Annotated in this window: 59 protein-coding genes (2 of these 59 running past the window's edge); 31 read left to right on the forward strand and 28 right to left on the reverse strand. The window is 71.4% G+C overall.

Annotation, left to right across the window (positions count from 1 at the left end):
- Positions 1-468, reverse strand: partial view of a LysM peptidoglycan-binding domain-containing protein gene (locus JMJ55_RS09765; RefSeq protein ID WP_202825341.1) — the 5' portion only. Its footprint begins 60 nt before the window's first position; only the first 468 of its 528 coding nucleotides appear in the window; it begins with the start codon at positions 466-468; the stop codon falls past the left edge of the window.
- 79 nt (positions 469-547) lie between these two features.
- On the opposite strand from JMJ55_RS09765, the gene fdhD reads away from it, so the two are divergent.
- The 5 genes from fdhD to JMJ55_RS09785 all read left to right on the forward strand — a co-directional run bounded on the left by fdhD (position 548) and on the right by JMJ55_RS09785 (position 4,943).
- Complete coding sequence (fdhD, locus tag JMJ55_RS09770; protein WP_202825342.1) at positions 548-1,420, forward strand: formate dehydrogenase accessory sulfurtransferase FdhD; 873 nt, start codon at positions 548-550, stop codon at positions 1,418-1,420.
- On the forward strand, positions 1,413-2,021 hold the full coding sequence (gene mobA, locus JMJ55_RS09775) for a molybdenum cofactor guanylyltransferase MobA (protein ID WP_202825343.1): 609 nt from the start codon (positions 1,413-1,415) through the stop codon (positions 2,019-2,021). The genes fdhD and mobA overlap by 8 nt, the downstream gene beginning before the upstream one ends.
- Before the next feature lie 46 nt (positions 2,022-2,067).
- Positions 2,068-2,193, forward strand: coding sequence for a hypothetical protein (locus JMJ55_RS31560; RefSeq protein WP_268885276.1), 126 nt, complete (start codon positions 2,068-2,070; stop codon positions 2,191-2,193).
- Between the two features lie 148 nt (positions 2,194-2,341).
- The gene (locus JMJ55_RS09780; protein WP_328702607.1) at positions 2,342-3,973 is read left to right on the forward strand and encodes an ATP-binding protein; all 1,632 of its coding nucleotides are present in this window, start codon (positions 2,342-2,344) and stop codon (positions 3,971-3,973) included.
- 7 nt (positions 3,974-3,980) lie between these two features.
- Entirely contained in the window at positions 3,981-4,943 is a 963-nt protein-coding gene (locus JMJ55_RS09785) for a Bug family tripartite tricarboxylate transporter substrate binding protein (RefSeq protein WP_236033545.1), read from the forward strand.
- 6 nt (positions 4,944-4,949) lie between these two features.
- Here the strand turns inward: JMJ55_RS09785 and JMJ55_RS09790 are convergent, their stop codons facing one another.
- Positions 4,950-6,428, reverse strand: a complete 1,479-nt coding sequence (locus JMJ55_RS09790; protein WP_328702599.1) for a methyl-accepting chemotaxis protein — start codon at positions 6,426-6,428, stop codon at positions 4,950-4,952.
- Positions 6,429-6,540: 112 nt separating this feature from the next.
- On the opposite strand from JMJ55_RS09790, the gene JMJ55_RS09795 reads away from it, so the two are divergent.
- The 8 genes from JMJ55_RS09795 (at position 6,541) to JMJ55_RS09830 (ending at position 13,652) form a co-directional block, all read left to right on the forward strand.
- On the forward strand, positions 6,541-7,329 hold the full coding sequence (locus tag JMJ55_RS09795; RefSeq protein ID WP_202825346.1) for a RibD family protein: 789 nt from the start codon (positions 6,541-6,543) through the stop codon (positions 7,327-7,329).
- The gene (locus JMJ55_RS09800) at positions 7,326-8,297 is read left to right on the forward strand and encodes a zinc-dependent alcohol dehydrogenase (RefSeq protein ID WP_202825347.1); all 972 of its coding nucleotides are present in this window, start codon (positions 7,326-7,328) and stop codon (positions 8,295-8,297) included. Before JMJ55_RS09795 ends, JMJ55_RS09800 begins: the two co-directional genes overlap by 4 nt.
- A 10-nt stretch (positions 8,298-8,307) precedes the next feature.
- A complete protein-coding gene (locus JMJ55_RS09805; RefSeq protein ID WP_202825348.1) occupies positions 8,308-8,709 on the forward strand; it encodes a 6-pyruvoyl trahydropterin synthase family protein in 402 nt (133 codons plus the stop codon).
- On the forward strand, positions 8,706-9,740 hold the full coding sequence (locus tag JMJ55_RS09810) for a glycosyltransferase family 4 protein (RefSeq protein ID WP_202825349.1): 1,035 nt from the start codon (positions 8,706-8,708) through the stop codon (positions 9,738-9,740). The genes JMJ55_RS09805 and JMJ55_RS09810 overlap by 4 nt, the downstream gene beginning before the upstream one ends.
- A complete protein-coding gene (locus JMJ55_RS09815; RefSeq protein WP_202825350.1) occupies positions 9,737-10,639 on the forward strand; it encodes a class I SAM-dependent methyltransferase in 903 nt (300 codons plus the stop codon). The genes JMJ55_RS09810 and JMJ55_RS09815 overlap by 4 nt, the downstream gene beginning before the upstream one ends.
- A 65-nt stretch (positions 10,640-10,704) precedes the next feature.
- Positions 10,705-11,958 carry a 3-oxo-tetronate kinase gene (otnK, locus tag JMJ55_RS09820; protein ID WP_202825351.1) on the forward strand — a complete coding sequence of 418 codons (1,254 nt, stop codon included), beginning with the start codon at positions 10,705-10,707 and terminating at the stop codon, positions 11,956-11,958.
- A gap of 8 nt (positions 11,959-11,966) precedes the next feature.
- Entirely contained in the window at positions 11,967-12,599 is a 633-nt protein-coding gene (gene otnC / locus JMJ55_RS09825) for a 3-oxo-tetronate 4-phosphate decarboxylase (protein ID WP_202825352.1), read from the forward strand.
- A 78-nt stretch (positions 12,600-12,677) separates the two neighbouring features.
- Positions 12,678-13,652: a Bug family tripartite tricarboxylate transporter substrate binding protein gene (locus JMJ55_RS09830; RefSeq protein ID WP_202825353.1), complete on the forward strand. Its 975-nt coding sequence runs from the start codon at positions 12,678-12,680 to the stop codon at positions 13,650-13,652.
- Position 13,653: 1 nt separating this feature from the next.
- On the opposite strand, the gene JMJ55_RS09835 is transcribed toward JMJ55_RS09830, so the two are convergent.
- The 3 genes from JMJ55_RS09835 to JMJ55_RS09845 are packed head-to-tail and all read right to left on the reverse strand — an operon-like array spanning position 13,654 to position 15,588.
- Complete coding sequence (locus JMJ55_RS09835; RefSeq protein ID WP_202825354.1) at positions 13,654-14,106, reverse strand: DUF3237 domain-containing protein; 453 nt, start codon at positions 14,104-14,106, stop codon at positions 13,654-13,656.
- 26 nt (positions 14,107-14,132) lie between these two features.
- A complete protein-coding gene (locus JMJ55_RS09840; protein WP_202825355.1) occupies positions 14,133-14,615 on the reverse strand; it encodes a nucleoside deaminase in 483 nt (160 codons plus the stop codon).
- Positions 14,608-15,588: a Bug family tripartite tricarboxylate transporter substrate binding protein gene (locus tag JMJ55_RS09845; RefSeq protein ID WP_202825356.1), complete on the reverse strand. Its 981-nt coding sequence runs from the start codon at positions 15,586-15,588 to the stop codon at positions 14,608-14,610. The genes JMJ55_RS09840 and JMJ55_RS09845 overlap by 8 nt, the downstream gene beginning before the upstream one ends.
- Before the next feature lie 117 nt (positions 15,589-15,705).
- Here JMJ55_RS09845 and corA point away from each other — a divergent pair, with 117 nt between their 5' ends.
- The 4 genes from corA to JMJ55_RS09865 all read left to right on the forward strand — a co-directional run bounded on the left by corA (position 15,706) and on the right by JMJ55_RS09865 (position 19,559).
- Positions 15,706-16,692 carry a magnesium/cobalt transporter CorA gene (corA, locus tag JMJ55_RS09850; RefSeq protein ID WP_202825357.1) on the forward strand — a complete coding sequence of 329 codons (987 nt, stop codon included), beginning with the start codon at positions 15,706-15,708 and terminating at the stop codon, positions 16,690-16,692.
- A 290-nt stretch (positions 16,693-16,982) separates the two neighbouring features.
- Positions 16,983-17,513 (forward strand): hypothetical protein, encoded by a 531-nt coding sequence (locus JMJ55_RS09855; RefSeq protein ID WP_202825358.1) that lies wholly within the window; start codon positions 16,983-16,985, stop codon positions 17,511-17,513.
- Entirely contained in the window at positions 17,438-18,535 is a 1,098-nt protein-coding gene (locus JMJ55_RS09860; protein ID WP_202825359.1) for a catalase family protein, read from the forward strand. The genes JMJ55_RS09855 and JMJ55_RS09860 overlap by 76 nt, the downstream gene beginning before the upstream one ends.
- A gap of 58 nt (positions 18,536-18,593) precedes the next feature.
- Positions 18,594-19,559, forward strand: coding sequence for an acetamidase/formamidase family protein (locus tag JMJ55_RS09865; RefSeq protein WP_236033546.1), 966 nt, complete (start codon positions 18,594-18,596; stop codon positions 19,557-19,559).
- Position 19,560: 1 nt separating this feature from the next.
- On the opposite strand, the gene JMJ55_RS09870 is transcribed toward JMJ55_RS09865, so the two are convergent.
- From JMJ55_RS09870 to JMJ55_RS31565, 4 genes are all read right to left on the reverse strand, one after another.
- Entirely contained in the window at positions 19,561-20,406 is an 846-nt protein-coding gene (locus JMJ55_RS09870) for an SDR family NAD(P)-dependent oxidoreductase (protein WP_202825361.1), read from the reverse strand.
- Complete coding sequence (locus tag JMJ55_RS09875; RefSeq protein WP_202825362.1) at positions 20,406-21,512, reverse strand: SDR family oxidoreductase; 1,107 nt, start codon at positions 21,510-21,512, stop codon at positions 20,406-20,408. Before JMJ55_RS09875 ends, JMJ55_RS09870 begins: the two co-directional genes overlap by 1 nt.
- 65 nt (positions 21,513-21,577) lie before the next feature.
- Complete coding sequence (locus tag JMJ55_RS09880; protein ID WP_202825363.1) at positions 21,578-22,309, reverse strand: superoxide dismutase; 732 nt, start codon at positions 22,307-22,309, stop codon at positions 21,578-21,580.
- A gap of 61 nt (positions 22,310-22,370) precedes the next feature.
- The gene (locus tag JMJ55_RS31565; RefSeq protein WP_202825364.1) at positions 22,371-23,441 is read right to left on the reverse strand and encodes an ABC transporter ATP-binding protein; all 1,071 of its coding nucleotides are present in this window, start codon (positions 23,439-23,441) and stop codon (positions 22,371-22,373) included.
- Between the two features lie 106 nt (positions 23,442-23,547).
- Between JMJ55_RS31565 and JMJ55_RS09890 the strand changes: the two genes are divergently transcribed.
- The 8 genes from JMJ55_RS09890 to JMJ55_RS09925 all read left to right on the forward strand — a co-directional run bounded on the left by JMJ55_RS09890 (position 23,548) and on the right by JMJ55_RS09925 (position 27,437).
- Positions 23,548-23,895 carry a DUF883 family protein gene (locus JMJ55_RS09890; RefSeq protein WP_202825365.1) on the forward strand — a complete coding sequence of 116 codons (348 nt, stop codon included), beginning with the start codon at positions 23,548-23,550 and terminating at the stop codon, positions 23,893-23,895.
- A 12-nt stretch (positions 23,896-23,907) separates the two neighbouring features.
- On the forward strand, positions 23,908-24,336 hold the full coding sequence (locus JMJ55_RS09895; RefSeq protein ID WP_202825366.1) for a phage holin family protein: 429 nt from the start codon (positions 23,908-23,910) through the stop codon (positions 24,334-24,336).
- 109 nt (positions 24,337-24,445) lie between these two features.
- The gene (locus tag JMJ55_RS09900; RefSeq protein WP_202825367.1) at positions 24,446-24,703 is read left to right on the forward strand and encodes a hypothetical protein; all 258 of its coding nucleotides are present in this window, start codon (positions 24,446-24,448) and stop codon (positions 24,701-24,703) included.
- Positions 24,700-24,978 (forward strand): GNAT family N-acetyltransferase, encoded by a 279-nt coding sequence (locus JMJ55_RS09905; protein ID WP_202825368.1) that lies wholly within the window; start codon positions 24,700-24,702, stop codon positions 24,976-24,978. The genes JMJ55_RS09900 and JMJ55_RS09905 overlap by 4 nt, the downstream gene beginning before the upstream one ends.
- Positions 24,975-25,478: a hypothetical protein gene (locus JMJ55_RS09910; protein WP_202825369.1), complete on the forward strand. Its 504-nt coding sequence runs from the start codon at positions 24,975-24,977 to the stop codon at positions 25,476-25,478. Before JMJ55_RS09905 ends, JMJ55_RS09910 begins: the two co-directional genes overlap by 4 nt.
- Positions 25,479-25,589: 111 nt before the next feature.
- Positions 25,590-26,570: a Bug family tripartite tricarboxylate transporter substrate binding protein gene (locus tag JMJ55_RS09915; protein ID WP_202825370.1), complete on the forward strand. Its 981-nt coding sequence runs from the start codon at positions 25,590-25,592 to the stop codon at positions 26,568-26,570.
- Positions 26,571-26,669: 99 nt separating this feature from the next.
- Positions 26,670-27,167 carry a TspO/MBR family protein gene (locus JMJ55_RS09920; RefSeq protein ID WP_202825371.1) on the forward strand — a complete coding sequence of 166 codons (498 nt, stop codon included), beginning with the start codon at positions 26,670-26,672 and terminating at the stop codon, positions 27,165-27,167.
- A 6-nt stretch (positions 27,168-27,173) separates the two neighbouring features.
- Entirely contained in the window at positions 27,174-27,437 is a 264-nt protein-coding gene (locus JMJ55_RS09925) for a hypothetical protein (protein WP_202825372.1), read from the forward strand.
- A gap of 15 nt (positions 27,438-27,452) precedes the next feature.
- Here the strand turns inward: JMJ55_RS09925 and ppsR (JMJ55_RS09930) are convergent, their stop codons facing one another.
- The 13 genes from ppsR (JMJ55_RS09930) to JMJ55_RS09990 all read right to left on the reverse strand — a co-directional run bounded on the left by ppsR (JMJ55_RS09930) (position 27,453) and on the right by JMJ55_RS09990 (position 40,821).
- Positions 27,453-28,889, reverse strand: a complete 1,437-nt coding sequence (gene ppsR, locus JMJ55_RS09930; RefSeq protein WP_202825373.1) for a transcriptional regulator PpsR — start codon at positions 28,887-28,889, stop codon at positions 27,453-27,455.
- 61 nt (positions 28,890-28,950) lie between these two features.
- On the reverse strand, positions 28,951-29,937 hold the full coding sequence (locus JMJ55_RS09935) for a cobalamin B12-binding domain-containing protein (protein ID WP_202825374.1): 987 nt from the start codon (positions 29,935-29,937) through the stop codon (positions 28,951-28,953).
- A gap of 375 nt (positions 29,938-30,312) precedes the next feature.
- On the reverse strand, positions 30,313-31,389 hold the full coding sequence (gene pufC, locus JMJ55_RS09940; protein WP_202825375.1) for a photosynthetic reaction center cytochrome PufC: 1,077 nt from the start codon (positions 31,387-31,389) through the stop codon (positions 30,313-30,315).
- On the reverse strand, positions 31,389-32,357 hold the full coding sequence (pufM, locus tag JMJ55_RS09945) for a photosynthetic reaction center subunit M (RefSeq protein ID WP_202825376.1): 969 nt from the start codon (positions 32,355-32,357) through the stop codon (positions 31,389-31,391). Before pufM ends, pufC begins: the two co-directional genes overlap by 1 nt.
- 28 nt (positions 32,358-32,385) lie before the next feature.
- Positions 32,386-33,210, reverse strand: a complete 825-nt coding sequence (pufL, locus tag JMJ55_RS09950) for a photosynthetic reaction center subunit L (RefSeq protein ID WP_202825377.1) — start codon at positions 33,208-33,210, stop codon at positions 32,386-32,388.
- 103 nt (positions 33,211-33,313) lie between these two features.
- On the reverse strand, positions 33,314-33,490 hold the full coding sequence (pufA, locus tag JMJ55_RS09955; protein WP_202825378.1) for a light-harvesting antenna LH1, alpha subunit: 177 nt from the start codon (positions 33,488-33,490) through the stop codon (positions 33,314-33,316).
- A gap of 16 nt (positions 33,491-33,506) precedes the next feature.
- Positions 33,507-33,728 carry a light-harvesting antenna LH1, beta subunit gene (pufB, locus tag JMJ55_RS09960; protein WP_202825379.1) on the reverse strand — a complete coding sequence of 74 codons (222 nt, stop codon included), beginning with the start codon at positions 33,726-33,728 and terminating at the stop codon, positions 33,507-33,509.
- A gap of 136 nt (positions 33,729-33,864) precedes the next feature.
- Positions 33,865-35,307 carry a chlorophyllide a reductase subunit Z gene (gene bchZ / locus JMJ55_RS09965; protein ID WP_202825380.1) on the reverse strand — a complete coding sequence of 481 codons (1,443 nt, stop codon included), beginning with the start codon at positions 35,305-35,307 and terminating at the stop codon, positions 33,865-33,867.
- A 4-nt stretch (positions 35,308-35,311) separates the two neighbouring features.
- Complete coding sequence (gene bchY, locus JMJ55_RS09970; protein WP_202825381.1) at positions 35,312-36,793, reverse strand: chlorophyllide a reductase subunit Y; 1,482 nt, start codon at positions 36,791-36,793, stop codon at positions 35,312-35,314.
- A 2-nt stretch (positions 36,794-36,795) separates the two neighbouring features.
- Positions 36,796-37,815: a chlorophyllide a reductase iron protein subunit X gene (locus JMJ55_RS09975; protein WP_236033548.1), complete on the reverse strand. Its 1,020-nt coding sequence runs from the start codon at positions 37,813-37,815 to the stop codon at positions 36,796-36,798.
- A complete protein-coding gene (bchC, locus tag JMJ55_RS09980; protein WP_202825382.1) occupies positions 37,812-38,747 on the reverse strand; it encodes a chlorophyll synthesis pathway protein BchC in 936 nt (311 codons plus the stop codon). Before bchC ends, JMJ55_RS09975 begins: the two co-directional genes overlap by 4 nt.
- Before the next feature lie 53 nt (positions 38,748-38,800).
- Positions 38,801-39,946 carry a methyltransferase gene (locus JMJ55_RS09985; RefSeq protein WP_202825383.1) on the reverse strand — a complete coding sequence of 382 codons (1,146 nt, stop codon included), beginning with the start codon at positions 39,944-39,946 and terminating at the stop codon, positions 38,801-38,803.
- 5 nt (positions 39,947-39,951) lie between these two features.
- A complete protein-coding gene (locus JMJ55_RS09990) occupies positions 39,952-40,821 on the reverse strand; it encodes a polyprenyl synthetase family protein (RefSeq protein WP_202825384.1) in 870 nt (289 codons plus the stop codon).
- Positions 40,822-40,886: 65 nt separating this feature from the next.
- On the opposite strand from JMJ55_RS09990, the gene crtD reads away from it, so the two are divergent.
- On the forward strand, positions 40,887-42,434 hold the full coding sequence (gene crtD, locus JMJ55_RS09995; protein WP_202825385.1) for a 1-hydroxycarotenoid 3,4-desaturase CrtD: 1,548 nt from the start codon (positions 40,887-40,889) through the stop codon (positions 42,432-42,434).
- Between the two features lie 68 nt (positions 42,435-42,502).
- Positions 42,503-43,297 (forward strand): carotenoid 1,2-hydratase, encoded by a 795-nt coding sequence (locus JMJ55_RS10000; protein WP_236033549.1) that lies wholly within the window; start codon positions 42,503-42,505, stop codon positions 43,295-43,297.
- A 293-nt stretch (positions 43,298-43,590) separates the two neighbouring features.
- On the opposite strand, the gene hemC is transcribed toward JMJ55_RS10000, so the two are convergent.
- From hemC to JMJ55_RS10030, 6 genes are read right to left on the reverse strand one after another with little or no spacing between them, the layout of a single operon-like run.
- Positions 43,591-44,592: a hydroxymethylbilane synthase gene (gene hemC, locus JMJ55_RS10005; RefSeq protein ID WP_202825387.1), complete on the reverse strand. Its 1,002-nt coding sequence runs from the start codon at positions 44,590-44,592 to the stop codon at positions 43,591-43,593.
- Between the two features lie 15 nt (positions 44,593-44,607).
- Entirely contained in the window at positions 44,608-45,798 is a 1,191-nt protein-coding gene (locus JMJ55_RS10010) for a geranylgeranyl diphosphate reductase (protein WP_202825388.1), read from the reverse strand.
- Positions 45,799-45,816: 18 nt separating this feature from the next.
- Positions 45,817-47,112, reverse strand: a complete 1,296-nt coding sequence (locus JMJ55_RS10015) for a BCD family MFS transporter (protein WP_328702600.1) — start codon at positions 47,110-47,112, stop codon at positions 45,817-45,819.
- Complete coding sequence (gene chlG, locus JMJ55_RS10020; protein WP_202825389.1) at positions 47,109-47,996, reverse strand: chlorophyll synthase ChlG; 888 nt, start codon at positions 47,994-47,996, stop codon at positions 47,109-47,111. Before chlG ends, JMJ55_RS10015 begins: the two co-directional genes overlap by 4 nt.
- Positions 47,997-48,000: 4 nt before the next feature.
- Positions 48,001-49,407: a transcriptional regulator PpsR gene (gene ppsR, locus JMJ55_RS10025; protein WP_202825390.1), complete on the reverse strand. Its 1,407-nt coding sequence runs from the start codon at positions 49,405-49,407 to the stop codon at positions 48,001-48,003.
- Between the two features lie 15 nt (positions 49,408-49,422).
- Complete coding sequence (locus JMJ55_RS10030) at positions 49,423-50,325, reverse strand: cobalamin B12-binding domain-containing protein (protein ID WP_202825391.1); 903 nt, start codon at positions 50,323-50,325, stop codon at positions 49,423-49,425.
- 317 nt (positions 50,326-50,642) lie between these two features.
- On the opposite strand from JMJ55_RS10030, the gene bchF reads away from it, so the two are divergent.
- The 4 genes in view from bchF to JMJ55_RS10050 are tightly spaced (at most 4 nt apart) and all read left to right on the forward strand, a layout consistent with a single transcriptional unit that may run on beyond the window.
- Entirely contained in the window at positions 50,643-51,152 is a 510-nt protein-coding gene (gene bchF, locus JMJ55_RS10035) for a 2-vinyl bacteriochlorophyllide hydratase (RefSeq protein ID WP_236033550.1), read from the forward strand.
- Positions 51,149-52,426 carry a ferredoxin:protochlorophyllide reductase (ATP-dependent) subunit N gene (locus JMJ55_RS10040; RefSeq protein WP_202825393.1) on the forward strand — a complete coding sequence of 426 codons (1,278 nt, stop codon included), beginning with the start codon at positions 51,149-51,151 and terminating at the stop codon, positions 52,424-52,426. The genes bchF and JMJ55_RS10040 overlap by 4 nt, the downstream gene beginning before the upstream one ends.
- 4 nt (positions 52,427-52,430) lie before the next feature.
- Positions 52,431-53,951: a ferredoxin:protochlorophyllide reductase (ATP-dependent) subunit B gene (gene bchB / locus JMJ55_RS10045; RefSeq protein WP_202825394.1), complete on the forward strand. Its 1,521-nt coding sequence runs from the start codon at positions 52,431-52,433 to the stop codon at positions 53,949-53,951.
- Positions 53,926-54,771: the start of a magnesium chelatase subunit H gene (locus JMJ55_RS10050; RefSeq protein WP_202825395.1), read on the forward strand. 2,757 nt of this gene lie beyond the right edge of the window; 846 of the gene's 3,603 nt are visible here — the first part of the coding sequence; the start codon lies at positions 53,926-53,928; its stop codon lies beyond the right edge, outside the window. Before bchB ends, JMJ55_RS10050 begins: the two co-directional genes overlap by 26 nt.

Here is a 54,771-nt window from a genome sequence, read left to right on the forward strand (position 1 = left end):
CGCATTCGCCTCCATCAGCCGCCGCTCGTCCCCGCCGAGATGGCGGGCGGCGAGCTCGGCCAGGGTCTCGCCCGGCTGCATGGTGTGGAACAGGCTGCGGCCGGGGCCGAAGCGGGTGCCGGTCTCGACCTGGGCCTGGTGCATGGCGGTTTCCGCCGCCTCGGTGCTCGCGGCGCCGGCGGGCAGCCGGGCGAAGGCGCCGAGGCTGTCCAGCAGGCCGGGGGTATGGGCCGGGGTCAGCTTGTCCTCGACCCGCGCCACGCCCTGGAGGTTGCCCGTGGCCAGCACCAGCCGCTCCGCCGCATCGCCATCGGCGACGCTTCCCTCCAGCGTCACCACCTCGCCCCGCCGGTTGATGCGCAGCCCGGCATGGGGCAGGCCGAGGCGGTCGAGATGGGCGGTGATCGCCTCCGGGCCGGCGCCGCTGAGGGGCAGGCCGGCATCGGCGGGGAATTCATAGCTGGGCATCGGCGTCTCCTTCGGTCCGGCAACGTCCGGTGCCGAGGATGGGTTGCGCGGCGGGCCCAGGCTCCCCACCCTCCGCCGCATGGAACCGCCGCTTCTCGTCCAGCCCGACCCCACCGACCCGCGGCTGACCCGCCGTGTCACCGGCCTCGACCAGACCGGGGCGCAGGTCGAAGTCAGCGTCACGGTGGAACGGCCGCTCACGCTGTATCTGAACAGGCAGGAGATCGTCACCATGATGACGATCCTCGACCGGCCGGAGGATCTGGCGCTCGGCTACCTGCTGAACCAGGGGATGCTGCGGCGCGACGATGTCGTGCACGGCGTCGAGTATGACGAGGATCTCGGCGTCGTCATCGTGCGGACCGAGCGGCGCACCGATTACGAGGAGAAGCTGAAGAAGAAGACGCTGACCAGCGGCTGCGCCCAGGGCACCGCCTTCGGCGACCTGCTGGAAGACTTCGCCGCCCGGCGCCTGCCGGCGGCCGAGTTGCGCACCTCCTGGCTCTACCGGCTGCTGCACCGCATCAACACCCTGCCGACGCTCTACCTGGAAGCCGGCGCGATCCATGGCTGCGCGCTGTGCCAGCAGGACCGGCCGCTGGTCTATATGGAGGATGTCGGCCGCCACAATGCGGTGGACAAGATCGCCGGCTGGATGTTCCGCGCCGGCTGCGCGCCGGACGACAAGATCTTCTACACCACCGGTCGCCTCACCTCGGAGATGGTGATCAAGACGGTGCGCATGGGGATCCCGATCCTGATCTCGCGCAGCGGCTTCACCGCCTGGGGCGTGGAACTGGCGCGGGAGGCGGGTCTGACGCTCATCGGCCGCTGCAAGGGCAAGCGCTTCACGGCGCTGGCCGGGGAGGAACGCATCGTCTTCGATGCCGACCTCGCCTATGTCGAGGAGGAAAGTGCGAAGCATTGGCGGAAGAATGCCCGGGATGAGTAGCGTCTGGGCGGTGGTGCTGGCCGGCGGGCTGGCGCGGCGGATGGGCGGCGGCGACAAGCCGCTGCGGCTGCTGGGGGGGCGGCCGCTGCTCGACCATGTGCTGGCGCGGGTCGCGCCGCAGGTGGCGGGCGTGATCCTGAATGCCAATGGCGACCCGGCGCGCTTCGCTCCCTATGGGCTGCCGGTGGTGCCGGACCCGCTGCCGGATCATCCCGGGCCGCTGGCCGGCATCCTGGCTGGGCTCGACTGGGCCGCGGCGCAGCGTCCGGAGGTCGCGGATATCCTCTCGGTGCCGGGCGACTGCCCCTTCCTGCCGCCCGATCTCCTCGCCCGGCTGGAGGCGGCACGACGGGCGGCGGGGGTGCCGCTGGCCTGCGCCGCCTCGGGTGGGCAGACGCATCCGCCGGTGGCACTCTGGCCGGTCGCGCTGCGTGGGGCCCTGCGCACGGCCCTCCTGGACGGCGAGCGGAAGATCGACCGCTGGACCGCCCGCTTCGGCTGCGCCGCGGCGGACTGGCCCGCCACGCCGCGCGACCCCTTCTTCAACGCCAATGCGCCGGCGGATCTGGCGCTGGCCGAGTCCCTCTTGCCTTCGGAATGAGCCGGACCCATACCGCTATGGTGCCATTCTCGGGGAGTGCGTCACGGTGAAATCGATCCTGGTCGGCATCCTCGCCGCCGCCAGCCTGGCCGCCGCGGCGGCCCTGGTGCTGAACAAGGAATTCCAGCGCAGCGCCGAAGAGCAATTCAGGACCGAATCCGTCCGGCTCTGATCGACAGGCCCGCTTTTGTTTCGGAATAGATTCGTCACGAGTACAAATCTTGCACTCGTTACATGTCTTGACATACGCGGCGCTGTACGAATCTTGGCGCACCGGTAAGGCGTGCCGGGGCATGTAAGGGGAGCCGGGGTTGGACATCGTGGCCGCGACCGAAGCGATCCGGCGGCGCGGCTGGCCTGGGTTGGCCATGGCGCTGGCGGCTCCGTTGCTCGGCCTCGCCCTGCGCCTGCTGCTGGATGACCTCCTCACCGGCTATCCCTTCCTCACCTTCTTCCCTGCCATCCTGGCCGCGGCCTTCCTCGGCGGCTGGCTGGCCGGAGCGCTTGCGACGCTGCTCTCGGCCGGGCTGTCCGGCTACTTCCTGATCGAGCCGGTCGGCAGCTTCCACCTCTCCTGGCCCTCCGGCGCCATCGGCATGGCATCCTTCATCACCGTCTCCACCATCATGGTGGCGCTGCTGGACCAGCTGCTGCGGGCCGCCACCCGCCTGGCCGAGACCGGCCGGCAGATGCAGGAGAACCAGGCCCGGCTGGAGGAACAGGTGGCGCTCCGTACCCGCGAGCTGACCCTGCTGAACGCCCATCTGCGGGAACAGATCAGCCGCCGCGACCGCGCCGAGGCGCAGGTGCGGCAGATGCAGAAGATGGAGGCGGTCGGCCAGCTCACCGGCGGCATCGCGCATGACTTCAACAACATGCTGGCGATCATCATCGGCAGCCTGGACGTCATGCGCCGCCGCTTGGGCCAGGGCCGCACCGATATCGAAAAGCACCTGGACCATGCGATGGACGGGGCGCGCCGCGCCGCGGCGCTGACCCATAAGCTGCTCGCCTTCGCCCGCCGCCAGCCGCTCGCGCCGGTGGTCGTGGATGCCAATGCGCTGATCGCCGAGTTGGAGGAGCTGTTCCGCCGCACCCTCGGCGAGCAGGTGAAGCTGGAATGCGTGCTGGCCGGCGGGCTCTGGCGCTGCATGATCGATCCCGGCCAGCTCGAGAATGCGCTGCTCAACCTGGTGGTCAATGCGCGCGACGCCATGCCGCAGGGCGGCCGGCTGACGATCGAGACGCAGAATGCCTATCTCGACGACGCCTATGCGGCGGCGGAGGCGGATGTCACCGCCGGGCAATATGTGCTGATCGCGGTGACCGATACCGGCACCGGCATGCCGCCGGAGGTGATCGCCCGCGCCTTCGACCCCTTCTTCACCACCAAGGGTGAGGGCCGCGGCACCGGGCTCGGGCTCAGCCAGGTGCATGGCTTCGTCAAGCAGTCGCGCGGCCACATCAAGATCTATTCCGAACAGGGGCACGGCACCACGCTGAAGCTCTATCTGCCGCGCCATACCGGCGAAGGCGGGCCCGCCGCCGGCGAGCCGCCGGCCGCTGCCATCGCCCCGGCCGGCAGCGGGCTGATCCTGCTGGTCGAGGATGACGAGGCGGTGCGCCGCGTGCATTCCGGCATGCTGCGGGAGCTGGGCTATACGGTGGAGGAGGCGCCGGACGGCGTCTCGGCCCTGTCCATGCTGCCGCGACTGGGGCCGGTGCAGCTCCTGTTTACCGATGTGGTCATGCCGGGGATGAGCGGGCGGATGCTGGCCGAACAGGCGCGGCAACAGCGCCCGGGGCTCCGCGTGCTCTACACCACCGGCTATACGCCGAATGCCATCGTCCATAACGGCGTGGTGGATGCGGGCGTGGAGCTGCTGACCAAGCCCTTCTCCTTCGACCAGCTCGCCCGCAAGGTGCGGCAGGTTCTCGACAAGGGGGGCTGAGGTGCCGATGCCCGATGCGATGACGGCCCTGCGCGGCCTGGCGGTGCTGGCCTTGCTGGCAGTCGGTCCCGGCGCGGCCCGGGCCGAGTATCCCGACCGGCCGATCACCATGGTGATGCCCTATTCGCCGGGTGCGGCGGATGTGCTGATCCGGGCCATGGGCGAGCATCTCCAGCGGGCGCTCGGCCAGCCGCTGGTGCCGATGACGCGGGACGGCGCCTCGGGCGTGGTCGGCATGCGCATCGTCGCCGGCAACCCGCCGGATGGCTATACGCTCGGCCATACGCCGATGACCGCGATCGTGGTGCAGCCGCATCTGCTGCGCGATGCCGGCATCGGGCCCGACAGCTTCGAAGGCGTCTGCGGCACCAATGAGAACGTCATCACCGTCGCGGTCCGGGCGGACAGCCCAATCCGCGACCTGCCGGGGCTGGTGGCGGAAGGGCGGCGGCGGGCCCTGAGCTTCGGCAGCCCGGGGCCGAATTCCCTGCCGCAGCTCGCGGTCTGGCGGGTGCAGAGGGCTACGGGGGTGGAGATGAACCATGTCCCCTATCGCGGCGAGGCCCCGCATGTGAACGACACCCTGGCGGGGCGGCTGGATTTCTCCGCCGCCATCGTCAGCTCCGTCGCCGAGCTGGTGCGGGCCGGGCGGATGCGGATGCTGGCGGTCTTCTCCGAGAACCGGCATCCGGATTTCCCGGATGTGCCGACAGCACGCGAGCAGGGGATCGACGCGCTGCAATTCTCCCAGGTCGGCATCTATGCGCCGCGTGGCACGCCGGCGCCGGTGCTCGACCGGCTCGAGGCCGCATGCCGCGGCGCGCTGGAGGAGCCGGCGGTGCGCCGCGTGCTGGCGAGCAGCGCCAGCCCGGTGCGCTTCATGCCGCGGGCCGAGCTGACCCGCATGATCCACACGGAATATGCGAATTACGGCCGCATCCTGCGCGAGCTGGGCGTCGAGCCGCAGTAGCTAGCCTCAACGCACCAGCACCTGCGCCGCCTGCTTGGTCTTGCCCATGGCGTCGCCCGCCTCCTGCACCGCGGCGGTGATCTCGCCCATGCTGGCGGAGACGGTGGAGACCGAGCCCGCCGCATTGCGCATGGTCTCGGCCAGGCTGCGGGTCACCGCATTCTGCTCCTCGACCGCGGCGGCGGTGAGGGTGACGCTGTCGAGCACGGTCGCCACCGCTTCCCGGATCGCGTCCAGCGCGCCGGCGACGCCGGTGGAGGTGGTCTGGATGCCATCGATCTCGGCGGAGATCTGTTCGGTGGCGCGGGCGGCCTGCACCGCCAGGTTCTTCACCTCCGAGGCGACCACGGCAAAGCCCTTGCCGGCCTCGCCGGCCCGCGCCGCCTCGATTGTCGCGTTGAGGGCGAGGAGGTTGATCTGGCTGGCGATGGTGCGGATCAGCCCGACGATGCCGCCCATGGCCTGCGCCGCCTGGGTCAGGCTGTCGGTGGTGCGGGCCAGGGCCTTCGTCTCGTCGGAGGCGCGTTCGGTGGCGGCGCGCGAGCGGGCCATGCTCTCGGCGATCTCACTGATCGAGGCAGCGAGTTGCTCGATGCCGCCGGCGGCGGACTGGACCTCGGCATTGGTGCGGTCGGCGGCGGCGGCAGCCGCGCCGGCGCTGCCGGCGGAGCGGGCGATCGCGCCATCGATCTCGGCGAAGTTGCGGTCGATCAGCTGCTTGAGGTTGCCGAGGAGCTGGACGTTCGGGGTGATGTCGGTGGCGGTCTTCACCACCTTCGCCACCTTGCCATCCGTATCGAGGATCGGGTTGTAGGCGCCTTCGATCCAGACCTCCCGGCCACCCTTGCCGACCCGGCGGAATTGCGCGGCCTGGTATTCGCCCGCCCGCAACCTGTCCCAGAAGCGCTGGTAGTCCGGGCTCTCGCGCAGGCTGGGCTCGACAAAGATGGCGTGATGGCGGCCGCGCACCTCCTCCGGCCTATAGCCCATGGCCTGGAGGAAATTCGCGTTGGCATCGAGGATGGTGCCGTCCGGGTCGAACTGGATGATGGCCTGGGACCGACCGAGCGCGGCCAGTTGAGCGGCATGATCCAGGTTGCGCCGGCGTTCCCCCGCATCGGTCCATTCGAAGGCGAAGCCGATCCGCCGTCCATTGTCACGCAGCGGTGTCACGCGCAGGTCCAGCTCCCGCGGGCCGATGCGGAGGGTGGTGACCTGCGGCGCCTCGAGCGTGGAGAGGGTCGCCCGCTGCTGCGCCGGGTCGCGCTGGAAGACATCGATGCTGCTGCCGATCAGCGCATCGGCCTGGAAGCGCGGCAGCTCGGTCCGGAAATCGGCCTCGGCCTCCCGCATCAGGGCGCGGGCGGCGGGGTTCATGTGGAGAATGGTGAAATCCTGGCCGACGAGCATGACATTGGCCTGGAGCGCGTCGAGTGCTGCGACCCGTGCCGCGAAGGCCGGGTTGCGACGGAATGCCTGAAGCACGGATACGGTCTCCTGCGAACATCGTATCAATCTCAGAAATTTCGATTAAGGAATGGTTGGCGCGAAGGTCCCGCTGGCGCCGCGTCCACCGTTCCGGCATGGTCGCGCCGGCATGGACGGCACCGGGGCGATTGACGACTGGACTGCGCTGCTGGCCTGGCGCGGGCGCGGCTGCGCCCCGCCCGGCGGCACAGCGCTCGCGGCGCTGTTCGGGCCGCTGCTGGCCCCGGCCCGGGCGCCGGATGGCTGCGTGGTCGTCGGGCGGCTGGCCCAGACGCTGGACGGGCGGATCGCCACCGCCTCCGGCTCCTCGCAATGGATCGGCGGCCAGGGCGATATCCTGCACACCCACCGGCTGCGGGCGCTCTGCGATGCGGTCGTCGTCGGCGCCGGCACGGTGCGGCATGACGATCCGCGGCTGACCACCCGCGCCTGTCCCGGCCCCGATCCGGTGCGGGTGGTGCTGGACCCTGAGCGGCGGCTCGATGCCCGCTACCAGATGTTCCAGGGCGGCCCGCCGACCCTGCTGCTGGCCGCCGATGACGCGCCCGGCGGCGACCGGCTGGGCGAGGCGGAGGTGGTGCGGCTGCCGCGCGATCCGGTGGCCGGCGGGCTCGGCATTCCCGCCATCCTGCGGGCGCTGGCGGCGCGCGGCCTGACCCGCATCTTCGTCGAGGGCGGCGGCGTCACGGTCAGCCGCTTCCTCGCCGCCGGCGCGCTGGACCGGCTGCATGTGACGGTGGCGCCGGTGCTGCTCGGCTCCGGCATCCCCGCCTTCACCCTGCCCGAGGCGGCGCGCATCGCCGATGGTCTGCGCTTCCGCTGGACCGTGCATCCGCTGGAGCCGGACATGCTGTTCGACATCGCGCTCGACCGGGTGCGGCCGGGGGTCTGCGCGTGAAGGCAAGGGCCTTGTGGTATGTGGCGCCGGGTGTCGCGGAGCTGCGCGAGGAAAGCCTCCCGCCCCGCGCGCCCGACCAGGCGCTGGTGCGAATGCGGGCCAGCGGCATCTCGCGCGGGACGGAGCGGCTGGTGCTCGCGGGACGGGTGCCGGAGAGCCAGTGGCCGGTGATGCGGGCGCCGCTGATGGCCGGGGATTTCCCGCATCCGGTGAAATACGGCTATGCCGCGGTGGGGGTGGTCGAGGACGGGCCTGACGCGCTGCTCGGCCGGCGGGTCTTCTGCCTGCATCCGCACCAGGATCTCTTCCTCGCCCCGGCGGCGATGTGCATCCCCGTCCCCGATGACGTGCCCGATCTCCGCGCCGTGCTGGCCGCCAATATGGAGACGGCGGTGAACATCCTCTGGGATGCGCGGCCGCTGCTCGGCGAATGGGCGCTGGTGGTGGGCGCCGGCGTGGTCGGGCTGCTGGCCGCGGCGCTGCTGGCGCGCATCCCGGGGCTTTCGGTCACGCTCTGCGACATCGATCCCAGGCGGGCGGGGCTGGCACGGGCCATGGGCGCCGAATTCTGCCGGCCGGAGGAAGCGCCCAAGGGCTGCGACCTGGTGGTGCATGCCAGCGGCAGCGCCGCCGGGCTCCGCCTCGCCCTCGCCCATGCGGGCTTCGAGGCGCGGATCATCGAGGCGAGCTGGCATGGCGACCGCGAGGTTTCTCTGCCGCTCGGCGAGGCCTTCCATGCCGGGCGGTTCGCCCTGATCTCCTCCCAGGTGGGGCAGGTGGCGCCGGCCATGCGCGGGCGGCGCAGCCATGCGGACCGCCTGGCCCTGGCGCTGGCCTTGCTGGCGGATTCGCGCTTCGATGCGCTGCTCGCGCCGCCCCTCCCCTTCGCCGGGCTGCCGGCGGCCCTGCCGGGGCTGCTGGAGGAGGGTGGCTCCCATCCCTGCCCGACCATCCTCTACTACCCGTGAGACCTGCCGCATGTTCAGCCTGACCGTCTGCGACCACATCATGGTGGCGCACAGCTTCCGCGGCGCCGAATTCGGCCCGGCCCAGCGGCTGCACGGCGCCACCTTCGCGGTGGAGGCGGAGTTCCGCGCCGAGCGGCTGGACGGGCTGCACCTGCTGGTCGATATCGGCCTCGCCAAGCAGGAACTGCGGCGCGCGCTGGATGGGCTCGACTACCGCAACCTGGATGCCGAGCCCGCCTTCGCCGGGTTGAACACCACCACCGAATATCTCTGCCTGCATATCCACGGGCTGCTGGTGGCGGCGCTGCGCAAGGGACGGCTCGGCCCGCAGGCGGCGAATGTCACCGGGCTGAAGGTGCTGCTGCGGGAAAGCCCGAATGCCTGGGCGGCCTATGAAGGGCCGGTCGCATGACCATTGCCCTGCTCGTCCCCGGGCCCTTCGCCACCATCTCCGGCGGCTACAATTACGACCGGCGCCTGGTCGAAGGGCTGCGCGCGCTCGGCGAGACGGTCGAGGTCGTGGAACTGGCCGGGCGCCACCCGCTGCCCGATGCGGCAGCCGAGGCGGCGGCGAGGACGGCGCTGGACCGCCTGCCGGCGGAGGTGCGGATCGTCATTGACGGGCTCGGCCTGCCCGCCTTCGCGCCGCTGGCTGATGCGCTGGTGGCGCGCCGGGCGGTGGCGCTGATCCATCACCCGACGGCGCTGGAAGGCCGGGCCGAGCGGCGAGAGGCGCTGCGCGCGATCGAGGCGGCGCTGCTGCCCCGCCTCGCCCGGCTGATCGCTACCTCCGGCCTCACCGCGCGGCGGCTGGCGGCGGATTTCGGTGTGGAGCCGGCGCGGGTCGGCGTAGTGGAGCCGGGGACGGATCCGGCACCCCGCGCGCGCGGCTCGGGGGGGCCCGGCATCGCGCTGCTCTCGGTCGGGACGCTGATCCCGCGCAAGGGGCATGACGTGCTGCTGCGGGCCCTGGCGCGCCTCTCCGATCTTGACTGGCGGCTGACCATCGCCGGCGCCGCGCGGGATGCGGATTGCGCCGCGGCGCTGCGCGCCCAGGCCGAGGCGCCGGAGCTTGCCGGCCGCGTCACCTTCGCGGGCGAGGTCGAGGGAGCGGCGCTGGAGGCGCTCTATGACGGGGCGGATGCCTTTGTCCTCGCCTCGAATTGGGAAGGCTATGGCATGGCGCTGGCCGAGGCGCTGGCGCGTGGCCTGCCGGCGGCCGTGACCTCCGGCGGGGCGCTGGCCGAACTGCTGCCGCTGGAGGCGGGCGCCGTCTCGCCGCCAGGGGATGTCGTCTCGCTGTCCAAGGCGCTGCGGCGGCTGATCTTTGACCATGAGCTGCGGGCAGAGATGGCGGAGGCGGCCTGGGCCGCCGGGCAGCGCCTGCCGCGCTGGGCCGACCGCGCCGCGGCCTTCCGCGCCGAGCTGGAGCAGGCCGGATGAGCGAGGACTTCGCCCTCGACTGGCTCGACCTGCGGGAGCCCTTCGATGCCGCGGCGCGCAGCGCCGCCCTGGCCGACCGCCTGCTGGCCCGGCTGCCGGCGCGGCCGCGCTTCCTCGATCTCGGCGCCGGGACGGGGAGCCTGCTGCGCTTCCTCGCGCCCCGGCTGGGGCGGGCCCAGGCCTGGACCCTGGTCGATTCCAGCCGCGAGTTGCTGGAGGCGGCCTTCGACACCATCGCCGACCGGGCGGAGGCGGTGGGCTATACCGTCACCTTCCCCAACCGGCGAACCCTGCTGGTGCATGCGCCGGGCGGCGCCTGGCGGGTGGAGAGCCTGATTCTCGATCTGGAGGATGCGCCGCGCGGCCTGCCGCTGACGGGGGCGGATGCGGTGGTCAGCTCGGCGCTCTGCGACCTCGTTTCCCGCCCCTGGCTGGAACGGCTGGCGGCGGCGCTGCGGGTGCCCTTCTATGCCGCGCTCTGCGTCACCGGGCGCGACCGCCTCGCCCCGCCGCATCCGGCGGACCGGCTGGTGGCCGACCTGTTCCGCCGCGACCAGGGGCGGGACAAGGGTTTCGCTGGGGTCGCCCTCGGCCCGCGGGCACCCGCCGCCATCGCCGAGGTCTTTGGCGCACAGGGCTTCACGGTGGAGAGCGCGCCGAGCGACTGGGAGGCCCGCAGCCGCGGTCCGGCGCCGCTGCCGGGCATGGCGGAGGCGGCACCGCGCTTCCTGACCGAGCTGGTCCTCGGCCATGCCGAGGCGGCGCGGCGGCAGGACCGGCGGGACGACCCGCGGCTGGAGGCCTGGCTGCGGACACGGCTCGATCAGGTGGCGGAGCGGCGGCTTTCGGCCCGGATCGGGCACCGGGACCTGCTGGCGCTGCCGCCGGGGCGGGGTTGACCGGGCGGGGTTGAAAGCGCCCGGCGCATCGCGGAGTGTGGCCCGAAGACAGGGAGGGACACCCCATGCCGCTGCTCGGCTGCATCGCCGATGATTTCACCGGCGCCACCGACCTCGCCAATACGCTGGTGAAGGGTGGCATGACCGCCGTGCAGGTGATCGGCGTCCCCACCGGCCCGCTGCCTGAGGCGGATGCGGTGATCGTTGCGCTGAAATCCCGCACCGCCCCGGTGCGGGAGGCGGTGGCGGAAAGCCTCGCGGCCTGCGAGGCGCTGCTGGCCGCGGGCGCCCGGCAGATCTTCTTCAAATACTGCTCGACCTTCGACAGCACCGATGAGGGCAATATCGGCCCGGTGGCGGATGCGCTGGTCCGGCGGCTCGATTGCGGCTTCGCCCTCGCCAACCCGGCTTTCCCGACCAATGGGCGGACGGTCTATCAGGGGCATCTCTTCGTCGGCGACAAGCTGCTGAACGAGAGCGGGATGGAGAACCACCCGCTGACGCCGATGCGCGACGCCAATCTGTTACGGGTGCTGTCGCGCCAGACCGACGGAACGGTGGGGCTGGTTCCCTTCGCCACGGTCGAGCAGGGCGCGGCAGCGATCCGCAAGGCGATGACGGGCCTCAAGGAAAGCGGCCGGCGCTACGCCATCGTCGATGCGGTGACGGATGCGCATCTGCTGGCGATCGGGGAGGCTGCGGCGGGCCATGCGCTCATCACCGGCGGCTCCGGCGTCGCCATGGGCCTGCCGGCGAATTTCCGTGCCGCCGGGCTGCTGCCGGAACGCGGCGCGGCGGCGGCCGAGCTGCCGCCGATGCGGGGCCATGCGGCGGTGCTGGCGGGCTCCTGCTCGCGGGCGACACTCGGGCAGATCGGCTATGCGCGAAACCATGCCCATACGCTGGAGCTCGACGTGCTAGCGACGCCCGATGTCGCGGCGCTGCAGCAGCAGGCGCTGGACTGGGCGACGGACAAGCTCGGCGAGGCGCCGGTGGTGATCGCCGCCTCGGCGCCGCCCGAGAAGGTGCAGGCGCTGCAGGCGCGGCTGGGCCGGGACAAGGCGGGCGCCCTGGTGGAAGACGTGCTGGCCGGCATCGCTGAGGCGCTGGTGGCGGGCGGCGTCGGGCGGCTGGTGGTCGCCGGCGGCGAGACCTCGGGCGCCGTCGTCTCCCGCCTCGGCGTCCACAGCCTGCGGATCGGGGCGGAGATCGATCCTGGCGTGCCCTGGACCTTCGCCGAGACCCCCGGCCTGCACCTGGCCCTGAAATCGGGGAATTTCGGCGCCCGCGACTTCTTCCTGAAGGCCTTCGGCCAATGAGCGAGCCAATGGACGAGGCGGAAATCCGCGAGGCCATCGCGGCGCATGGGCGGTTGCTGTTTGGGCGCGGCTTCTCGGTGGGGTCGGCGGGGAATATCAGCGTCCGGCTGCCGGATGGCTTCCTCATCACCCCGACCAATTCCTGCCTCGGCCGGCTTGACCCAGCGCGGATCAGCAAGCTCGACCGCGAATATCGGCATGTCTCCGGCGACAAGCCCTCGAAGGAGGTGTTCATGCACCGCGCCTTCCTCGAGGCGCGGCCGGAGGCGGGGGCGGTGGTGCATCTGCACTCCACCCATGCGACGGCGATCGCCTGCCTCGCCGCGCCGGGCGAGCCGGCGCCGATCCCGCCGCTGACGCCCTATTTCGTCATGCGGATCGGCCGCGTCCTGCCGGTCGTGCCCTATTACCGGCCGGGCGATGCGGCGATGGAACCGGCGATTGCCGCGGCGGCGCGGGATGCACGGGCGGTGCTGCTGGCCAATCACGGCCCGGTCGTCAGCGGCAAGACGCTGGACGATGCCGTCTATGCTGCGGAGGAGCTGGAGGAGGCGGCGAAGCTCGCCCTGCTGCTGCGCGGTCAGCCGGCCCGGACCCTGACCGAGGCGCAGGTGGCGGATCTGCTCGGCACCTTCGGCTGAGCGTTGACGGCAGCCCGACGGGGCTGCTTCGCTGCCACCCACGCAACAAGGCGCGCCGCGCCCAGGGGAGCCACGTCCATGAACCTCCGCCCCATCGGGCGGCGCGCCGCGCTGGCCGGTGCCGCCCTCCTGCCGCTCGCCGCGCATGCCGCCTTGCCCGACCGGCCGGTGCGTATAGTCCTTGGCTTTCCGGCAGGGACGGGGCCGGACCTGCTCGGCCGGCTACTGGCCGAGGGGCTGCGGGAGGCTTGGCCGGCCGGCATCCTGGTGGACAACAAGCCGGGCGCCGGCGGGCTGATCGCGGCGCAGGAGGTGGCGAAATCCGCCCCGGCCGATGGCACGACTCTGCTGCTGGGCGAGGTCGGGCAGCTCGCCATGGCGCCCAGCACCTATGCGCGGCTGCCCTATGACCCGGGGCGGGATTTCGGTGCCGTGGCGGAGCTGGCCTCGGTGGATTTTGCCCTGGTCGTGCCGCCGGGCCTGCCGGTCGCGGACCTCGCCGCCTATGCCACCTGGGCCCGGGCGCAGCCGGCGCTCTATATGGGCACCTTCGGGGCCGGCAGCCCGGGGCATTTCGCCGCTGCCATGCTCGGCCAGGCGGTGGGCGTGACGGTGGAGGCGGTGCATTTCCGCTCCACCGCCGATGCGGTGGCGGCGCTGCTGAACGGCAATGTCCAGGGCATGTTCGGCAGCATCGCCGTGGTCGCACCGCATGTGCAGGCAGGGCGGATGAAGGCGCTGGCCGTGACCGGCCCGGCCCATGCGCCGCAGCTGCCCGGCGTGAAGACCATGGCGGAGCTGGGCCAGGCTTCGCTCTCGATCAGCGCCTGGTTCGGGCTGGTGGCGCCGGCCGCGGTACCGACGCCGCTGGTGGCCGAGATCGAGGCAGCGGTGTTGCGCGCCATGGCGGCGCCCAACCTGATGCTGCGGCTGCAGGAGGCCGGCTTCCGCCCCTCCGCCGCCGGCCGGGCCGATTTCGCCGCGCTGATGCGGGCGGAGACGGGGCGCTGGGCGGAGGTGGTCAGGGCGACTGGCTTCCGCGCGATCGAGTAATCTATGCCGCGTAGATGCGGATGAGGACCGCGCTCGGCCGGCGTTCGCCATAGCCGAGGAAGACCTGCCGGTGCAGCCAGGCATGGGCCGGCGCGGCGGTCTCGAAGACCGGTGTGGTGCGGAAATAGACCCGCTCCGGGGGCACCGACTCGCCGCGCAGCAGCCGCGCCATGTCCTCCGGCGCTGCATGGCGCAAGCCGCTGTTCACCACATGCACCAGCCCGCCATCCGTGAGGCGCAGGGTGTAGCGCGCGACGATCTCGGTGACGCCATCGGCGCGGACCAGCTGGTGGTCGGTGCCGCCCGGCAGCACCTCGCCGCTGAGACGCGGCCCCTCGACGCGGCCGCCGAGGATCGGGACGACGCGGCGTTCCCCCTGCGGGCCGGGGCCGAGGATGATGGGCGCGGCGACGCTGAATTCGGCCTGAGCGACGAAATCGAGGCTGGGCTGCATGGCGGGGCTCCGGTGAAGCCGGCAGCCTAACCTTTCGCCCAGCCCTCCAACACCGCCACCGCCTCCGCGACCAGCATCTGCCGTGCCGGGATGCGGCCCTGGCCGATTGGGACGCCAGCCTCGCGCCGCAAGGCCTCGACATCGCCGCCGCGGCGCCGGTCCTTCGGCACATCGGCCAGAACCCGGGCGCTGTCCGAAAGCGCCGCGGCATAGACCACGCGGGCAATGCCGGTGATCTGCATGGTGGCGACGCAGAGCGCGCAGGGCTCGCAGGAGGTGAAGACGGTGCAGCCCGAGAGGTCGAGCGTGCCGAGCCGGGCGCAGGCGTCGCGGATCGCCTCCGTCTCGCCATGCGAGGTGGGGTCGAGCTTGCCGCGGGCGCGGTTGAAGCCTTCGCCGACGATCTCGCCCTCGCGCAGCACCACCGCGCCGAAGGGCTCGCAGCCCGGCGTCGTGGCGGCCTCGGCCGAAAGGGCGATGGCGCGGCGGAGCGCTTCCTCGTCAGTCATTCCTGATTCCCATGGCGCGGACGGCGGCGCCGATGGTGTTCACCTGTTCGGCGACGAAGCCAGCGAATTCCGGCTGCGTCTTGGTGCCGGTGATGATGCCGACGCCGGCCAGCCTCTCCTGGATCGCCGGCATGGCCAGCAGGGCATTGATCTCGTCATGCAGCCGCGCCGTGACCTCGGCGGGCAGATTGGCGGGACCGGAGAGGCCGAGCCAGTTCTGCGCCAGCAGGTTCGGCAGCCCGGCCTCGCCCACCGTCGGCACCTCCGGCACGCTCGGCGCGCGGGTCGGGGCCGTCACCGCATAGGCGCGCAGCCGCCCGGCGCGGATATTCTCGACATTCTCCGGCAAGGTATCGAAGGAGAGGGGGATGGAGCCGCCGAGCAGATCCGCCTGCATCGGCTGGGACCCGCGATAGGGCGCATGATTCAGCGGGATGCCGGTCGCTTGGGTGAACATTGTCCCCACCACATGCCCGACCGATCCAGCGCCCGAACTGCCGAAGGTGACGGGCTGCGGCTGGGCGCGCATCCAGGCCATCAGCCCCTTCAGATCCTGCGCCGGCACCTGGAGATTGGTCACCACCACCATCGGCGTCGCGCCGATATAGGCGATATGGGTGAAGGAGGTCAGCGGGTCGTAGCCCGGCCGCGCATAGAGCGGGGGCGAGGTGACGATGGGCGCGGTATTGCTCAGCATCACGGTGGTGCCATCGGCCGGCTGGGTCGCGACATGGGCGGCGGCGAGCGTCCCGCCGGCGCCGGGCCGGTTGTCCACCACCACCCGCTGGCCGAGCCGCGAGGCCAGCGCCTCACCCAGCACCCGGGCAGCGATGTCCGAGGCGCCGCCGGGCGGGAAGACGACGACGATGCGGATCGGCCGGCTGGGCCAGGCCTCGGCCGCGGCCGGCCGGGCCGCCTGCCCGAGGGCGAGGCAGAGCAATGCCCCGAAAAGCTGCAATCCGCGCGTCAACATGGCCCATCCCCAGATTCACCGGATGGGGAGCAAGGGGCGGGCCAGCCGATAGGCCCCCGTGACTCGCTGCCGCTGCGCGGTTAGAAGCCGATGGCCCGACCGGCCGGGGGACCTTGCATGCTGACCACCTATACCGTCGAGGCCGGCCAGCTCGTCGTGCGGGAGGGGGCCCAGGCCACCGCCACGCTCAGCCGCGCCATCTGGATTGACCTGCTCACCCCAACCCAGGAGGAGGAGCGGGAGGTGCAGGCCGCGCTTCGCCTCGAGATTCCGACGCGCGAGGAGATGCAGGAGATCGAAAGCTCCTCGCGTCTGTATAAGGAGGAGGAGACGCTCTTCCTCACCGCACCCTTCCTCTATGGCGTGGAGGGCGGGGAGCTTGGCTCGACCGCCATCACCTTCGTCCTCGGCAATTCGGCGCTGGTCACGGTGCGCTACGCGACGCCGAAGGCCTTCGCGGTCTTCTCCGCCCGCGCCCAGCGCACGCCGGTCCAGCTTCTGACCACGCCGGACGGGGTGATGCTGCACCTGTTCGAGCAGGTGGTGGATCGGCTGGCCGATATCCTGGAGCGCATCGCGGCTGAGATGGACCGCGCCAGCCAGGCCGCCTTCCGCACCGCCCGGGCGACGGCGAAGGCGAGCGCCAAGGATGCCGACCTGAAGGAGGCACTGATCACCCTAGGCCAGGTGGGGGAGGTGACGACGCGGGCGAGCGAGACGCTGCTCGGCCTGTCGCGCATCCTCACCTTCGTCGGCGCGGAGAAGGCGACCGCGGTCCGGCGCGAGAACCAGGGGCTGATCAAGACGCTGGTGCGGGACGTGCGCTCGCTGGTCGAGCATGCGAATTTCCTGAACAGCAAGGCCAACTTCCTGCTGGACGCGGTGCTCGGCATCATCAATGTCGAGCAGAACGCGATCATCAAAACCTTCACCGTGGCCTCGGTCGCGCTGATGCCCCCGACGCTGCTCGCCAGCATCTACGGGATGAATTTCCAGGTGATGCCGGAGCTCAACTGGACCTTCGGCTATCCCATGGCGCTGGGGCTGATGGTGATCTCGGCGGTGCTGCCGATCCTCTATTTCAAGCGCAAGGGCTGGCTCTGAGAGCGCTCCTGCCGGCGGCGCTGCTGCTCGCCGGGCCGGTCCTGGCCGCGGAGCCGCCCTGCCCCGCCGTCGCGCCGGAAGTCCGCCTGAGCGTCGTCGACCCGGAGCCGGAGATCAGCCGCACCCTTGGCACCGAGGCGCTGCATGCCGAGACGGGCCAGCCGCGCGACGCGACGCGGCACCACCTGGCGCTCACCACCTCCCGCGTCGAATGGCGGAGCGAGATCGAGACCCGCACCCGCGAGGCGCCGGGCCGGGTCTGCGCCCGGCCGGCCCGCATCGCCCTCGCCTTGGTGCAGACCGAGCACCGGGTGCGGATCGCCCGCGAGATTCCGGAAGGCGGCTGCCTCTGGCGCGAGGTGCTGGCGCATGAGCGGCGGCATGTGGCGGTGAACCGGCGCAGCCTGCGCGAGGCGGCCGCGGCGGCGCGGGCGGCGGCGGCGGCCTGGGCGGCGCGGGCCGAGGGGCATGGCGCCACGCTGGAGGAGGCGATGGCGGGGCTGCGCACCGGCCTCCGCCAGGCGATCGAGCCGGCGCTGGCCGCCATGCGGTCCGGCCGCGCGACGGCGCATGGGGCGATCGACACCCAGGCCGAATATGAACGGCTGGGCCGCACCTGCCCCGCCGACCAGCAGCGGCTGCGGGAGGCACTGCGGCAGGCGGCCAGCTTCACGAGATCGTCAGTCGGCCAACAGGCGCAGGAGGCAGGCGTTGCCCCTGCAACCCCTGCCTGGATCGACCCGCCATGCCCTCTCCCGTGCTCTACCAGCCCGGCTTCGAACAGCCCGCCCCCGACGAGGACGCCACCATCGCCGCGCTGATGGAGACCATGCGCGGGATCAGCGAGACGACCTGGAAGGATGGCGGCCACGCGCTGCGCAGCGTCCATGCGAAGAGCCACGGCCTGCTGCAAGGCGAGCTGGAGGTGCTGGAGGGGCTGCCGCCCGAGCTGGCTCAGGGCGCCTTCGCCCGGCCGGCCCGCTACCCGGCGGTGCTGCGCTTTTCGACCGTACCGGGCGACATCCTCGATGACAGCGTCTCAGCGCCGCGCGGCCTCGCCCTCAAGCTGATCGGGGTGGAGGGGGAGCGGCTGCCCGGCGCGGAGGGCAGCACGACCCAGGACTTCGTCATGGTCGATGCCCCGGCCTTCGCGGCGCCGGACCCGAAGGCCTTCCTCGCCAATCTCAAGCTGCTGGCCAAGACCACCGATACGCCGCAGGGCTGGAAAAAGGCGCTCTCGGCCGTGCTGCGCGGGGCGGAGGCGGTGGCCGAGGGCGTCGGGCACAAGAGCCCGCTGCTCACCACGCTCGGCGGCCATCCGCTGACCCATGTGCTGGGCGAGACCTACTACACCCAGGCGCCGCTGCTGCACGGGCCCTATATGGCGAAGCTTTCGCTGGCGCCGGTCTCGGAGGGGCTGTTGGCGCTGGTGGGGCGGAAGGTTGCGGTCGGCGGCAAGCCGGATGCGCTGCGCGAGGCGGTGGTGGAGTATTTCGCCACCCATGGCGGGGAGTGGGAGCTGCGGGTGCAGCTCTGCACCGATATCGCGGCGATGCCGATCGAGGATGCCTCGGTCGCCTGGCCGGAGGAGCAAAGCCCCTATCGGGCGGTGGCTCGGCTGAGCGTGCCGGCCCAGCCGGCCTGGACTCCGCGGCGGTCGGCGGCGGTGGATGACGGGATGGCCTTCAGCCCCTGGAACGGGCTGGCGGCGCATCGGCCGATCGGCGGCGTCATGCGGGCGCGGCGGCCGGCCTATGCGATGTCCTCTGCCTTCCGGGGCGAGCGCAATGGCTGCCCGATGCATGAGCCGGCGGCGCTGGAGCCGGGGCGGCTGGCGAGCTGACCCTTGCGCTGCCGCCCCGGCGCGGCATCCTGCAGGCAGCTCCGAGGGAGGATTCCGCTTGCCTGCAACCCATCACATCGAGCCGGCGCTCGAGAATATCCGCTGGGGCGGGTTCGATGCCGCCTTCCCGGCGGTGAAGACCGTCGATCCCGGCGATCTCGTCATCCTTGAATGCGTTTCGGGCGCCCCTGATGTGATGCCGCCGACGGCGGGTGGTCTCTCAGTGCCGGAACGCCTCGCCGCGATCCATGCGGCGAAGCCGCCGCGGCATGGGCCGCATATCCTCACCGGCCCCGTTGCGGTGCGTGGGGCGGAGCCGGGGGATTGCCTCCGCGTCGATATCGAGCGGATCGATCTCGGCTGCGACTGGGGCTTCTGCGCTTTCCGCCCGCTGGCCGGCACGCTGCCGGAGGACTTCCCCTACAAGCGCGTGCTGCACATTCCGGTCGACAAGCAGGCGATGACCTGCACCGTGCCGGTCGGGCCGGGGATCAAGATCCCGCTCGCGCCCTTCTTCGGCGTGATGGGCGTCGCCGGGCCGGAAGAATGGGGCACCATCTCCACCAAGGAACCGCGCGCGCATGGCGGCAACCTCGACAACAAGGAGCTGGTGGCGGGGACGACGCTCTACCTGCCGGTCTTCGTGCCTGGCGCCAATTTCTCGGCCGGCGACGGGCATGGCGTGCAGGGCGATGGCGAGGTCTGCATCAATGCGCTGGAGATCTGCCTGACCGGGCATTTTCGGCTGGGGCTGGAGAAGGGCGGCGGAGCGAAGGATCCGGTGCTGCGCTTCCCCCGTGCCGAAACCCCGACCCACTACATCAGCATGGGCATGCATGAGGATCTCGACCTCGCCATGAAGCAGGCGCTGCGGGAGATGATCGCCTTTATCGTCTCGCGCACCAACCTCTCGGCGGCGGATGCCTATCAGCTCTGCTCGCTCGCGGTCGATTTCCACGTGACGCAGACCGTGAACGGCGAGAAGGGCGTGCATGGGATGCTGAAGAAGGGGCTGTTGTTCTGATTCAGCCGCCTTTCACGAAGGCGGCGAAGGCCTCGGCATAGTCCGGGTGCCAGCGCGACAGCGGCGGACGGTTCTCGACGATATCGCCCGCCGACCAGAGGATGCGACGCTCGTCCAGCGCCCGCGGCACGTCGTTGTCCGGGCACAGGATGTAGAAGTCGCCGGCCGCCAGCCGCTCCAGCATGAAGTCCACCGTCTGCTCCGGCGTCCAGGCGGCGGCGGGCTTCTCGGCGCGGCCCTTGGCGGTGAGGTCGGTGAAGACGAAGCCGGGGATCAGCAGATGCGCGCTGATCCTGCAGCCTTCGGTGTTGCGCAGCTCGTGCTGCAACGCCTCGGTAAAGGCGCGGACGCCGGCTTTCGCCACATTATAGGCGGGGTCGCCGGGCGGCGTCGTGATGCCCTGCTTCGAGCCGGTATTGATGACGAGTCCGGGGCGGCCACGGGCGATCATCCCGGGGACGAAGGTCTGGCTGCCATGGATAATGCCCCAGAGATTGGTCTGCAGGATGCGCGGCCAGGCGCCCGGCGGGCCGAAAATGGTGCTGCCGGGCTGAATGCCGGCATTGTTCATCAGCACATCGGTGCCGCCGAAGCGCTCGCGCACCGCCGCCTCCAGCCCCGCAACCTGGGCGGGGTCGCCGACATCCGTCGCCCGGATCATCACCTCGGCGCCCGGGGCGGCGGACCTGATCGCCGCCGCCGCCGCATCCATCCGGTCCTCGCCGAGATCGGCGAGGACGATGCGAAGCCCGGCCTCGGCGAAGCGCGTCGCCGCCGCGAGGCCGATGCCCGCGGCGCCGCCGGTCACGACGGCGACGGCGCCCGGGACAAGGGCCGGATGCGGCATCAGAAGAAGCCGCCGACCCGGTGCTGGGCCTCGCGCGCCAGGCGCCGCACCGGCCGCTGGCCCGGCACCAGCACGCGGCCAGCGCCCAGCCGCCGCGCCGCGGTGGCGCCGAAGACCAGCGCGCCGAGCCCGACGATCGCCGCAGCCGTCACCGCCGGGTGGAGCTGCGCCTCGAGGAAGAGGCTCGTCTTCCGCAGTGGCGCCACCGGGCGCGTCAGGCTCTTCTCGGTGCCATCCTCGCGTGGCTGATGCAGGTTGTCGGCGCGGGCCGCGCTCGGCCGCTTGTCGCTGACCTGCATCGGATAGCCGATCGCCTCCATCACCAGGTCGGTGGTGCGGGGGAAGAGCGCGCCCATCAGCGCGATGGCATGGCCGCCGAAGCCCACCACGATCTCCCGCTTGCGATGCGCGCAGGCATGCAGGATGGCGCGGGCGACGAGACGCGGGTCATAGGCCGGCGGCGGCACGCGGACGCCGGGGCTGTCGAGGTAGTTGCGCGCATGTTCCTGGAAGGCGGTCTCGATGCCCGAGGGCTTGATGAGCGTGACGCTGATCGGCGCGCCGCTCCGCTCCAGCTCCATCCGCAGCGCGTCGGTGAAGGCGCGGACGGCATGCTTGGTGGCGGAATAGGGGCCCTGCAGCATCATCGCCCTGTCGGACAGCACGCTGCCGATATTGATGATGGCGCCACCGCCACGCTGGCGCAGGGCGCGGGCGGCGATGGTGCTGCCATGCACGACGCCCCAGTAATTCGTCTCGAACAGCCGGTGGTGATCGGCCAGCGGCAGCTTCTCGATCTCGCCATAGATCGAGGTGCCGGCATCGTTCACCCAGGAATCGAAGCCGCCGAAGACGGTCTGCACCTTGCGCGCGGCCGCTTCCAGCTCCTCCAGCTTGCCGACATCGGCCACCGCGTAATCGGCACGGGCGCCGCGGTTGCGGAGGTCCTGGACGATCGTCTCCAGCGCCTCGCCATTGCGCGCGATGAGGAAGACCCGAGCGCCAGCCTCGGCCGCCGAACGGGCGGTGGCAAGGCCGATGCCGGAGCTGGCGCCGGTGATGACGATGGTCTGCTGGTTGAGCGGCTTCAGCCGGATTTGCGGCATGGGGAACCTCGGGGGATGTGGGGAAGGTGCGGGGTCAACCGCCCTCCCCTGTCCCGGGTTCCCGGTTACACCGTGAGCGTACCGGCCTTCGCCGCCGCATAGCGGGTGGCGACCTTCTCCCAATCGACCACATTCCACCAAGCTTCCAGATAGGCCGGGCGGCGGTTCTGGTATTTCAGGTAATAGGCGTGTTCCCAGACATCGTTGCCGAACAGCACCCGCCCGCCATCCATCAGCGGCGTGTCCTGGTTGGGGCGGCTGGCCAGGGCCAGCTTGCCGGCGCGGTCCACCGTGACGAAGACCCAGCCGGAGCCGAAGACGCGGGCGCCGGCGCCGTTGAAATCCGCCTTCAGCTTGTCGAGCCCGCCGAGGTCGCGGGTGACCGCCTCGGCCAGCTCGCCGGAGGGGGTGCCGCCCTTCCCGCCCATCACGCCCCAGAACATCGTGTGGTTGGCGTGTCCCCCACCATTGTTGCGGAGCGCGGTGCGGATCGCCTCCGGCATCTCGCCCAGCTTGGCCAGGATCTGCTCGATCGGCATGGCGGCAACCTGGGAGTGGTCCTTCACCGCGGCATTCAGGTTGGCGACATAGGCCGCGTGGTGCCGGCCATGGTGGATCTCCATGGTCTGGGCATCGATATGCGGCTCATTGGCATTCGGCGCATAGGGCAGCGCCGGCAGGGTGAAGGGGCCGGATGGCGGTGGGGCGGCCTGGCCCCAGGCACGTGGGGTGGCGAAGACGGCCGCCAGGGCGGCGCCTCCGAACAGCGCGGTGCGGCGGCTCATTGGCATGGGCATCGGCAGTCCCTCCCTCTCTCGTTGCAGGGCTGAGATGGGGCCGCGCGGCGCGGCGCCAAGCTCAGCGCAGCGCACGATAGGCGAAAGCGGCATAGGGGTCCCAGGCCACCGAGGCCGGGCCGCCCGGGACCGGGTTACGGCTGCCGGGCGGCCGGCGGGACACCAGCATCCCGCCCTCGCCCAGCTCCAGCAGCAGCCGCACATGGTCGCCGAGGAAGACCGTGTCGCGCAGCGCTGCGGGCAGCGCGCCCTCGCCCATCTCCTCGGCCGGCAGGGCGGCGACGGCGACGCGTTCAGGCCGCACCGCGACGATGCAGCGGCTGCCCGGCCCCCCGGCATCGGCGACCCGCGCCTCCACCACCGGCCCGCAATCGAGCCGGACGGCGCATTCCGTCTCCTCCCGCCATTCCACCGTGCCGGGCAGGCGGTTGTTCTCGCCGAGGAGGCCGGCGACGAAGGCGGTGGCCGGCTCCTCGTACAGCAGCCGGGGCGGGGCGCATTGCGCGATCTCCCCGTCCTCGATCACCGCGACGCGGTCGGCCAGCGCCATCGCCTCCTCTCCCTCCCGCGTCGCCAGCAGGACCGAGAGGTCGAGGCGGCGGAACAGCCGGCGCAGCTCGAAGCCGAGCGCCCGGCGCGGCGCGGGGTCGAGCCCGACCAGCGGATCATCCAGCAGCAGCACCGGCTGTTCCGGCGCGAGCGCCCGGGCGAAGGCCAGGCGGCAGCGCGCCGCGGGGCCGAGCTGGGCCACCGGCTTCCCCTCCTGCCCATCGAGGCCGAGCGCGGTCAGGGCGCGAGCGATGCGGGCCGGGCGGTCGCGCGCCGGGACGTCGTAGGCGGGCAGCATCGCGCCCGCCACCTCCTGCACGCTGCGCCTCTCCGGCAATAAGGGATCGAGCAGCGAGAGGCCGCGCCGCGGCGGCGAGAGCGGGGCGAGGTCGCGGCCGGCGAGCAGCAGGCGCCCGGCATCCGGCCGGTCGAGCCCCGCCACCAGGCGCAGCAGCGCGGTCTTGCCGGCCCCGCCCGGGGCGAGCACGGCCAGCACTTCGCCGCGCACGAGATCGAGATCGATCCCCCGCAGCCCGGCGGCAGCCCGCCGCACCCCCTCGCAACGCAGCAGCGGCGCGTCCATCTGCCTCCCTCCCCCGGCATCGTTTCCCTGTCAACGCCGGGGGAGGAACCCGCAGCGCCCAGGCCGCGTTGCAGCGCCAAGTTTCCACCCCGCAAGGAGCGATAGCATGTCCGCTGCCAATGACTTCTCCAACGACGCCCGCCGCCTGAAGGATCAGGCCGCGGCCTCGACCGATCGCGTGGCGACGGACGCGCAGGAGGAGCTGGCGAAGCTCCGCGCCCAGGTCGAGCGCCTGATGCAGGAGCGTGTGACCCCGGCCCTCGCCGGCGCCGCCGACCAGGTGCAGGACTACGCCACCCGCGCCCGCGAGGCGGTCGAGGACCGGGCCGATGCGCTGTCTGACACGGTGCGTGAGCGCCCGCTGGTGGCGATCGGCGTCGCGGCCCTCGGCGGCTACCTGATCGGCCGGCTGATGGGCGGCAATACCTACGTCTATCCGCGCGACAGGCACTAAGCCGCCATGCGCATGATCAGCCTTCTGCGCCTGGCGGCGCAGGCCGAGGCGCTGCGGTGGAAGCGCACCGGCCGGGGCGTCGCCATCCAGGCGGCGCTGGGGGCGGGGGCGGCGGTCTTCGGGCTGATGCTCCTGATCATGCTGCATGTCGCCGCGCTGATCTGGCTCGCCCAGGGCCGCAACGGCGCGGTGGCGGCCCTGATCGTCGCCGCCGTCGATCTGGTGATCGCCGCGGTGCTGGGCTGGCTCGCCGCCCGGCATGCCGAGGACCCGATCCAGGTCGAGGCGCAGCGGGTGCGCGACGACGCGCTGAAGCAGGTGGGCGACACCGCCTCCCGCGCGATGATGCTGGCGCCGCTGCTGCGGAGCCGGAATACTAAGAAAGGGCTGATCGGTGCCGCCGTGACGGCGGCGGTGATCGGCTTCATCGCCAAGCGCTGACGGATCGGCGACCGGGCCTCATGGTCCGGTCGCTGCGCAGCCGGTCACGTCACGATCCCGGGCGGTGCTGGCGCGTTGGGCCAGCGGATCGCTGCGAGGGGATGCCGGCATGGACCGCGAGCTTCACCATCATCTGAGCACATTGCTGGACGGCCTCCGACCGCTTCTGCCCATGGCCGAGCGCGACGGCGTGCCCGGCCAGGCGGCGGCGCGGCTGCGCGCCGCGGCGGCCGAGATCGAGGAGGCGCTGGAGCCGGGCGCCATGCGCCGGCATGCGGATGGCGAACGCGCCGTCGATGCGGCGAATGCCGAGATTATCTGCCGCGGCGAGCGCGAGCGCGGCGCCTGGGGGATCGACGAAGCATGAGCCCGGTCGAAGACAACGTCCCCGCGCATCGCTTCGAGCTGAAGGCCGGCGAATCCACCGCCTTCATCGATTACCGGCGGGAGGGTGGACGAACCGTCCTGATCCATACCGAGGTGCCGGAGGCGCTGGAGGGCCAGGGGGTCGGCTCGGCGCTGGTGCGCGGCGCGCTGGACCGGTTGCGGGCGGAGGGGCAGGCGGTCGTGCCGCGCTGCAGCTTCGTCGCGCGCTATGTCGAGCGGCATCCCGAATACGGGGACCTGGTCGCCGAGGGGTGACCCGGCATCTGGCCCTGGCGCTGGTCCTGGCCCTCGTGGCCGGGCCGGTCCGGGCGCAAGGCGTGGCCTGCATGGCGCCGGCAGCGACCCGGGACTGGCAGAGCCCGGCCTTCGGCCTCGGCATGCGCCATCCGGCGAGTTTCAGGCTCGAGGATACCAGCCGCGATACGGCACGCTTCGTCAGCCTCGACGGGCAGGCCAGCGCCACGGTCACGGCGATCCGCAACGGGCTGCGGCAGAGCCTGGCCGAGGTGATGGCCGAAGCGCGACAGGACATCCTCGAGAACAGCGGCGGCACGATCACCTATAGCCGGGCCAGGGAGAGCTGGTTCGTCCTGTCCGGCTACATGGCCGGCCGCATCTTCTACCGGCGCAGCCTGCTCTCGGCCGATGGGCGGGTGATCGGCACGCTCTGGGTCGAATTCCCGCGCGCCATGAAGCCCTGCTTCGAGGCGGCGGTGACGATCATGTCCCTCTCCTTCCGCGAGGCGGCGCGCTGAGTGCCTCGCGTTGCGCCGGCCCCGGAAAGCCTCCATCGTCGATCCGAACGATCGCGACCCCGGCACGCGCCCGCCGGGGCTTCAGCGCCGGGCTCAAGGGAGGAGACAAGAATGAACCAGGGGATCACCCGCCGCGCAGCGCTTGCGCTGGGCGGTGCGTCGCTTGGCCTGCCCGCGGCGCGGGCGCAGGAGGGCTGGCCCGGCGGCCCGCTCCGCATCGTCGTGCCCTTCGCGGCGGGCGGTTCGACCGATGCCGTGGCGCGGCTGGTCTCGCCGGGCCTGACCCAGCGGCTCGGCCATCCGGTCGTGGTCGAGAACCGCTCGGGCGGCGCGGGCGCCATCGGCACGGATGTGGTGGCGAAGGCGCGGCCGGATGGCCAGACCTGGCTGCTGACCTTCGACAGCCATGCGGTGATGCCGGACCTCGTGCCGAACCTGCCCTTCAACCTGACCCGCGACCTCGATCCGGTCATGCTCATCGGCGGCGCGCCCTATGTGATCGCCACGCGGCCCGACAAGCCCTATCGCAACCTGGCCGATCTGGTGGCGGCGGCGAAGGCGCGGCCCGATGGCGTCTCCTACGGCTCCACCGGCAACGGGACGATCGGGCATCTGACAATGATGCTGCTGCAATCCCGCACCGGCACCTCCATGCCGCATCTCGCCTATCGCGGCGGGGGCCTGGCCGTGAACGATGCCGTCGCCGGGCATATCGAGGTGATGATCGGCAGCGCGGCCCTGGTCGCGCCGCATATCGCGGGCGGGACGCTGCGGGCCTTGGTCCAGTTCGGCCCCACCCGACTGCCGGCCCTGGCCGCGGTGCAGACCGCCGAGGAAGCCGGCTTCCCCGGCCTGCAGGCCGAAGCCTGGTGGGGCGTCTTCGCCCCGGCCGGAACGCCGGCGCCGATCATTGCGCGAATGAATGCGGCACTGCGCGAGACGCTGACCGAGGAGCGCGTGCGCCAGCAGATGGAGGAGACGCAGCAGGCCCGGCTGGCACTGTCCGATCCCGACACGCTGCGGAGCTTCGTCGACCGACAGGTCGAGGTCTGGGGCCGCATCGTGCGCGAGAACCGGATCAAGGCGGACTGAGCGGCCGGCGGCCCATTGCGCCACCCGTTTTCGCACGCACATGCTGGGGCGGAGCGCCCAGCCTGCCACACGGCATGCACGGCGCAGGAAAGGCGGGCCATGACACCATCGCAGCAGGGCCGCCAGTCGCGGCGATGGGGCCCGGGGCTGGTCGCCTTCGGCGGGGCGGTGGTCGTGGCGGCCCTCGGCGGGGCGGCGACGGAGATCGGGCCCTGGTACCGCGGCTTGCAGAAACCCTGGTTCCAGCCACCCGACTGGCTCTTCGGGCCGGCCTGGACGGTGATCTTCGCCCTCACCGCGATGGCGGGGCTCGATGCCTGGAACGCCGCGCGGACGCGGGCCGCGCGGGACGGCCTGCTGCTGCTCTATGCGCTGAACGGCGCCCTGAACGTGCTCTGGAGTGTGCTGTTCTTCCGCCTGTGCCACCCGGACTGGGCGCTGGTGGAGGTGGTATTCCTCTGGCTCTCGATCCTCAGCCTCGTCATCGCCTCGGGGCGGCAGTCCCGCCGCGCTGGCTGGCTGCTGGTGCCCTATCTCGCCTGGGTCAGCTTCGCCGCCGTGCTGAACTGGGCGGTGGTGCAGCTGAACCCGACCTGAGCCGGCATGGCCGCCTTCTTCGCCAGCGGACGGGTCGTCGACCTGATCCTGCTTCTCATGCTCACCGAGGCGCTGGTCGTGCTGGCCTGGTGGCACCGGACCGGGCGCGGGCTCGCGCCGGCCGCGTTCCTGCCTTTCCTGCTGGCAGGCGCCTGCCTGATGCTGGCCCTGCGCGCCGCGCTGGTCGGCGCCGCCTGGCCCTGGATGGCGCTCGCCCTGCTCGGCGCCTTGCTGGCGCATCTCCTCGATCTGTGGCGGCGCTGGCGGTAGCCGGCGCAGGCCGCGCTATTGCGGCAAGGCCCCCTCGGGGTCGCCGTTCTCCGGGCCGAGATCGCCCAGGCCGTAGCGGCGCAGCTTGACATAGAGGCTTTGCCGGCTGAGACCGAGCATCTCGGCTGCCGAAGCCCGGTTGTCGCCGGTGAGCTGCAGCGCCGCCTCGATGCAGAGACGCTCGATCACGTCGGTGGCTTCGCGCACCAGATCCTTCAGCGGCACGCGCCCGATCAGCTCGGTCAGCTGGTTCACCGAACGCAGCGGCTCGCTGCGGCCGGGGCCGGTGGCGAGGCGCAGACCGACATCGCGGATGGCGAAGCCATAGCAGGGGCGGCCGCCCGGTTCGCGGACGGAGACGGCGGAAACCTCGACCTCTGTGCTGGTCCCCAGCTCGCCCTGGAGCGCGGTGGCAAAGAGGCGGACCGAGCCGCGCTGGCGCAGCGCGCCGAGCAGCACGTCCAACTCGACCCCCTGCCGCCCCAGCCAGCGGCCGAGCGACTGGCCGACCGCCTGCTCCTCATTGGCAAGCTGCGCCGCATCGATGAAGGCGGCATTGGCGTCGAGGATGCGGCCCTCATGGTCGGTTACGACGAAGGCGTCCGGCGCTCCCTCGACCGCCTGGAGCAGCTTCGACTTGGCCGGCACCGGCGCCAATTCGCCGCGCGCCGGGGCGAGGCGGACGAGGAAGGTCAGGCTGTCCTCCTGCCGCAACGGGGAGATGGTGACGCCGATCTCCTGCCCCTCCTCGACCAGGGTGACGGTCGCCTCGTCGGATCGCCCGCTGATGCGCACCCCGGCGAGCAGGAGGCGCAGGACCTCCTGGCTGTCCGGCGCCAGGGCTTCCGTCAGGGGACGGCCGGCCAGGCGCTTCGCCGTCGTGCCGAACAGCCGCGCCGCGGCGGGGTTCATCTCCAGCACCCGGCCGGCCGCGGCGTCGAGGATGAGGACCGGCTCCGGCGAGATCTGGAACAGCAGGCGGTAGCGCGTCTCCGCCTGGCGCAGCTTGGTGTAATCGCGCTCGACCGATTGCTGCGCCTCGACCAGCCGCTGCTGGAGGTCGGAGATCGGCCGGAGGTCGCGGCCGAAGATCACTGCGCGGCCCGCCTCACCCAGGCGCACGGCGGTGCAGAGGATCGGCACCGAGCCACCCGGCGGGGTGCCCTGGTTGATATGGCGCCAGCGCGGGGCGGCCCGGCTCTCCACCTCGCGCATCAGGGCTTCGACCTTCCCGCGGCTGTCCTCGGCCACGGTCTCGAGCCATTTGCGGCCGACCCAGCCCTCTCCCCCCGCCAGCTCGCGTGACAGATCCTCATTGGTCAGGGCGAGGTCCCGGATGACCCCGCCACTGTCGATGACGAGCGCGAAATCGGACGCGGCCGCGATCACAGAGGCAGCCACCTCCGCGCCGAGGGGGCCGAGCGACTTCCCGGGAGCCTTGAAGCTTGTCACCGCAGGGAGGTTCCTTGATTGCGCCATGGCTATGGCCAGCCATCTCCTATGCGGCCTTGGGTCATTGCGCCAGTCTCATGCCGTGCAAAGCGAGTAAGGTTTCCGCCTGGAGGGCCGCCTGCCGTCCATCGGCCGCCGTGGCATCGGCGCCGATCTGCATGGCGAGCTCCGGCTGTTCGACGAAGACCCTGCCACCCACCATGATGCCGAGCCGGGGGTTGAGCGAGGCACGCCGGAGGGTTCGGATCAGCCCGGGCATCTCCGGCAGGCTGGAGTCGCAACTCAGCGAGAGGCCGAGCACGGCGAACCACTGGCCGCCGACCAGTCCCGCGAGCGCCTCGGCATTCGCCTGGGGCTGGCTCCAGACATCCCAGCCGGCCCGCAGGAAGAACTCCGTCACCATTGCCAGGCCGAAGCTGTGCTGTTCGCCGGGCACGGGCACCAGCGCGGCGCGGCGGCGACGATCGGGCAGGCCGGGGGCGGGGATGAAGGCCGGGCTCATTTCCCGCAGGACCTGCTGCAGCCGGCCCAGGCCCATGGTGACGTCGGTGAAGCTGCAGAGATCCTCGGCCCAGAGCTGGCCGAGGCGCCGGGCCGCCGGGGCCAGCAACTCCAGATAGAGGCGGTCGAGCGGCACGCCGCGGGCGCGCATTACATCGACAAAGCAGAGGACATCGTCCGCTTCACTGGTCATGACCAGGGCGACGAGCGCAACCACATCCTCCGGGTCCGGTCCCACCTCCGGTTCCGCTTCCGGTTCCTCATCGATCCAGGAACCCTGGCGGTCCACCACGGCGTCACGCCGGCGCAGCAGCAGGCGCGGCACGACCTCGGCCTCCACGGTTTCGGCGAGAAGCGCCCGCAACTCCCTGGCCAGGCGGACCGGGGGCAGGCTGACGCGGCCGGGCGGCACAGGCTGTGGCACGATGATGGGGGAACCCAGGCGAAGCTTGGAGGCGAGGCTGTTGGCCCAGCCCAGGAAGCGCTCCCGGTCGGTATGCGACAAGCCGAATGGCGCTTCCAGGGCGACCATGAACTTGTCCACCATGACGCCTCTCCCCCGGTTTTCTTCGTTAGGAGCCACCCAGTATCAATCGAGACCCGTGCCATTCCGGCGCAACAATTCAGGTCCCCAAGGCTCACTCTTCCCGTCGAGGCATGGCAACCGGCGCCATCGGCCCAGATGGGCAACCAGACGGGCAGGAAAAGGGAGGCCGGTGCTTCTTGCCCACTGACTGTTACGATCAGCCGACGCCAGTTGGGCAAGGCTTGTCAAGAAAAGCTTACGCCCGGCGGCAGAAACTCTTTCATGGACGGCGTCGACGCAGGTCCTTGGGGTGCAGCCGCGCGCCCCTATCCGACCCCCGGAACATGCCAAGGGCCGGCACCTCCCCGGGGAGGTGCCGGCCCTGGCCTGGTACGCCTACTGCCGGACGGGCGGGGGCGCGTCGATATTGGTGATGCGGGCGAGTTCCGGATAGTCCCGCAGCATCGAGACGCCGTTCAGGGGCTTGTTCACGCCCTGATGGCAGGTGGTGCAGTTGACCTTCAGCGGGTCGTCATGCGCGCCGAGACGGGCGCGGTGCGGGCCGCTGGCCGGGCCATTGGCGTTGGCCGCCCAAATCGGCTGCAAGGGCTCGATGAAGTTGTGGTTGATGTCCCGGATCATGCGGATGCCGTGCCAGGCATTGGTCCGCTGCGGCGCGCTCTGGTCCCAGGCGGAGAAGGCGCGGCTGTTGTGGCAGGTGGTGCAGTTCACCCCGAGCGCCTGGGAGAAATGCATCATCAGCCCATAGGTGAATTCCGCATCCTTGATGCCCTGCCGGTTGCCGGCGGGCAGCGGGTCCGGCGTCTGGACGCGGATATTGATTGCCTCGTCCAGGTAGCGGCTGAAGGGGTCGTAGGGGAGCGAGCTGTCGCCCACCACGGGCGAGGCCAGGTTCTGACCGTTGGAGGAGGCCGAGAAGCCCTCGCCCCGCATCGGGCCGGTATTCTCCGCCCAGACATTCAGCGGCACCGGGTTGCCGCGATGGCAGGTGTAGCAGGTGACGCCGGTCTCCAGCACATGCGGCTTCCACTCCGCATTGATGCGGGCGACCATCTGCAGCATCCGCCGGGCGACGACCTTGGTGTAGATCTCGTCGGAGGCCATGTTCGCCGTGTTGTGGCAGTAGCCGCAGCCCTGTTGCGGGGACACCCAGGCGGTCATCGCCGCCATGGTGCGGGCGAATTCGATGACGCCGAGCTCACCCAGCACCTGCACATTCTGATAGGTCTGCCCGGCACGGGGACCGGCCGAGGGCACCCGCGGCAAGGGTGTCGGCACCTGGTTCGCGGCAGCCAGCGCCGGTTGCAGCCGCGGATTGGCGACGTTGCCGAGGGCGACGCCGCGGAAGCCGGTCTGCACCGTCTCCACCGGCGGACGCTCGAAGGTGAGGAGGATGATCGCCAGGCCGAGCAGCCCGGCGAGGACGGCGCCGAGTTTGAGAGTGAAGCTCATCACCGTGCTCCCAGCAGGGGGTCGGGCATGGCGCGGAATACCTCGGGATAGGCCGGGGCGATGCCGTGCTTGACGCCCCAGAGGTACCAGTTGTCGACCACCGTGCCGGTCAGCAGGATGCCGATGCCGCCCGTCAGCGGGCAGAGCACGGCGAACCACCAGGCCCAGCGGTGGACGCTCTCGAAGGTGGCGTTGAAGCCCATGGTCCAGCGCCAGAAGAGGGCGCAGCGTTCATGCGCCGTGCCGCGGTCGATCACCTGCTCCACCTCGCGCTCCGAGCCGAAGCGGCCGGCCGCCAGGATGGTGGCGCCGTGCATGGCGAAGAGCAGCGTCGACCCGTAGAGGAAGACGATCGAGAGCATGTGGAAGGGGTTGTAGAACAGGTTGCCGTAGCGGATGGAAAACGCCGCGGTCCAGTCGAGATGCGGGAAGATGCCGAAGGGCACCGCCTCCGACCAGGAACCCATCAGCAACGGGCGGATGAAGCCGAGCACGAGATAGAGCCAGATGGCGGCGGCGAAGGCCCAGGGCACATGGCTGCCAAGGCCGAGCTGGCGCGCACGGCGATAGGTGCGCGCCCACCAGAGCAGGATCGAGAGCGTCAGGAAGAAGCCGGCGAGCAGCCACCAGCCGCCCTCGGCGAGCGGCGGGATCTGCAGCCCATAGGCGGGCGATGGCGGCTCGAGCGCAAGCCAGGGCAGCTGGCGGATGAACTGGACCGGGCTCCAATTCACCGAGGCCAGCATGTTGAGTCCGATGATCTCGAAGGCGGCGAAGCCGAAGCCGAGCGAGATGAGGCCGAGCCAGCCGAGATAGATCGGGCCGATCTGCGCATCGCCGAGATAGCCGAGGATATGGGAGAAATTCGGCTTGCCGTCGCGCGGGCTGTCACCGCGGGCGAGCGGCACGCCAGCATAGGCCGGCCCCCTCACCTGCACGCGGGTGAAGATGTTCTGGTATTCGGCCATGGGGATATTCCTCCTCCTTGCTTGGGGCTCAGTTCCAGATCGGCAGGTTGAGCCACCAGTTCCACCACTGCGGCCAGCCATGGGTCCAGAAGGGCCCGGAGATGACGATGCAGACCGCGCTCCAGAACCCGGCGGACAGCGCCAGGAAGAGGCCGAGGCGGTGGATGCCGAGCGTGCCGATGGAATAGCCGATGGTGTCGCGGAAGAAGGTGTTCTCGTGTTCGGCCGTCTTCACATCCTCGCCCTTGGGCGGGTTGATCGCCGAGAGCACCAGCGCGCCGTGCAGCGAGAGGGCCAGCGTCGTGGTGAAGAAGAAGGTCACCGCGAGCATATGCGCCGGGTTGTAATGGAAATGCAGATACTGGTAGCCGGTGTTCGACACCCAATCGAGATGGCTGAGGATGCCGTAAGGGAAGCCATGGCCCCACGCGCCCAGCAGCACCGGGCGTATCACCACCAGGGTGAAATAGGCGAAGACCGCCATGCCGTAGGCGACCGGGATGTGGTAGCCCATGCCAAGCTTGCGCGCGATCTCCGCCTGGCGCAGCGCCCAGGAGACGAAGGCGCCGAGGGCGCAGACGGTGACGATCTGCCAGATCCCGCCATCTTTCAGCGGGGCGAGGCCGAGGCCGTATTTCAGGTCGGGCGGGGCGATGTTGATCGTCCAGGGGTTCCAGGTGCCGCCGATCGCGGCGCCGTAGAAGATCATCAGCGTGCCGACCAGGGTGCAGAACACCGTCGTGACGCCGAAGAAGCCGACATAGAAGGGACCGACCCAGAAATCGAACAGGTCGCCCCCGATCAGGGTGCCCCCGCGGACGCGGTACTTCCTCTCAAAGCTGAGCATCGCCATGGTGGATACCCCCGGATGGGGAGGCGGTCCGTGCGGGCAGCCTCGTTGCGGCAAGGTCGGCGGCGGACGGAGGGATGCCCCGTCCGCCACCCGGGCGGTCTTGCTAGACGACCGAACTGGTGGTGTCGGTGATCATCGCCTGCGGGCGCGGACCCTCGATCCAGTTGAAGCGGTTGGTGCTGAGCAGGATGAAATGGATCACCAGCGCGAGCACGAGCAGGAAGGTGAAGAGCCCGATCAATGCCCGACGCGGATCGAACAGCAGCCAGATGCGCCACATGAGTCCTGTCCTCCCTTCAGGTGATGTAGCTGGCGAGCGATGTCGCGCCGTCGATCATCGACTGCACATAGCCCCGCGGCCCGGGCAGCCAGGGGCGCCATTGCCAAACCAGGAAATGCGCGACGATGGCGATGACGGTGAAGATGATGAAGGACGTGACGAAGATTCCGTGGAATTCCTTCGCTTCGCTCTCCGTCAGCCCCGTCAGCGAGCCATCCCGCATGTCGGTACCGGCCATCTCGATTGCCTCCGTGATGGCGGCCTTGCGGCCGTTACCGCGCAATTCCCGCGCGGCTGGGATCGACGCGGCCGGTTGAGCCACGCACGACGTGTGGCCGCGCAGCCTGGGCGCGCGACGATGGGATGGCGGCCGGTCATGCGACGCGGCCCTCGGCAAGGTCGCGCAGCAGCGCGGCGATGCGGGATGCGGTGACGGCGGGCTCGGCGGCCTCGCGCGCGTCGCGCTCGGCGCGGTCGCGCAGGCGCTTGGCGGCCGAGATGCGGAGCAGGAAGGGCTCGGTCTCGAGATGCGCCTCGAGCAGCGACTGCGCCTCCGGCTCCCAGCGCTCGGCGGGGCGGGCGGGGGTGGCGGCGACGCGGTCGAGATCCGTCCCGAGGGGGAGGATGTGGAAGAGCGCGTCGAACAGCGCGTTGCAGTATTCCTGGATGAGGTAGGTGGCGCCGGCATAGCCCATGAAGGGCGTGCCGGTAGCGCGGCGGATGATCGCGCCCGGAAAGCTGGCCGGGATGTAGGTGCTGCGGGCCTTGGCCTCGGCGGCGTACATCCGCTCGTTGTAGGAGCCGAAGAGGACGAGGTGCGGCGTCTTGTGGATGGCGGTGCGGACGGCGGCGTTGTCGGTCTTCATCCCAGGTTGGCGGGCGAAGGAGAAGGCGCAGGGGATGCCCATCTCCTCCTCGAGGAAACGACGGAAGCCGCGAACATAGGTCTCGGTGGCGACGACCGCGAAGCTGGCCGTCGCGTAGAAATCCTGCGTCACGCTGCGCCAGAGGTCCCAGATCGGCTTGATCGTGGTGTGCTTCTCGCGCTCGATGAAGGGCTCCGGGTCGAGGCCGGTCAGCTCGCCGAGCTTGCGCAGGAAATTGGTGGTGGCGAAGAGGCCGATGGGGGCCATCAGGTAGGGCCGCTCCAGCGTCTCGCAGAGCTTGCGGCCGAACTCGCGGTAGAGGCAGATGTTGACGTCCGCATCCGGCAGGCGGGCGATGTCGTCCACATGGCTGCCGAGCGGGAAGACGAGGTTGATCTCGCAGCCGATCCCCTCGACCAGGCGCCGGATCTCGGCGAGGTCGGAGGGCATGTTGAAGGTGCCGTAGATCGGGCCGATCAGGTTGACGCGGGGCGGGCTGCCCTCGGTGCGCTTGCGCGGGCGGACCTTCTTGGCGCCGAACTCCGTCCAGAGCCAGTTGATGGCGCGGTCGGCGGCCTGCCACTGGTCCTCGTCGATGGTGCGCGGGATGAAGCGGCGGAGGTTGCTGCCCTCGGGCGTCACGCCGCCGCCGATCATCTCGGCGATGCTGCCGGTGACGACGACGGCGGGGAGGTCCGCATCGCCGGCGGCCGCGGCGCGCTTCATCGGGCCCTCGGTCCCGGTCTGGGAAAGGGCCTCCTCGTCGAGGCCGGTGACCACCACGGGCAGTTCGTGCGGCGGCAGGGCGTCGGTGTAGTGGAGGACGGCGGTGACGGGCAGGTTCTCGCAGCCGACCGGGCCGTCGATCACGGTACGCAGCCCGCGCACGGCGCTGAAGGCATAGACGGCGCCCCAGTAGCCGCCGGCGCGGTCGTGGTCGAGGACGAGCATCGTGCTAGCTCCCCACCGCTTCGTCGGCCTTGAGCTTGGCGGCGCGCAGCTTGCGCTGGCGGTCGCGGAAGCCGGCGGGCTCCTCCGGCTTGCCGCGGAAGCCGTAGCCGGCGCGGTCCGGCGTGCCGACACCCTCGAAGAAGGAGACCATGCGGGAGAAGCGCTCCCTCCCCCGCGTCTGCGCGGCGACGATCGCCGCCATGGAGCCGGCGCCGGCGGGGCCGAAGAGCGGCCGGGCGGAGACCATGTTGGTGAAGTAGAGGGCGGGGATGCCCATCTCCTTCGCCCGCTGCACCAGGGGCGTGGTGCCGAGGGCGAGGTCGGGCCTGACCTCGGTCATCGCCGCCATGTCCTGCTCGAGGCTGGCGCGGTACTGGACATGGGTGCCGCGGGCGGCGAGCCAGGCGCGGTCGGCCTCGGACCATTCGGTGCGCGGGCAGGCGGTGCCGACATAGGGCACCTCGGCGCCGGCCTCGGCCAGCAGGCGGGCGACCAGGAGCTCGGAGCCCTCGTAGCCGGAGACGGTGATGCGGGCGGCGATGGGCGCGGCGGCGAGCGCGGTCTGGATGGCCGGCAGCGCCCGCGCCTTGGCGATGTCGATGCGGGATTGCGGCAGGCCGGCGGCGCGGCCGATGCCCTGCAGCCAGGCCTCGGTGCCCTCGAGGCCGACGGGGCCGGAGCCGACCACGGGGCGGCCGGCGGTGGCAAATTCGCGGACGCTGGCAGTGTAGAAGGGGTGGGTGGCGGCGGCGACCTCGCAGTCGAGCGCGGCGTAGAGGTCGCGCCACTCGCGGGCAGGCGTCTGCGGGGCGACGGCGAGGCCCATCGGGGCCAGGAGCGCGGCAATGCCCATGGGGTCGGCGGGGAAGAGCTCGCCGATCAGCGCGACGGTCGGCTCGCCCTCGATCAGGCTGGTGGGGCGGGCGACGGGGCCGGCCTCCGCCTCGTGGCGGGCATAGCGGAGCATGGCGCCGGCCAGCACATCCTTCGCCTCGGCATGGGTCGGCACGCCGAAGCCGGGCACGTCGATGCCGATGACGCGGACGCCGTCGATCTGCTTCGGCAGCAGGTCCAGCGGCACGCCCGAGGCGGTCGGGACGCAGAGGTTGATGACGATGATGGCGTCCAGCTCATCGGGCTTCGCGGTGGCGTGGACGGCCTCGCGGATATCCTCGAAGAGCTTGCCGGTGACCAGCGTCTCGGAGTTGAAGGGCACGTAGCCGACGCTGCGGCGGGCGCCGTAGAAATGGCTGGTGAAGGTGAGGCCATAGACGCAGCAGGCGCTGCCCGAGAGGATCGTCGCCACGCGGCGCATGCGCAGGCCCACACGGAGCGAGCCGAAGGCGGGGCACATGCTCTGCGGCTGATCGTGCGGGCCGCGCGGGTAGTCGGCCATCAGCCGGTCGAGTGCATCCGACTTGCCGGCGGCGCGGGCGGCGGCCTGCATCGTCTCGCGGCCGCCATGGCAGGATGCGCCCTCGGCCATGCTCAGCTTCCCTCGTAGACGACTTCGAGGGAGGGCTTCTCGACCAGGGCCGAGCCGCACATATCCTCCATCGTCGCCGGGTTCAGCACCACGCCGCGGCCGACCGCATCGCCCTTGAAGAGGCCGAGCAGGTTCTCGTGCGAGAGCGGGGTGGGACGGACCGGCGGGGCCGTCGCCACCTGTTCGGCCAGGGTCTCGAAGACCGAGGCCCAGGGGCTGCCGGGCATGCCGACGATCTCGTAATTGGCCGACTTGCGGCGGATGTCGTCATCGGCGGGGATGGCCGAGAGGACGGGGATGCCGACGGCCTCCGCGAAGGCCTGTGCCTCGCCGGTGCCGTCATCCTTGTTGATGACAAGGCCGGCGACGCCGACATTGCCGCCGAGGCGGCGGAAGTAGTCCACCGCCGAGCAGACGTTGTTGGCGACGTAGAGGCTCTGCAGGTCGTTGGAGCCGACGACGATCACCTTCTGGCACATGTCGCGGGCGATCGGCAGGCCGAAGCCGCCGCAGACCACGTCGCCGAGGAAGTCGAGCAGGACGTAGTCGAAGTCCCATTGGTGGAAGCCGAGCTTCTCCAGCAGCTCGAAGCCGTGGATGATCCCCCGCCCGCCGCAGCCGCGTCCGACCTCCGGCCCGCCGAGCTCCATGGCGTAGACGCCGTCGCGCTTGAAGCAGACATCGCCGATGGCGACGGCCTCGCCGGCCAGCTTCTTCTTCGAGGACGTCTCGATGATGGTCGGGCAGGCGCGGCCGCCGAAGAGCAGGCTGGTGGTGTCGCTCTTCGGGTCGCAGCCGATGAGCAGGACGCGCTTGCCCTGCTGCGCCATCATGTATGAGAGGTTTGCCAGGGTGAAGGACTTGCCGATGCCGCCCTTGCCGTAGATGGCGATGACCTGCGTCTCGCGCTTCACCGGGCCGGTATGCGGGGCGTCCGGCTCCTGCGCGGCCTCGGCACGGAGCGCGTCCTGCATGCTCGCCTGCGGTTGGGCCGAGTTGGGCTTGCCGACGGATGCGTTCATGAACACTCGCTCCAATCCAGGACCATCTTGAGGCAGGACGCATCGGTGAAGGCGGTGCGGTAGGCGGAGGCGGCCTGGGGCGCGGCCTCCCGGTGGGTGATGAGGCCGTCCAGCGACAGGCGGCCGGACCCGATCAGCGCGTTCACCGCGGCGAGGTCGGGGGCGCGCCACTCGGCGGCGATGCGGAGGCGGGCCTCGCGCATGAAGGCGGGCGGGAAGGCGAAGGAGAGCGGCGCGGCATAGAAGCCGGCCAGCACGATCTCGCCGCCCGGGGCGAGGCGGGCGATCAGCGTGTCGAGCAGGGCGCCGTCGCCGCTGACATCGACGATGCTGCGGTAGTCGCGCCGCGGGTCCTCGGCGGGGTCGAGGACGGGGTAGCCCTCGGCGCCGGTGCGGCGGGCGGGGTTGCTCTCCCACACCGTGGGCGGGGCGGCGCCGGCGGCCAGCGCCAGGCGGGCCAGCAGCCGGCCGAGGACGCCGTGGCCGATGATCAGCTCCGGCTGCGTGCCGCCCGCCGTCGCGTGGTGGGCGGTGGCGGCGAGGGCCAGCAGCACCGCGTTCTCGCGGAGGGAGGAGGCGACGGGGACGGTCTTCTCGCCGGCGACGACCAGGCGGCGGGCAGCGCCGCCGAACAGCCCGCGCACCGGGCCGAAGCAGCGGGCGCCGGGGACGAAGACGCGCTGGCCGGGCGTGCGGCCGGATAGCGGGCCGGCCTGGGCTATGCGGCCGACCGACTCGTAGCCGGGGACCAGCGGGTAGCCCATGCCGGGGAAGCTTGGCATCCGTCCGCTCCAGAGCAGGCGCTCCGTGCCGGTGCTGATGCCGCTCCATTCGACGTCGACGACGACATCCTCCGCGCCGGGCGGGGTGAGGTCGAGCCGGCGGAGCATCAGTTGCTCCGGTTCCTGCAGCAGGACTGCCATGGTGTCCATCGTCAGCCCTCCCTCTTCTGATTAGTGTCAGCTTAATCTGACACTAATGGCTGTCAAGTATTAACGACAGCTTCGGCTGTCATCACCCGAACGAGCAGCGGCGTGCGGGTCGGGCGCAGGCGAGGCGCGGTGAAGCCGGCTTGGCGGAGCAGGACGGACAGCTCGGCAGGCGTGCGGGCGCGGCCGGTGCCCATGGCGAGGAGGTAGAAGCCGAAATAGGCCTCGCCGATCGGCTCGGCGCCGGGGGTGGCGGCCATCGGCTCGGCGAGCAGCAGCGTGCCGCCGGGCGGCAGGGCGGCACGGGCGGCGCGGAGGATGGCGAGCACCCGGTCGTCGTCGTGGTCGTGGATGACGCGGACCAGGCTCAGGATGTCGGCGCCTCGGGGAAGCGCGTCGGTGGTGACGTCGCCGCCGTGCAGACTCGCGCGGTCGGCCATGCCGGCGGCGGCGAAGCGGGGGCGGGCGCGTTCGGCGACGGCGGGGAGGTCGAAGAGCATCAGGCGGAGATGCGGGTGACGTGTGCCGGCGGCGCGGAGGAAGGAGCCGTCGCCGCCGCCGACATCGAGCAGGCAGCGGTGGGGGCGGAGGGAGATGGCGGCCAGGACCTCCTCCGCGATGATGGGCTGGGAGGCGGCCATCAGGTCGGTATAGGCGGCAACCTGGTCGGGGCGGAGGGCGGCAGGCGCCGCCGTCCCGGCATAGGGCCAGTAGCCGGAGAGGTGGTTGCCGCCGCGCGGGCGGCGCAGCAGGGCGACCGGGTCGGCGAGGTCGCCATAGACGAGGGCGTGGTGCTCGACCATCGCCGTGACGCCGAGATTGTCCACCATGGCGGCGCCGAGCGGGCCGAGGCCCCAACGGCCTCCGCTGCGCCGCGCCAGCAGGCCGAGCGAGGCGGCGGCGGCGAAGAGGCGGGCAGCGGATTCGGGCGGCAGGGCGAGGCGGGCGGCGAGGCGGGATTCCTCCTCGGGGCCATCGCGGAGGATGTCGAAGAGGCGGAGGCGGACGCAGGCGAGCAGCACCTGCGAGTAGACGAAGCCGGCGCAGAGATCGAAGAGCGCGCGCACGCGGCGGCGGGCGACGGGCCGCGTCAGCGGGAAGCGCGTCGCCAGGCTGCGGAAGCGCGGGCTGGCGAGGATGCGGTCATAGGTGTCGCGCACGCGGTCCAGCAGGCCGGCGGGCCGGGCCATGGCGCCGGACATGCGGGCTATGCGGCCCGCACCGCGAGGCTGCGCGGCAGCAGGCGCTGCGTCTCCAGCAGGATGACGGCGCGGAGGCCTTCGGCGCCCGGGCAGGGCGGGATGGCGGCGGCGGCATCGGCGGCGAGGGATTCGAGGCGGGCGATGGCGCCGGGGAGGCCGAGTTGCAGGACGGCGCTCGGGCGGTGGTGGGCGGCGTCCTGGCCGGTGGGCTTGCCGAGTTCCGCCTCGTCGGAGACGGCGTCGCGGATGTCGTCGGCGACCTGGTAGGCCTCGCCGAGGCGGTCGCCGAGGAGGCGCCATGCGTCCGGGTCGGCGCCGGCGGCGGCGGCGCCGGCGGCGGTGGCGGCGGCGAAGAGGGAGCCGGTCTTCTGCCGCTGGTATTCGGTTAGGTCGCAGCGGGGCTCGCTTTCCCAGCCCTGGCCGGCGACGATGCCCGTCGGCATGCCGACCGAATCGCCGATGGTCAGCATCAGCGGACCGAGGCGTTGCGGCGCGGCAGCGGCGGCGCGGGCCATCAGCTGGAAGGCGAGGACGATGAGGGCGTCGCCGGCCAGCACCGCCAGAGGTTCGTTGAAAGCGCGGTGCAGGCTCGGCTTGCCGCGGCGGGTGGCGGCGTCGTCGAAGCAGGGCAGGTCGTCATGCACGAGGGAGGCGCAGTGCAGGAGCTCGATGGCGGCGCCGGCGGACTCCGCGAGGCCGGGCTGGTCGTCGCCGACCGCGCCGGCGACGGCGAGGACAAGGCGCGGGCGGAGGCGGGCGCCGCGGGGGAAGACGGCGTAGCGCATGGCTTCGGCGAGGCGCGGCGGGCTGCCGAGGCCTTCGGCGAGGGCGATGGCGGCGTTGAGGGCTCGTTCGATCCGCGTCACGGCGTCCATGGCGACCTCCCCTGCCTTGGTTGTAATACTTGATTGTCAGCCAGAAGTGTCATCTTTAATGGACAATGGCGTCAACGACTAATCACGCAGAGCCGCGGGTAGTGGTGATCGGGGCCGGCATCGCCGGGCTGGCGGCGGCCGTCGTGCTCGCGGCGCGGGGGCTCGACGTCACCGTGCTCGAGCGGGCGGCGGCACCGGGCGGGAAGATGCGGGAGGTCGCGGTGGGCGATGCGCGCATCGATGGCGGGCCGACGGTCTTCACCATGCGCTGGGTCTTCGAGGAGCTCTTCGCCGAGGCGGGGGCCTCGCTCGATGAGCATGTGGGGTTGCGGCCGGTCTCGGTGCTGGCGCGGCATGCCTGGGGCGAGCGGGAGAGGCTCGACCTCTTCGCCGACATCGGGGCATCGGCCGATGCGATCGGGCGGTTCGCGGGGGCGGCGGAGGCGCGCGGCTACCGCGACTTCTGCGAGCGGGCGCGGAAGATCTACCGGACGCTGGAGGGGCCGTTCATCCGCGCGGCGCGGCCGACGCCCCTGTCGCTGGCGGCGGGGGCGGGGCTGCGCGGGCTCACCGACATGTGGGGCGTCTCGCCCTTTGCCACGCTCTGGAAGGAGCTGGGGAAGCACTTCCGCGATGCGCGGCTGCGGCAGCTCTTCGGGCGTTATGCGACCTATTGCGGGTCCTCACCCTTCCAGGCGCCGGCCACCTTGATGCTCGTCGCGCATGTGGAGCAGGCGGGGGTGTGGCTGGTCGATGGCGGGATGCATCGCCTGGCCCTGGCGCTGGCAGGGCTGGCGGAGGCCAAGGGGGCGCGGTTCCGCTACGGCGCCGAGGTGCGGGAGATCGAGGCGCAAGGCGGGCGGGTGTCGGGCGTCGTGCTGCGGAGCGGCGAGCGGATCGGAGCGGAGGCGGTCATCGCCAATGCCGATCTCGGGGCGCTGGCGGGCGGGTTGCTCGGGGCGGCGGCGCAGGGCGCGGTCGAGAGGCCGGCGGCGGAGCGGAGCCTGTCGGCGATGACCTGGTGCATGGAGGCCAAGGCTTCGGGCTTTCCGCTGGCGCGGCATACGGTGTTCTTCTCGCGCGACTACGAGGCGGAGTTCCGCGACATCTTCGGGCGTGGGCGGTTGCCGGCGGAGCCCACGGTCTATGTCTGCGCGCAGGACCGCGACGATGCGGGGGCCGGGCCCGATGGGCCGGAGCGGCTGCTCGTGCTGACCAATGCGCCGGCGCTCGGCGACCGGCGCGCCTTCACCGCCGAGGAGACCGCATCATGCGAGAGGAACAGCTTCGACCTGCTGCGGCGCTGCGGGTTGCAGATGGAGAAGGGGGCGACGGTGCTGACCACGCCGCTGGGCTTCGAGCGGCTCTTCCCGGCGACGGGCGGGGCGCTCTACGGCCGGGCGCTGCATGGCTGGGCGAGCAGCTTCGGGCGGCCGGGAGCGGCGACAAGGCTGCCGGGGCTCTTCCTGGCGGGGGGAAACGTGCATCCCGGGCCGGGCGTACCGATGGCGGCGATGTCGGGGCGGCTGGCGGCGGCGCAGCTGATTGGGCACCTGGATTCGACCGCGCGGTCGCGCCGGACGGCTATGCCTGGTGGTATGTCGACGCGCTGAGCGATGACGGGCGGCATGGGCTGACGATCATCGCCTTCCTCGGCAGCGTGTTCTCGCCGTATTACGCGATGGCGCGGCGGCGGGGGGCGGCGGACCCGCTGAACCATTCGGGGCTGAATGTGGCGCTCTACGGTGCGCCGCGGCGCTGGGCGATGACGGAGCGCGGACGCGATTCGGTGCGGCGGAGTGCGACGACGCTGCAGCTTGGGCCGAGTGCGCTGGACTGGGACGGCGAGGTGCTGACCATCCGCATCGAGGAGGTGACGGCGCCGATCCCCTCGCGGCTGCGGGGCGTGGTGCGCATCCGGCCGGCGGGGATCAATCCGCGGCGCTTCCTGCTGGATGCGGCGGGGCGGCATCGCTGGCAGCCGATCGCGGCGGTGGGGCGGGCGGAGGTGGCGTTCGAGAAGCCGGGGCTGAGCTGGTCCGGCGCGGCGTATTTCGACACGAATGACGGGGATGCGCCGCTGGAGCGGGACTTCGTCGAATGGGACTGGTGCCGGGCGCCGCTCCGCGAGGGGGCGGCGATCCTCTACAACGCGGAGCGGCGGGACGGGACAAAGCAGTCGCTCGCCTTGCGTGTCGATGCGGCGGCGCAGGTGCGCGAGATGGCGGTGCCCTCCCCTGCCCTGCTGCCGCGGACGCGCTGGGGCATCCGCAGGCCGACGGGGGTGGATGCGGGACATCAGCCGCGTGTCGTGCAGGTGCTGGAGGATGCGCCCTTCTACGCGCGCTCCGTCATCGAGACGCAGCTTTGCGGGGAGCGGGCGACGGCGGTGCATGAGAGCCTGATGCTCGACCGGTTCGCGGCGCTGCCGATCCAGATGATGCTGCCGTTCAAGATCCCAAGGCGGTGGGTTTAGGGCCCGTTGGACAAGGCCGGTCGGGTCGGTCCGACGGGTTTTTTTCGCCCTAGGTGCGTCGGACGGCTTGCCGATGCAACCAGCATCGGCGGCACCGTCCTCCTTCCGGGGCAATCCCTCGCGGGCCCTCAACCGCCGGCCTTGTTTAACGGGCCTTATTCCTTCCGCTTGTCGCGCTTCAGCCGGATCAGCTCCCAGATTGCGAGGCCGAGCACGAGGAGCAGGATCAGCGCCCATTCGAATTGCGCAAGGACCGCCATCATCGCGCCGCTCCCCGCTCCGGTGTCTCGGCGCTACGCCAGGATATCCGCCGGCGCTTCCCGCCGCAGCCGCTCGCCGAGGGCGCGGCCGAGCCGCGCCGCGTCGGCAGACGGGCCCTCCGCGGTGTGACGCAGCAGATAGCTGCCATCCGCCCGCGCCACCAGCCCGGTCAGCCGCACCACCCCATCCGTCCCGAGCCGCGCATGCGCCCCGATCGGCGTCCGGCAGGAGCCGTCCAGCGCACCCAGCAGCGCCCGCTCCGCCGTCGCCACCACCCGCGCCTCGCGGTCCTCGATGGCGGAGAGCAGCTCATGCAGCTCGGTGTCGCGGGCGCGTACTGTGACGCCGACGATGCCCTGACCGGCCGCCGGCACCACCGTCTCGGGGTCGAGCACGATCCCCGCCTCCCGCTCCAGCCCCATCCGCTTCAGCCCGGCGATGGCGAGGAAGGAGGCGGCGAAATCGCCGTTCCGCACCCGGCCCAGCCGGGTCTGGATATTGCCGCGAATGATCTCGCAGCGGAGATCGGGCCGGAGATGCAGCAGCTGCGACTGCCGCCGGACCGAGGCGGTGCCGACCAGCGCCCCATGCGGGATGCAGGCCAGCGGGTCCCGCCGGTCGGGCGCGCCGCAGACCGGGCCGAGCACGATAGCGTCGCGCGGATCCTCCCGCCGCAGCAGGCAGGCCAGCACGATCCCCGGCGGCAGCTCCGTCTCCAAATCTTTGAGGCTGTGGACCGCGAAATCCACCTGCCCATCCAGCAGCGCCTCATGGATCTCCTTGGCGAAGAGCCCCTTGCCGCCGATATCGGCCAGCCGCCGGTCCTGCACCCGGTCGCCCTCGGTGCTGATGACATGCTCGTCGAAGGCCTTGGCGTCCCGCAGCACCGGGCAGAAGCGGCTGATGATCGAGAGGAAATGTCGCGTCTGCCACAAGGCGAGCGGCGAGCCCCGCGTGCCCACCTTCAGCGGCAGGCTCTGCCCCGCGCCATGGCGCGGCGCGGTCGGGATATCGAGGGAGCGCAAACGGGTCATCGAGGGCACTCCTGCTCAGGCGCGGGCGAAGCCGAAAAGATGGGCCAGATCCTTGAAGAAAATGCGCACATGCGCCATCGGATCGCGGCGGACCAATTCCTTGTTCATGTAGGATTCCCAGGTCAGCCGCTGGACATCCTTGTCCTCGCAGATGGCGACGAACTTCTCCCGCCGCTTGTCGGAGGAATACCAGAAGTACTGCATGATCCCGAGGATCCAGAAGACCCGGCCATGCGCCTTCATGAAGCGCTTGCGCGCGAGGCCGAGCGCCCGCGCATCACCCGTGGCGAGGCAGGCTTCCGCCGCCTCCGCCGCCAGCCGCCCGCCGAGCATGGCATAGTAGATGCCCTCGCCCGAGGCCGGCGCGACCACGCCCGCCGCATCCCCCGCCAGCACCACGTCGCGCCCGTTGTCCCAGCGCCTGGCCGGCTTCATCGGGATCGGCGCCCCCTCGCGGCGGATCGTCGCCTGCCCCGCCAGCCCCGTCGCCTCGCGCAGCGCGCCGACCGAGCCCCGCAGCGAGAAGCCCTTATGGGCGGAGCCGGTGCCGATGCTCGTCGTCTCCCCATGCGGGAAGATCCAGGAATAGAAATCCGGCGAATGCCGCCCCTGGTAGAAGACGTCGCAGCGCTTCGCGTCGAACTTCCCCGTGCCGTCGGCCGGCGAGGCGACGATCTCATGATAGGCGAAGACGCACGGCACCTTGGCCGCCGCCGGCACCTCCTGCTTCGCCACCTTGCTCTTCGCCCCATCCGCGCCGATTACCAGCCGCGTCCGGATGCGCGCCTCGACACCATCCTTCCCGGCATAGACGACGACCGCCGTCCCATCCGCCTCATGCTCGATCCGCTCGAAGCTGCCCGTCGCGCGCTCCGCCCCGTTCTCCGCCGCGCGCACTCGTAGAAATTCGTCGAAATGCTCCCGGTCCACCATGCCGACGAAGCCGCCATCGATCGGCATGTCCACCTCGCGGGCGGAGGGCGCAATCATCCGCGCCGCATTCACCCGCGCCACGATGATGCGGTCCGGGATGTCGAAGTCGCGCACCAGCCGGGGCGGGATGGCGCCGCCGCAGGGCTTGATCCGCCCCGCCTTGTCGAGCAGCAGCACCCGCCGCCCGGCCCGCGCCAGGTCATCCGCCGCCGTCGCCCCGGAGGGCCCACCGCCGACCACGACGACATCGAAGCTTCCCGGCTCGTTGGCCATGGTCGTTCCTCCCCATTCTTATCCGTTGCGCGATGCGGCGAGCCCGCCGAGGCGAAGCCCCGGCGCCTCGGCACGGCCGATCCTCGCCGCCAGCACGCCCGATGCGAGGAACAGCACGCCCTCGGCGCAGAACACCGCGCCATAGGCTGCCGGCGCCGAGGCGATGAGGCTCCGCGCCAGGTCGCTCGCCCCCGCCCCCGCCAGCCCGCCGAGCCCGAAGGCGATGGCCTGCGCCGCACCCCAGAGACCCATGCGCATCCCCTCGCGCCCGCCGCGTCCCTGGCCGGCGAGCTGCATCATCGTGGCGATGGCCGCCGCCGCGAAGGCGCCATTGGCCACCCCGAGCGCCACATAGGACGCGCCGAGCGGCCAGTCCGGCCCCACCGCGCCGGCTCCGGCCAGCCCGAACAGCGCCACCGCCGAGGCAGCGCACCCTGCCACCGTCCAGCCCTTCAGCGAACCGAACCGCCCGCCGAGCAGCGCCACCAGGATCATCCCGCCGAAGACCCCGCCATGCTGTAGCGAGGCCAGCTTCGTCGTCTCCCCGAGCGTCAGCCCGAAGACGACGCCTCCGAAAGGCTCCAGGATCAGGTCCTGCGCGCTATAGGCCAGCATCGAGACGAAGACGAAGACGGTGAACTGCCGCGCCTGCCGCTCATCCCAGATCTCCGCCAGCGTTGCCCGGAACCCACCCCGCGGCGCCGTCGCCGGCCCTCCGCGCGGCCCGGCCGGCTCCATCCCCCACACCGCCAGCAGCGTCACCAGCATGGCGAGGCCCGAGACGACCGCCGCCACCGCCAGCAGCCGCGCCGGCGAGAAAGGATCGAGGAACCGCCCTGCCACCGCCGTCGTTACGATGAAGCCGAAGATCATCATCAGCCAGACGATGGTCGCCGCCGGCGCCCGCCGCGCCGGCGCCACCCTCGTAGCCAGCAGCGCCAGCAGCGACGTCCCCGCCGCGCCCACGCCCAGCCCGATCATCACGAAGGACACGGCCGCCACCACCAGCCCGGCCAGGCGCCACTCCGCCATCAGCCCCGTCGCCAGCGCCGCGCCAATGCCGCCCAGCGCCAGCACCCCGACGCCGCCGATGATCCATGGCGTCCGCCTGCCACCAGCATCCGACCCATACCCCATCGCCGGCCGCATCAGCTGCACCGCGTAATGCAGCGCGACGAGCAGACCGGGGATGGTCGCCGGCAGCCCCAACTCCACCACCATCACCCGGTTGATCGCCGAGGTCGTCAGCACGACGACCGCCCCCAGCGCCGTCTGCACCAGCCCAAGGCGGATGATGCCGAGCCAGCCGATCACGGCAGCACCGGCCGCAGCGCGAAGGCCGCGAACAGCATCCCGAGCACATAGAGCGTCGTGCCCGTCCCATTGTACCAGGGCGCCTTGCCCCGCGGATCGGCCAGCAGCTTCTGCATCAGCCAGAGCTGCACCGCGAGCAGCAGGCCGATGGCCCCCGCCTGCCAGGCGCTTCCCCAGCTCACCAGCAGCGCCACGACGACGACCTGCGGCACCGCCATCACCACGCAGGCCAGCTGCGCCGCCCGCTCCACGCCGAGCTTCACGGGCAGCGAGCCGACGCCCATGCGCGCATCGCCCTCGACCGACTTGAAGTCGTTCAAGGTCATGATCCCATGCGCGCCGATGCTGTAGAGCGCGGCGATGGCGAGCACCCGCCCATCCGGCGCCGCCGCCCCGAGCACCGCCGCCCCGGTGATCCAGGGCATCCCCTCGTAGCAGGCGCCGCAGGCCGCGTTGCCCCACCAGCCATTCGTCTTCAGCCGCAGCGGCGGCGCGCTATAGGCCCAGGCCAGCGCCAGCCCCAGCACCGTCGCGGCGAACCCCCAGACCCCGAGCACCGTGGCAACGGCCAGCGACACCAGTGTCCAGATGATGGCGATATAGAGCCCCCACCGCCCGGGGATGCGCCCCGAAGGGATCGGCCGCCCCGGCTCATTGATCGCATCGACATGCCGGTCGAACCAGTCGTTGATCGCCTGGCTCGTGCCGCAGACCAGCGGCCCGGTCAGCAGCAGCCCCGCCGCGATCACATGCCAGCGCCCCGCGCCCCCCACGCCCGACGACACCACGCCGCAGGAGAAGGCCCACATCGGCGCGAACCAGGTGATCGGCTTCAGCAGCTCAAGGCAGGCGGCGGGGTCGAGGCGGAGAGCGCGGTCACTCATGCTGTCACCCCATCTCGCCGGGCAGGTCGCCCAGCCCATAGCGCCGAAGCTTCACATAAAGACTCTGCCGGCTGAGCCCGAGCATCTCGGCGGCCGAGGCGCGGTTGTCGCCCGCCAATTCGAGCGCGGCTTCGATGCAGAGCCGCTCGATCACATCCGTCGCCTCGCGCACCAGGTCCTTCAGCGGCACCTGCCCGATCAACTCGCTGAGCTGCTCGACGGAGCGCGGCGCCCGCGCCCGCGCCGGCATGGTGACGCGCGTGCCGATATCGCGGATGGCGAAGCCGAAGCAGGGCCCCGTGCCGTTCATCACCGAGACGGCGGAGATCTCCACCTCCATCCTCGCGCCATACTCGCCGCGCAGCGTGGTGGCGAAAAGCCGCACCGGTCCGCGCTGGCGGAGATTGGCAGTCAGCACCTCCATCTCGACGCCGGGCTGGCCGAGCCAGCGCTCCAGGGGCTGGCCCACCGCCTGATCCTCGGCGCCGAGTTGCGCCATCTCGACGAAGGCCGCATTGGCGGTGACGATGCGTCCGTCCGGCTCGGTGACGACGAAGGCATCCGGCACGCTCTCGATCAGCCGCAGCATCTTCGACTTGGCGCGCGGCAGCACCACCGCCCCCGCCTCGCCCTGCCGATAGGTCAGCCGCACCAGGACGAGGCTGGCATTCTCCTGCCGGAAGGGCGTGGCGGAGACCAGCACCTCCCGCCCATCCTCCCGCAATACGGCCTGCATATCCTCGGCCCGTCCCGTCGCGCGCAACCCGGCCAGCATCACCTGGATCCGCTCCCGCATGGTGCCGGCGAAGAGGTCGGGGAAGACCCGCACCGCCCTTCGCCTGGCACGACCAAAGAGCTGGTCCGCCGCTCGGTTGGCCTCCAGCACGGCGAGCGTCGCGGCGTCGAGGACCAGCACCGGCTCCGTCCAGAGCTGGAACAGCATGCGGTAGCGGGTCTCGGCATGGCGCAGCCGCGCATAGTCGCGGTCGATCGATTGCTGAGCCTCGACCAGCCTTTGCTGCAGCGCCGAGAGCGGCCGCAGGTCCCGCCCGAAGGCCACGACGCGCCCGCCCTCGCCGGCCCGCGCGGTGGAGAAGAGGATCGGGACCGAGCCCTTGCCCGTGCCCTGGTTGACGTGCCGCCAGCGCGGCAGGCTGCGATCGGCCACATCCCGCAGCATGGCCTCCACCTTCGGCCGGCTGTCTTCCGCCACGGTGTCGGCCCAGCGCCGGCCGAGCCAGCCCTCCTCGCCCATTCCGGCGGCAAGCTCCTCGCTGCTGAAGGCGATGTCGCGGATCATGCCATGCTCATCGAGGATGAGGGCGATATCCGCCGCGGCGGTGATCAGGATCGCGGCGGCTTCCGCATCGAGATCGCCCAGCGATGTCTTCGGGGCCTTGAACGCCTTCACGGGCGAGGGATTCCTTCATGGCAAGGGGACGCGTCCTCCCTGGAAGTCGTGCCGGTCCTGCCCCGGCCGCCGGCCCAATACCTGCATCAGCCGCGCGGCCTGAACCGGCGCTGTCCTGGCATCGGCAGCCATCGCATCGGCGCCGACCAGCGGCGCCTGGCCGGGATGCCGGTCGAAGGCGGGTCCGCCCACCATCACCCCCATGCAGCGGTTGCGGGCGGATTGCCGCGCCTTGCGGATCGTCCGCGCCACCACATCCATGCGCTCCGCCGCGCCCGAGCTGAGGCCAAGGATGTCGACATGTTCCCGTCGCAGCAGGCCGGTGAGGTCGGCGATGCTGCGCACCGGCACGACCATCGCGTGCCAACCGGCGCGGCGGAAGAAATCCGCCACCATCTCCAGGCCGAAGACATGCTGCTCCCCGGGCACCGGCGCCAGCAGGATGCTCGGCGCCCCGGGCCGCAGCAGCGGTGCGCCCTGGAGCAGCCGCGGCAGCATCGCCTCGCGTAGGCGCCGCAGATGCAGCACGCCGAGCGTCACGGTCACGAAGTCGCAGACATCATCCGCCCACCAATGGCCGAGCAGACGCGCCACCGGCGCCAGCAGATCGAGGCAGAGATCCTCTGCGGATGTCCCGCTGCGGTGCAGCATCTCGACATAGGCAGTGGCGGAAATCGCGTCATGCCGCAGCAGCATCGCGCCCAGCACGTCGACTGGCCCGCTCTCCGCCAGGGCGAGAATCGGCGCGCGATCGGCATGGGCAAGGCGGAGCCTCGGAATGACCTCGGCCGCGAGCGCGTCGCCGAAGCGGGGGGAATGACCAGGGCGGCCGGCAGGCGGCAGGGGTGCCGGACCGCCTTCCGCCATTGCTTGAGCCAGGTTCCGGCTGGTGCCGGAGGGTCCTCCCATGGCGGCCATTGCATATCTCCCGCCCGGATTTATCGGTCCAGGCCTGGACCTGTGTCAATCTTACTTTACGTCAATCGTGCTTGACAGTCTTTGAAGCGCAGCCCTAGCCTTCCCTCACTGATCGTCACGCAACGGGAGGGCAGCCGGCCTAAGACGGAAAGCAACAAGCAGCGCGGCAGCCTGTCCTGGCCTGTATCGCAGCCCAAGCCATCCGTCTTCAGTCGGATCTGCAGCGGACCTTCTGGACAGAGGGTTGTCAAGAAATGCTTACATTCGGCGTCGTGACACGACTCATCGATTCCATCGATGCATGCCCCTGGGCCACGATGTCCGGCCGGCACGCCGCCCGCACCCGCCGTCAGCCGCTCTACACGGCCGAGGAACGCCGCCGCCGCGACGCCACCGGCTGGACCATGGTGCAGGGCATCCTCGCGCCTGTGCAGTTCGGCGTCTTCCTCGTCAGCCTCGCCCTCGTCCTGAACTACCTGGCGATCGGCGAGGGCTACCAGGCCGCCACCCTCTCCATCCTGGCGAAGACCGCGGTGCTCTACGCCATCATGGTCACCGGCTCGATCTGGGAGAAGGTCGTCTTCGGGCGCTACCTCTTCGCCCGCGCCTTCTTCTGGGAGGACGTGTTCAGCATGCTCGTCCTCGCGCTGCACACGGCCTATCTCTTGGCGCTCGCCGCCGGCATCGGCGACACGCACGACCTGATGCTGCTGGCGCTTGCGGCCTACGCCTCCTACGTCATCAACGCCGCGCAATTCCTCCTCAAGCTGCGCGCCGCCCGCCGCGACGAGGCGGCCTGGCCCGCCGCCATGGGTTTCTCCAAGTGAGCGCCGCCGCGCTCGCCCGCCCGCCCGCGCCCGGCTGCACCGAGGCGCCGGTGCTGCGGGAGCGTGGCCAGCGCGAGGTCTTCTGCGGCCTCACCGGCATCATCTGGCTGCACCGCAAGATCCAGGATGCCTTCTTCCTCGTCGTCGGCTCGCGCACCTGCGCCCATCTCATGCAATCCGCCGCCGGCGTCGTGATCTTCGCCGAGCCGCGCTTCGCCACCGCCATCATGGAGGAGCGCGACCTCGCCGGCATGACGGATGCGAACGAGGAGCTCGACCGCGTCGTCGCCCAGCTCCTCGCCCGCCGCCCCGATATCCGCCTGCTCTTTCTCGTCGGCTCCTGCCCCTCGGAGGTCATCAAGCTCGACCTCTCGCGCGCCGCGCAGCGGCTGAACGCGACGCATGCCCCCGGCGTCCGCGTGCTGAACTACTCCGGCAGCGGCATCGAGACGACCTTCACCCAGGGCGAGGATGCCTGCCTCGCCGCCCTCGTCCCCGAGATGCGCGCCGACCCGGCGCCCGGCCTCCTCGTCGTCGGCGCCCTTGCCGAAGTCGTCGAGGACCAGATGCGCCGCCAGTTCGAGGCGCTCGGCATCGGCCCCGTCGCCTTCCTGCCGCCCCGCCGCGCCGCCGACCTGCCCGGCGTGGGTCCCGGCACGCGCTTCCTCCTCGCCCAGCCCTTCCTCGCCGAGACGGCGCGGCTGCTGGAAGACCGCGGCGCCCGCCGCCTCGCCGCGCCCTTTCCGCTCGGCGCCGAGGGCACCACCGCCTGGCTCCGCGCCGCCGCCGAAGCCTGGGGCATCCCCGCCGCCCGCTTCCGCGAGGTGACCGCGGCCGGCGAGCAGCGCGCCCGCACCGCGATCGCCCGCCACCATGCGCTGCTCGCCGGCCGCCGTATCAGCTTTTTCCCCGACAGCCAGCTGGAGATCCCGCTCGCCCGCTTCCTGTCGCGCGAGCTGGACATGCAGCCGGTCGAGATCGGCACGCCCTACCTCCACCGCCCGCATCTGGCGGAGGAACTCGCCCTGCTGCCGGCCGATGCGATGCTGAGCGAGGGCGGCGATGTCGACCGCCAGCTCGACCGCTGCCGCGCCGCGCGGCCCGACCTCGTCGTCTGCGGCCTCGGCCTCGCCAATCCGCTGGAGGCGGAGGGCTTCACCACCAAGTGGTCCATCGAGCTCGTCTTCACCCCGATTCAGGGATACGACCAGGCCGGCGACCTCGCCGCGCTCTTCGCCCGGCCGCTCGACCGCCGCACGCGGCTGATGGTGTAGCGCCATGCAGCTCGCCGTCTGGACCTACGAAGGTCCTCCGCATATCGGCGCGATGCGCGTCGCCACGGCGATGCAGGGGCTGCACTACGTGCTGCACGCGCCGCAGGGCGACACCTATGCCGACCTGCTCTTCACCATGATCGAGCGGCGCGGCGCCCGCCCGCCCGTCACCTACACCACCTTCCAGGCGCGCGACCTCGGCGGCGACACGGCGGAGCTGTTCAAGACCGCCGCCCGCGAGGCCTTCGAGCGCTTCCGGCCCCAGGCGATGATCGTCGGCGCCTCCTGCACCGCGGAGCTGATCCAGGACGACCCGGGCGGCCTCGCCCGCGCCCTCGGCCTGCCCATCCCCGTCGTCGCGCTGGAGCTGCCGAGCTACCAGAAGAAGGAGAATTGGGGCGCCGCCGAGACCTTCTACCGCCTGGTCCGCAGCCTCTCCGCCCCGCCCGCGCCGCGCGCCGAAGGCCGCGCGCCGAGCTGCAACATCCTCGGCCCGACCGCCCTCGGCTTCCGCCACCGCGACGATCTGCGCGAGATCACCGATCTCCTCACCCGTTTGGGCATCGCCATTAACGTCACCGCCCCGCTTGGTGCGACGCCGGCCGACCTCGCCCGCCTCGGCGAGGCCGATTTCAACGTTGTCCTCTACCCCGAGATCGCCGGCCCCGCCGCCGCCTGGCTCGCCCGCGCCCATGCCCAGCCGGCGACGAAGACCATCCCCATCGGCCTCGGCGCCACGCGCGAGTTCATTGCCGAGGTCGCGGCGCTGGCCGGGCTCGACGCCGCCCCGATCCTCGCCGCCGAGACCGTGCGCTCCGCCTGGTACTCGCGCTCCGTCGACTCGAACTACCTGACCGGCAAGCGCGTCTTCGTCTTCGGCGATGCCACCCATGCGCTGGCCGCGGCCCGCATGGCGACCGAGGAGCTCGGCTTCACCCTGGTCGGCCTCGGCAGCTACGCCCGCGAGCAGGCCCGCGAGCTGCGCGAGGCGGCCAAGGCGCACGGCATCGAGGCGACCATCTCCGACGACTACCTCGCTGTCGAGGCCGCCATCCAGGCCGCCCAGCCCGAGCTGATTCTCGGCACCCAGATGGAGCGCCACACGGCCAAGCGCCTCGGCATCCCCTGCGCCGTCATCTCCGCACCCGTCCATGTGCAGGACTACCCGGCGCGCTACTCGCCGCAGATGGGCTTCGAGGGCGCCAACGTCCTGTTCGACACCTGGGTCCACCCGCTGATGATGGGCCTCGAGGAGCACCTCCTCGGCATGTTCCGCGAGGACTTCGAGTTCCATGGCGAGGCCGCCCCCTCCCATCTCGGCGCGGCCGCCGCCACGGCCACCGCCGCGCCGACGCCTCCGGCGACCCTCACCTGGGCCGCCGAGGCCGAGCGCGAACTCGGCAAGATCCCCTTCTTCGTCCGCGGCAAGGCCCGCAGGAACACGGAGCGCTACGCCACCGAACGCGGCATCGGCACAATCACCATCGAGGCGCTCTACGATGCCAAAGCCCATTTCAGCCGTTAGCGCCGTGCCGATCCGCGTGGTGGTCGTCACCATGGACAGCCATTTGTCCGGCGCGGTGATGCATGCGGTGACGGCGCTGCGGCGCGAGCTCCCTGGCCTGTCGCTGGTCGTCCACGCCGCCGACCAATGGGGCTCGGACGAGGTGGCGCTCGCCGCCTGCCATGCCGACATCGCCCGCGGCGACATCGTCGTCGCCTCGATGCTCTTCCTCGAGGACCATATCCGCGCCGTCCTCCCCGCGCTCGCCGCGCGGCGCGAGAGCTGCGACGCCATGCTCGGCCTTCTCTCCGCCGGCGAGGTGATGCGCCTCACCCGCATCGGCCGCTTCCGCATGGATGCCGAGGCGACGGGCGTGATGGGCATGCTCAAGCGCCTGCGCGGCAACCGCAAGCCCGGCGGCCAAAGCAGCGGCAAGGATCAGATGAAGATGCTGCGGCAGCTCCCGCGGCTGCTGCGCTTCGTCCCCGGCACCGCGCAGGACGTGCGCGCCTACTTCCTCGCCCTGCAATACTGGCTGGCCGGCTCGGAAGAGAACCTGGCGAACATGATTCGCCTGCTGGTCGGCCGCTACGCGACGGGGCCCCGCCAGCAGCCGCAAGGCCGCCTGCAGCCCGCCGCGCCGCCCATCGAATATCCTGAGGTCGGCCTCTTCCACCCCCGCGCCGCTGCCCGCATCACCGAGCATGCCGAGGACCTGCCCGCCGCGGGCAGCGCCGGCACCGTCGGCCTGCTGATCCTCCGCTCCTACGTCCTCGCCAACAACGCCGCCCATTATGCCGGCGTCATCGCAGCGCTCGAGGCGCGCGGCCTCCGCGTCATC

The organism is Belnapia mucosa, from assembly GCF_016775475.1.
In the GTDB taxonomy this organism is placed as follows: domain Bacteria; phylum Pseudomonadota; class Alphaproteobacteria; order Acetobacterales; family Acetobacteraceae; genus Belnapia; species Belnapia mucosa.

Coding starts and splice junctions, on each gene's coding strand:
- bchF (WP_236033550.1), top strand. CDS start 50,643: ATGTCCGGCCGGCACGCCGCCCGCACCCGCCGTCAGCCGCTCTACACG.
- JMJ55_RS09880 (WP_202825363.1), bottom strand. CDS start 22,309: ATGCCCATGCCAATGAGCCGCCGCACCGCGCTGTTCGGAGGCGCCGCC.
- JMJ55_RS09835 (WP_202825354.1), bottom strand. CDS start 14,106: ATGCAGCCCAGCCTCGATTTCGTCGCTCAGGCCGAATTCAGCGTCGCC.
- JMJ55_RS09815 (WP_202825350.1), top strand. CDS start 9,737: ATGAGCGAGGACTTCGCCCTCGACTGGCTCGACCTGCGGGAGCCCTTC.
- JMJ55_RS31565 (WP_202825364.1), bottom strand. CDS start 23,441: ATGGACGCGCCGCTGCTGCGTTGCGAGGGGGTGCGGCGGGCTGCCGCC.
- pufL (WP_202825377.1), bottom strand. CDS start 33,210: ATGGCGATGCTCAGCTTTGAGAGGAAGTACCGCGTCCGCGGGGGCACC.
- JMJ55_RS09920 (WP_202825371.1), top strand. CDS start 26,670: ATGACACCATCGCAGCAGGGCCGCCAGTCGCGGCGATGGGGCCCGGGG.
- JMJ55_RS09905 (WP_202825368.1), top strand. CDS start 24,700: ATGAGCCCGGTCGAAGACAACGTCCCCGCGCATCGCTTCGAGCTGAAG.
- pufA (WP_202825378.1), bottom strand. CDS start 33,490: ATGTGGCGCATCTGGCTGCTGTTCGATCCGCGTCGGGCATTGATCGGG.
- JMJ55_RS09870 (WP_202825361.1), bottom strand. CDS start 20,406: ATGCCGCATCCGGCCCTTGTCCCGGGCGCCGTCGCCGTCGTGACCGGC.
- fdhD (WP_202825342.1), top strand. CDS start 548: ATGGAACCGCCGCTTCTCGTCCAGCCCGACCCCACCGACCCGCGGCTG.
- JMJ55_RS10010 (WP_202825388.1), bottom strand. CDS start 45,798: ATGGCCAACGAGCCGGGAAGCTTCGATGTCGTCGTGGTCGGCGGTGGG.
- JMJ55_RS09860 (WP_202825359.1), top strand. CDS start 17,438: ATGCCCTCTCCCGTGCTCTACCAGCCCGGCTTCGAACAGCCCGCCCCC.
- JMJ55_RS09840 (WP_202825355.1), bottom strand. CDS start 14,615: ATGACTGACGAGGAAGCGCTCCGCCGCGCCATCGCCCTTTCGGCCGAG.
- bchC (WP_202825382.1), bottom strand. CDS start 38,747: ATGGACACCATGGCAGTCCTGCTGCAGGAACCGGAGCAACTGATGCTC.
- JMJ55_RS09935 (WP_202825374.1), bottom strand. CDS start 29,937: ATGGTGGACAAGTTCATGGTCGCCCTGGAAGCGCCATTCGGCTTGTCG.
- JMJ55_RS09925 (WP_202825372.1), top strand. CDS start 27,174: ATGGCCGCCTTCTTCGCCAGCGGACGGGTCGTCGACCTGATCCTGCTT.
- JMJ55_RS09785 (WP_236033545.1), top strand. CDS start 3,981: ATGCCCGATGCGATGACGGCCCTGCGCGGCCTGGCGGTGCTGGCCTTG.
- JMJ55_RS09810 (WP_202825349.1), top strand. CDS start 8,706: ATGACCATTGCCCTGCTCGTCCCCGGGCCCTTCGCCACCATCTCCGGC.
- bchB (WP_202825394.1), top strand. CDS start 52,431: ATGCAGCTCGCCGTCTGGACCTACGAAGGTCCTCCGCATATCGGCGCG.
- mobA (WP_202825343.1), top strand. CDS start 1,413: ATGAGTAGCGTCTGGGCGGTGGTGCTGGCCGGCGGGCTGGCGCGGCGG.
- crtD (WP_202825385.1), top strand. CDS start 40,887: ATGGCGTCAACGACTAATCACGCAGAGCCGCGGGTAGTGGTGATCGGG.
- JMJ55_RS09890 (WP_202825365.1), top strand. CDS start 23,548: ATGTCCGCTGCCAATGACTTCTCCAACGACGCCCGCCGCCTGAAGGAT.
- JMJ55_RS10030 (WP_202825391.1), bottom strand. CDS start 50,325: ATGGCCGCCATGGGAGGACCCTCCGGCACCAGCCGGAACCTGGCTCAA.
- JMJ55_RS09900 (WP_202825367.1), top strand. CDS start 24,446: ATGGACCGCGAGCTTCACCATCATCTGAGCACATTGCTGGACGGCCTC.
- JMJ55_RS09990 (WP_202825384.1), bottom strand. CDS start 40,821: ATGGACGCCGTGACGCGGATCGAACGAGCCCTCAACGCCGCCATCGCC.
- JMJ55_RS10000 (WP_236033549.1), top strand. CDS start 42,503: ATGGCGCGGCGGCGGGGGGCGGCGGACCCGCTGAACCATTCGGGGCTG.
- JMJ55_RS09795 (WP_202825346.1), top strand. CDS start 6,541: ATGGACGGCACCGGGGCGATTGACGACTGGACTGCGCTGCTGGCCTGG.
- corA (WP_202825357.1), top strand. CDS start 15,706: ATGCTGACCACCTATACCGTCGAGGCCGGCCAGCTCGTCGTGCGGGAG.
- JMJ55_RS09985 (WP_202825383.1), bottom strand. CDS start 39,946: ATGTCCGGCGCCATGGCCCGGCCCGCCGGCCTGCTGGACCGCGTGCGC.
- otnC (WP_202825352.1), top strand. CDS start 11,967: ATGGACGAGGCGGAAATCCGCGAGGCCATCGCGGCGCATGGGCGGTTG.
- bchY (WP_202825381.1), bottom strand. CDS start 36,793: ATGGCCGAGGGCGCATCCTGCCATGGCGGCCGCGAGACGATGCAGGCC.
- pufB (WP_202825379.1), bottom strand. CDS start 33,728: ATGGCCGGTACCGACATGCGGGATGGCTCGCTGACGGGGCTGACGGAG.
- JMJ55_RS09895 (WP_202825366.1), top strand. CDS start 23,908: ATGATCAGCCTTCTGCGCCTGGCGGCGCAGGCCGAGGCGCTGCGGTGG.
- JMJ55_RS09830 (WP_202825353.1), top strand. CDS start 12,678: ATGAACCTCCGCCCCATCGGGCGGCGCGCCGCGCTGGCCGGTGCCGCC.
- JMJ55_RS09915 (WP_202825370.1), top strand. CDS start 25,590: ATGAACCAGGGGATCACCCGCCGCGCAGCGCTTGCGCTGGGCGGTGCG.
- bchZ (WP_202825380.1), bottom strand. CDS start 35,307: ATGCTCGTCCTCGACCACGACCGCGCCGGCGGCTACTGGGGCGCCGTC.
- pufM (WP_202825376.1), bottom strand. CDS start 32,357: ATGGCCGAATACCAGAACATCTTCACCCGCGTGCAGGTGAGGGGGCCG.
- JMJ55_RS09805 (WP_202825348.1), top strand. CDS start 8,308: ATGTTCAGCCTGACCGTCTGCGACCACATCATGGTGGCGCACAGCTTC.
- JMJ55_RS09875 (WP_202825362.1), bottom strand. CDS start 21,512: ATGCCGCAAATCCGGCTGAAGCCGCTCAACCAGCAGACCATCGTCATC.
- pufC (WP_202825375.1), bottom strand. CDS start 31,389: ATGAGCTTCACTCTCAAACTCGGCGCCGTCCTCGCCGGGCTGCTCGGC.
- chlG (WP_202825389.1), bottom strand. CDS start 47,996: ATGAGTGACCGCGCTCTCCGCCTCGACCCCGCCGCCTGCCTTGAGCTG.
- otnK (WP_202825351.1), top strand. CDS start 10,705: ATGCCGCTGCTCGGCTGCATCGCCGATGATTTCACCGGCGCCACCGAC.
- JMJ55_RS09845 (WP_202825356.1), bottom strand. CDS start 15,588: ATGTTGACGCGCGGATTGCAGCTTTTCGGGGCATTGCTCTGCCTCGCC.
- hemC (WP_202825387.1), bottom strand. CDS start 44,592: ATGACCCGTTTGCGCTCCCTCGATATCCCGACCGCGCCGCGCCATGGC.
- JMJ55_RS09975 (WP_236033548.1), bottom strand. CDS start 37,815: ATGAACGCATCCGTCGGCAAGCCCAACTCGGCCCAACCGCAGGCGAGC.